Origin of the sequence: Psychrobacillus sp. MER TA 171 (assembly GCF_023713305.1) — a bacterium.
Classification (GTDB): domain Bacteria; phylum Bacillota; class Bacilli; order Bacillales_A; family Planococcaceae; genus Psychrobacillus.
In genome coordinates, this window is sequence record NZ_JAMAWN010000025.1 from 1 (window position 1) to 56,765 (window position 56,765).

At 33.2% G+C, this 56,765-nt stretch carries 74 protein-coding genes, 1 pseudogene and 1 riboswitch; of the genes and pseudogenes, 60 read left to right on the top strand and 15 right to left on the bottom strand.

Annotation, left to right across the window (positions count from 1 at the left end; genetic code table 11):
* From M3627_RS17285 to M3627_RS17310, 6 genes are all read left to right on the top strand, one after another.
* Nucleotides 1–321 (top strand): hypothetical protein (locus M3627_RS17285; protein ID WP_251556732.1); only part of this gene is annotated, 321 nt, incomplete at its 5' end.
* A gap of 11 nt (nucleotides 322–332) precedes the next feature.
* Complete coding sequence (locus tag M3627_RS17290) at nucleotides 333–839, top strand: hypothetical protein (RefSeq protein ID WP_251556734.1); 507 nt, start codon at nucleotides 333–335, stop codon at nucleotides 837–839.
* 479 nt (nucleotides 840–1,318) lie between these two features.
* On the top strand, nucleotides 1,319–1,840 hold the full coding sequence (locus tag M3627_RS17295; protein WP_251556736.1) for a hypothetical protein: 522 nt from the start codon (nucleotides 1,319–1,321) through the stop codon (nucleotides 1,838–1,840).
* Between the two features lie 89 nt (nucleotides 1,841–1,929).
* Nucleotides 1,930–2,463 (top strand): hypothetical protein, encoded by a 534-nt coding sequence (locus M3627_RS17300; protein WP_251556739.1) that lies wholly within the window; start codon nucleotides 1,930–1,932, stop codon nucleotides 2,461–2,463.
* A 236-nt stretch (nucleotides 2,464–2,699) separates the two neighbouring features.
* Entirely contained in the window at nucleotides 2,700–3,143 is a 444-nt protein-coding gene (locus M3627_RS17305; RefSeq protein ID WP_251556741.1) for a hypothetical protein, read from the top strand.
* A gap of 228 nt (nucleotides 3,144–3,371) precedes the next feature.
* Nucleotides 3,372–3,788, top strand: coding sequence for an immunity 70 family protein (locus M3627_RS17310; RefSeq protein ID WP_251556743.1), 417 nt, complete (start codon nucleotides 3,372–3,374; stop codon nucleotides 3,786–3,788).
* Nucleotides 3,789–4,473: 685 nt separating this feature from the next.
* On the opposite strand, the gene M3627_RS17315 is transcribed toward M3627_RS17310, so the two are convergent.
* Entirely contained in the window at nucleotides 4,474–5,919 is a 1,446-nt protein-coding gene (locus tag M3627_RS17315) for a right-handed parallel beta-helix repeat-containing protein (RefSeq protein WP_251556745.1), read from the bottom strand.
* Nucleotides 5,920–6,147: 228 nt separating this feature from the next.
* Nucleotides 6,148–6,336, bottom strand: coding sequence for an alpha/beta-type small acid-soluble spore protein (locus tag M3627_RS17320; RefSeq protein WP_251556747.1), 189 nt, complete (start codon nucleotides 6,334–6,336; stop codon nucleotides 6,148–6,150).
* A 126-nt stretch (nucleotides 6,337–6,462) separates the two neighbouring features.
* Between M3627_RS17320 and M3627_RS17325 the strand changes: the two genes are divergently transcribed.
* From M3627_RS17325 to M3627_RS17345, 5 genes are all read left to right on the top strand, one after another.
* Nucleotides 6,463–6,657, top strand: a complete 195-nt coding sequence (locus M3627_RS17325) for a hypothetical protein (protein ID WP_251556749.1) — start codon at nucleotides 6,463–6,465, stop codon at nucleotides 6,655–6,657.
* A gap of 221 nt (nucleotides 6,658–6,878) precedes the next feature.
* The gene (locus M3627_RS17330) at nucleotides 6,879–7,157 is read left to right on the top strand and encodes a hypothetical protein (protein WP_251556751.1); all 279 of its coding nucleotides are present in this window, start codon (nucleotides 6,879–6,881) and stop codon (nucleotides 7,155–7,157) included.
* 653 nt (nucleotides 7,158–7,810) lie between these two features.
* Nucleotides 7,811–8,149, top strand: a complete 339-nt coding sequence (locus M3627_RS17335; protein WP_251556753.1) for a hypothetical protein — start codon at nucleotides 7,811–7,813, stop codon at nucleotides 8,147–8,149.
* Between the two features lie 198 nt (nucleotides 8,150–8,347).
* Complete coding sequence (locus M3627_RS17340; protein WP_251556755.1) at nucleotides 8,348–8,758, top strand: hypothetical protein; 411 nt, start codon at nucleotides 8,348–8,350, stop codon at nucleotides 8,756–8,758.
* 168 nt (nucleotides 8,759–8,926) lie between these two features.
* A complete protein-coding gene (locus M3627_RS17345) occupies nucleotides 8,927–9,283 on the top strand; it encodes a thioredoxin family protein (RefSeq protein WP_353056478.1) in 357 nt (118 codons plus the stop codon).
* Nucleotides 9,284–9,360: 77 nt separating this feature from the next.
* On the opposite strand, the gene cyoE is transcribed toward M3627_RS17345, so the two are convergent.
* From cyoE to M3627_RS17360, 3 genes are all read right to left on the bottom strand, one after another.
* Complete coding sequence (gene cyoE / locus M3627_RS17350; RefSeq protein WP_251556757.1) at nucleotides 9,361–10,257, bottom strand: heme o synthase; 897 nt, start codon at nucleotides 10,255–10,257, stop codon at nucleotides 9,361–9,363.
* Between the two features lie 209 nt (nucleotides 10,258–10,466).
* The gene (locus M3627_RS17355; RefSeq protein ID WP_251556760.1) at nucleotides 10,467–10,982 is read right to left on the bottom strand and encodes a VanZ family protein; all 516 of its coding nucleotides are present in this window, start codon (nucleotides 10,980–10,982) and stop codon (nucleotides 10,467–10,469) included.
* Between the two features lie 575 nt (nucleotides 10,983–11,557).
* Complete coding sequence (locus M3627_RS17360) at nucleotides 11,558–11,770, bottom strand: hypothetical protein (RefSeq protein ID WP_251556762.1); 213 nt, start codon at nucleotides 11,768–11,770, stop codon at nucleotides 11,558–11,560.
* On the opposite strand from M3627_RS17360, the gene M3627_RS17365 reads away from it, so the two are divergent.
* Both M3627_RS17365 and M3627_RS17370 read left to right on the top strand, forming a co-directional pair.
* Nucleotides 11,742–13,643, top strand: a complete 1,902-nt coding sequence (locus M3627_RS17365) for a serine hydrolase domain-containing protein (RefSeq protein WP_251556763.1) — start codon at nucleotides 11,742–11,744, stop codon at nucleotides 13,641–13,643. The two genes, M3627_RS17360 and M3627_RS17365, sit on opposite strands and share 29 nt — an antisense overlap.
* A gap of 69 nt (nucleotides 13,644–13,712) precedes the next feature.
* On the top strand, nucleotides 13,713–14,459 hold the full coding sequence (locus M3627_RS17370; RefSeq protein ID WP_251556764.1) for a CPBP family intramembrane glutamic endopeptidase: 747 nt from the start codon (nucleotides 13,713–13,715) through the stop codon (nucleotides 14,457–14,459).
* A gap of 167 nt (nucleotides 14,460–14,626) precedes the next feature.
* On the opposite strand, the gene M3627_RS17375 is transcribed toward M3627_RS17370, so the two are convergent.
* Nucleotides 14,627–15,166, bottom strand: a complete 540-nt coding sequence (locus M3627_RS17375; protein WP_251556765.1) for a GNAT family N-acetyltransferase — start codon at nucleotides 15,164–15,166, stop codon at nucleotides 14,627–14,629.
* Between the two features lie 181 nt (nucleotides 15,167–15,347).
* A complete protein-coding gene (locus tag M3627_RS17380) occupies nucleotides 15,348–15,731 on the bottom strand; it encodes a RidA family protein (protein WP_251556766.1) in 384 nt (127 codons plus the stop codon).
* Nucleotides 15,732–15,835: 104 nt separating this feature from the next.
* Between M3627_RS17380 and M3627_RS17385 the strand changes: the two genes are divergently transcribed.
* From M3627_RS17385 to M3627_RS17420, 8 genes are all read left to right on the top strand, one after another.
* A complete protein-coding gene (locus M3627_RS17385; RefSeq protein ID WP_251556767.1) occupies nucleotides 15,836–16,174 on the top strand; it encodes a winged helix-turn-helix transcriptional regulator in 339 nt (112 codons plus the stop codon).
* Between the two features lie 63 nt (nucleotides 16,175–16,237).
* Nucleotides 16,238–17,128: a glycine-rich domain-containing protein gene (locus M3627_RS17390; RefSeq protein ID WP_251556768.1), complete on the top strand. Its 891-nt coding sequence runs from the start codon at nucleotides 16,238–16,240 to the stop codon at nucleotides 17,126–17,128.
* A 551-nt stretch (nucleotides 17,129–17,679) separates the two neighbouring features.
* Nucleotides 17,680–18,984 carry an ABC transporter substrate-binding protein gene (locus tag M3627_RS17395; protein ID WP_251556769.1) on the top strand — a complete coding sequence of 435 codons (1,305 nt, stop codon included), beginning with the start codon at nucleotides 17,680–17,682 and terminating at the stop codon, nucleotides 18,982–18,984.
* A gap of 81 nt (nucleotides 18,985–19,065) precedes the next feature.
* Complete coding sequence (locus M3627_RS17400) at nucleotides 19,066–20,010, top strand: carbohydrate ABC transporter permease (RefSeq protein WP_251556770.1); 945 nt, start codon at nucleotides 19,066–19,068, stop codon at nucleotides 20,008–20,010.
* Complete coding sequence (locus tag M3627_RS17405) at nucleotides 20,010–20,852, top strand: carbohydrate ABC transporter permease (RefSeq protein WP_251556771.1); 843 nt, start codon at nucleotides 20,010–20,012, stop codon at nucleotides 20,850–20,852. The genes M3627_RS17400 and M3627_RS17405 overlap by 1 nt, the downstream gene beginning before the upstream one ends.
* Before the next feature lie 27 nt (nucleotides 20,853–20,879).
* A complete protein-coding gene (locus tag M3627_RS17410; RefSeq protein ID WP_251556773.1) occupies nucleotides 20,880–21,908 on the top strand; it encodes a LacI family DNA-binding transcriptional regulator in 1,029 nt (342 codons plus the stop codon).
* A 4-nt stretch (nucleotides 21,909–21,912) separates the two neighbouring features.
* A complete protein-coding gene (locus tag M3627_RS17415) occupies nucleotides 21,913–22,821 on the top strand; it encodes an ROK family protein (protein WP_251556774.1) in 909 nt (302 codons plus the stop codon).
* A gap of 17 nt (nucleotides 22,822–22,838) precedes the next feature.
* A complete protein-coding gene (locus tag M3627_RS17420; RefSeq protein ID WP_251556776.1) occupies nucleotides 22,839–24,278 on the top strand; it encodes a glycoside hydrolase family 1 protein in 1,440 nt (479 codons plus the stop codon).
* A gap of 241 nt (nucleotides 24,279–24,519) precedes the next feature.
* Here the strand turns inward: M3627_RS17420 and M3627_RS17425 are convergent, their stop codons facing one another.
* Together M3627_RS17425 and M3627_RS17430 are read right to left on the bottom strand one after the other, a co-directional pair.
* A complete protein-coding gene (locus M3627_RS17425; RefSeq protein ID WP_169361071.1) occupies nucleotides 24,520–25,197 on the bottom strand; it encodes an ABC transporter ATP-binding protein in 678 nt (225 codons plus the stop codon).
* The gene (locus M3627_RS17430) at nucleotides 25,198–26,319 is read right to left on the bottom strand and encodes an ABC transporter permease (protein ID WP_251556777.1); all 1,122 of its coding nucleotides are present in this window, start codon (nucleotides 26,317–26,319) and stop codon (nucleotides 25,198–25,200) included.
* Nucleotides 26,320–26,806: 487 nt separating this feature from the next.
* Nucleotides 26,807–26,908: riboswitch (purine riboswitch) on the top strand.
* A gap of 154 nt (nucleotides 26,909–27,062) precedes the next feature.
* On the opposite strand from M3627_RS17430, the gene M3627_RS17435 reads away from it, so the two are divergent.
* Entirely contained in the window at nucleotides 27,063–28,358 is a 1,296-nt protein-coding gene (locus tag M3627_RS17435) for an NCS2 family permease (protein WP_169361069.1), read from the top strand.
* 272 nt (nucleotides 28,359–28,630) lie between these two features.
* The gene (locus M3627_RS17440; RefSeq protein WP_251556778.1) at nucleotides 28,631–29,200 is read left to right on the top strand and encodes an SF0329 family protein; all 570 of its coding nucleotides are present in this window, start codon (nucleotides 28,631–28,633) and stop codon (nucleotides 29,198–29,200) included.
* Nucleotides 29,201–29,358: 158 nt separating this feature from the next.
* Here M3627_RS17440 and M3627_RS17445 read toward each other — a convergent pair whose 3' ends face one another.
* Entirely contained in the window at nucleotides 29,359–29,934 is a 576-nt protein-coding gene (locus tag M3627_RS17445; protein ID WP_251556779.1) for a DUF5067 domain-containing protein, read from the bottom strand.
* A 230-nt stretch (nucleotides 29,935–30,164) separates the two neighbouring features.
* Here M3627_RS17445 and M3627_RS17450 point away from each other — a divergent pair, with 230 nt between their 5' ends.
* On the top strand, nucleotides 30,165–31,097 hold the full coding sequence (locus M3627_RS17450; protein WP_251556780.1) for a DNA/RNA non-specific endonuclease: 933 nt from the start codon (nucleotides 30,165–30,167) through the stop codon (nucleotides 31,095–31,097).
* A gap of 339 nt (nucleotides 31,098–31,436) precedes the next feature.
* On the opposite strand, the gene M3627_RS17455 is transcribed toward M3627_RS17450, so the two are convergent.
* From M3627_RS17455 to M3627_RS17465, 3 genes are all read right to left on the bottom strand, one after another.
* Nucleotides 31,437–31,841 carry a VOC family protein gene (locus tag M3627_RS17455; RefSeq protein WP_251556781.1) on the bottom strand — a complete coding sequence of 135 codons (405 nt, stop codon included), beginning with the start codon at nucleotides 31,839–31,841 and terminating at the stop codon, nucleotides 31,437–31,439.
* A gap of 161 nt (nucleotides 31,842–32,002) precedes the next feature.
* Nucleotides 32,003–32,245, bottom strand: coding sequence for a hypothetical protein (locus M3627_RS17460; RefSeq protein ID WP_251556782.1), 243 nt, complete (start codon nucleotides 32,243–32,245; stop codon nucleotides 32,003–32,005).
* A 264-nt stretch (nucleotides 32,246–32,509) separates the two neighbouring features.
* A complete protein-coding gene (locus tag M3627_RS17465; RefSeq protein ID WP_251556783.1) occupies nucleotides 32,510–32,683 on the bottom strand; it encodes a hypothetical protein in 174 nt (57 codons plus the stop codon).
* 353 nt (nucleotides 32,684–33,036) lie between these two features.
* Here M3627_RS17465 and M3627_RS17470 point away from each other — a divergent pair, with 353 nt between their 5' ends.
* The 27 genes from M3627_RS17470 to M3627_RS17600 all read left to right on the top strand — a co-directional run bounded on the left by M3627_RS17470 (nucleotide 33,037) and on the right by M3627_RS17600 (nucleotide 49,625).
* Entirely contained in the window at nucleotides 33,037–33,462 is a 426-nt protein-coding gene (locus M3627_RS17470; RefSeq protein ID WP_251556784.1) for a WapI family immunity protein, read from the top strand.
* Between the two features lie 137 nt (nucleotides 33,463–33,599).
* On the top strand, nucleotides 33,600–34,883 hold the full coding sequence (locus tag M3627_RS17475; RefSeq protein WP_251556785.1) for a S41 family peptidase: 1,284 nt from the start codon (nucleotides 33,600–33,602) through the stop codon (nucleotides 34,881–34,883).
* A gap of 361 nt (nucleotides 34,884–35,244) precedes the next feature.
* Nucleotides 35,245–35,661 (top strand): immunity 70 family protein, encoded by a 417-nt coding sequence (locus M3627_RS17480; RefSeq protein ID WP_251556786.1) that lies wholly within the window; start codon nucleotides 35,245–35,247, stop codon nucleotides 35,659–35,661.
* 167 nt (nucleotides 35,662–35,828) lie between these two features.
* Entirely contained in the window at nucleotides 35,829–36,440 is a 612-nt protein-coding gene (locus M3627_RS17485) for a pentapeptide repeat-containing protein (protein WP_251556787.1), read from the top strand.
* Nucleotides 36,441–36,658: 218 nt separating this feature from the next.
* Nucleotides 36,659–36,976: a hypothetical protein gene (locus M3627_RS17490; RefSeq protein WP_251556789.1), complete on the top strand. Its 318-nt coding sequence runs from the start codon at nucleotides 36,659–36,661 to the stop codon at nucleotides 36,974–36,976.
* 232 nt (nucleotides 36,977–37,208) lie between these two features.
* On the top strand, nucleotides 37,209–37,655 hold the full coding sequence (locus M3627_RS17495; RefSeq protein ID WP_251556790.1) for a toxin-antitoxin system YwqK family antitoxin: 447 nt from the start codon (nucleotides 37,209–37,211) through the stop codon (nucleotides 37,653–37,655).
* Between the two features lie 512 nt (nucleotides 37,656–38,167).
* Entirely contained in the window at nucleotides 38,168–38,626 is a 459-nt protein-coding gene (locus tag M3627_RS17500) for a hypothetical protein (protein WP_251556791.1), read from the top strand.
* 71 nt (nucleotides 38,627–38,697) lie between these two features.
* Complete coding sequence (locus M3627_RS17505) at nucleotides 38,698–39,036, top strand: hypothetical protein (protein WP_251556792.1); 339 nt, start codon at nucleotides 38,698–38,700, stop codon at nucleotides 39,034–39,036.
* A 136-nt stretch (nucleotides 39,037–39,172) separates the two neighbouring features.
* Nucleotides 39,173–39,478 carry a hypothetical protein gene (locus tag M3627_RS17510; protein ID WP_251556793.1) on the top strand — a complete coding sequence of 102 codons (306 nt, stop codon included), beginning with the start codon at nucleotides 39,173–39,175 and terminating at the stop codon, nucleotides 39,476–39,478.
* A 161-nt stretch (nucleotides 39,479–39,639) separates the two neighbouring features.
* Nucleotides 39,640–39,840: a hypothetical protein gene (locus M3627_RS17515; protein WP_251556794.1), complete on the top strand. Its 201-nt coding sequence runs from the start codon at nucleotides 39,640–39,642 to the stop codon at nucleotides 39,838–39,840.
* A gap of 266 nt (nucleotides 39,841–40,106) precedes the next feature.
* Nucleotides 40,107–40,586 carry a DUF2247 family protein gene (locus tag M3627_RS17520; protein WP_251556795.1) on the top strand — a complete coding sequence of 160 codons (480 nt, stop codon included), beginning with the start codon at nucleotides 40,107–40,109 and terminating at the stop codon, nucleotides 40,584–40,586.
* 423 nt (nucleotides 40,587–41,009) lie between these two features.
* Nucleotides 41,010–41,360: a transposase gene (locus M3627_RS17525; protein WP_251556797.1), complete on the top strand. Its 351-nt coding sequence runs from the start codon at nucleotides 41,010–41,012 to the stop codon at nucleotides 41,358–41,360.
* A gap of 151 nt (nucleotides 41,361–41,511) precedes the next feature.
* On the top strand, nucleotides 41,512–41,826 hold the full coding sequence (locus M3627_RS17530) for a hypothetical protein (protein WP_251556799.1): 315 nt from the start codon (nucleotides 41,512–41,514) through the stop codon (nucleotides 41,824–41,826).
* Between the two features lie 329 nt (nucleotides 41,827–42,155).
* Nucleotides 42,156–42,554 (top strand): hypothetical protein, encoded by a 399-nt coding sequence (locus M3627_RS17535; protein WP_251556801.1) that lies wholly within the window; start codon nucleotides 42,156–42,158, stop codon nucleotides 42,552–42,554.
* Between the two features lie 71 nt (nucleotides 42,555–42,625).
* A complete protein-coding gene (locus tag M3627_RS17540; protein WP_251556803.1) occupies nucleotides 42,626–43,123 on the top strand; it encodes an SMI1/KNR4 family protein in 498 nt (165 codons plus the stop codon).
* Between the two features lie 8 nt (nucleotides 43,124–43,131).
* The gene (locus M3627_RS17545; protein WP_251556804.1) at nucleotides 43,132–43,476 is read left to right on the top strand and encodes a polymorphic toxin type 50 domain-containing protein; all 345 of its coding nucleotides are present in this window, start codon (nucleotides 43,132–43,134) and stop codon (nucleotides 43,474–43,476) included.
* A 23-nt stretch (nucleotides 43,477–43,499) separates the two neighbouring features.
* Complete coding sequence (locus M3627_RS17550; protein ID WP_251556806.1) at nucleotides 43,500–43,838, top strand: hypothetical protein; 339 nt, start codon at nucleotides 43,500–43,502, stop codon at nucleotides 43,836–43,838.
* A 237-nt stretch (nucleotides 43,839–44,075) separates the two neighbouring features.
* Nucleotides 44,076–44,237: a hypothetical protein gene (locus M3627_RS17555; RefSeq protein WP_251556807.1), complete on the top strand. Its 162-nt coding sequence runs from the start codon at nucleotides 44,076–44,078 to the stop codon at nucleotides 44,235–44,237.
* Nucleotides 44,234–44,659 carry a hypothetical protein gene (locus M3627_RS17560; RefSeq protein WP_251556809.1) on the top strand — a complete coding sequence of 142 codons (426 nt, stop codon included), beginning with the start codon at nucleotides 44,234–44,236 and terminating at the stop codon, nucleotides 44,657–44,659. The genes M3627_RS17555 and M3627_RS17560 overlap by 4 nt, the downstream gene beginning before the upstream one ends.
* Nucleotides 44,660–45,010: 351 nt before the next feature.
* Entirely contained in the window at nucleotides 45,011–45,508 is a 498-nt protein-coding gene (locus M3627_RS17565) for a YxiF family protein (RefSeq protein WP_251556810.1), read from the top strand.
* Between the two features lie 577 nt (nucleotides 45,509–46,085).
* Nucleotides 46,086–46,442: an Imm3 family immunity protein gene (locus tag M3627_RS17570; RefSeq protein WP_251556811.1), complete on the top strand. Its 357-nt coding sequence runs from the start codon at nucleotides 46,086–46,088 to the stop codon at nucleotides 46,440–46,442.
* A gap of 253 nt (nucleotides 46,443–46,695) precedes the next feature.
* The gene (locus M3627_RS17575; protein WP_251556812.1) at nucleotides 46,696–46,926 is read left to right on the top strand and encodes a hypothetical protein; all 231 of its coding nucleotides are present in this window, start codon (nucleotides 46,696–46,698) and stop codon (nucleotides 46,924–46,926) included.
* A gap of 120 nt (nucleotides 46,927–47,046) precedes the next feature.
* Nucleotides 47,047–47,361 (top strand): hypothetical protein, encoded by a 315-nt coding sequence (locus M3627_RS17580; protein ID WP_251556813.1) that lies wholly within the window; start codon nucleotides 47,047–47,049, stop codon nucleotides 47,359–47,361.
* A gap of 280 nt (nucleotides 47,362–47,641) precedes the next feature.
* Complete coding sequence (locus M3627_RS17585; protein ID WP_251556814.1) at nucleotides 47,642–48,310, top strand: hypothetical protein; 669 nt, start codon at nucleotides 47,642–47,644, stop codon at nucleotides 48,308–48,310.
* Between the two features lie 68 nt (nucleotides 48,311–48,378).
* Nucleotides 48,379–48,567 carry a hypothetical protein gene (locus M3627_RS17590; RefSeq protein WP_251556815.1) on the top strand — a complete coding sequence of 63 codons (189 nt, stop codon included), beginning with the start codon at nucleotides 48,379–48,381 and terminating at the stop codon, nucleotides 48,565–48,567.
* Nucleotides 48,533–48,871 carry a hypothetical protein gene (locus M3627_RS17595; protein WP_251556816.1) on the top strand — a complete coding sequence of 113 codons (339 nt, stop codon included), beginning with the start codon at nucleotides 48,533–48,535 and terminating at the stop codon, nucleotides 48,869–48,871. The genes M3627_RS17590 and M3627_RS17595 overlap by 35 nt, the downstream gene beginning before the upstream one ends.
* A gap of 466 nt (nucleotides 48,872–49,337) precedes the next feature.
* Nucleotides 49,338–49,625: a Rossmann-fold NAD(P)-binding domain-containing protein gene (locus tag M3627_RS17600; RefSeq protein WP_251556817.1), complete on the top strand. Its 288-nt coding sequence runs from the start codon at nucleotides 49,338–49,340 to the stop codon at nucleotides 49,623–49,625.
* A gap of 457 nt (nucleotides 49,626–50,082) precedes the next feature.
* Here M3627_RS17600 and M3627_RS17605 read toward each other — a convergent pair whose 3' ends face one another.
* Both M3627_RS17605 and M3627_RS17610 read right to left on the bottom strand, forming a co-directional pair.
* Nucleotides 50,083–50,514, bottom strand: coding sequence for a putative periplasmic lipoprotein (locus tag M3627_RS17605; protein ID WP_251556818.1), 432 nt, complete (start codon nucleotides 50,512–50,514; stop codon nucleotides 50,083–50,085).
* A gap of 82 nt (nucleotides 50,515–50,596) precedes the next feature.
* Complete coding sequence (locus M3627_RS17610; protein WP_251556819.1) at nucleotides 50,597–50,821, bottom strand: helix-turn-helix domain-containing protein; 225 nt, start codon at nucleotides 50,819–50,821, stop codon at nucleotides 50,597–50,599.
* Nucleotides 50,822–50,984: 163 nt separating this feature from the next.
* On the opposite strand from M3627_RS17610, the gene M3627_RS17615 reads away from it, so the two are divergent.
* The 9 genes and pseudogenes from M3627_RS17615 (at nucleotide 50,985) to M3627_RS17660 (ending at nucleotide 56,511) form a co-directional block, all read left to right on the top strand.
* A complete protein-coding gene (locus M3627_RS17615) occupies nucleotides 50,985–51,173 on the top strand; it encodes a hypothetical protein (RefSeq protein WP_251556821.1) in 189 nt (62 codons plus the stop codon).
* 32 nt (nucleotides 51,174–51,205) lie between these two features.
* Nucleotides 51,206–51,784 (top strand): helix-turn-helix domain-containing protein, encoded by a 579-nt coding sequence (locus M3627_RS17620; protein WP_251556822.1) that lies wholly within the window; start codon nucleotides 51,206–51,208, stop codon nucleotides 51,782–51,784.
* Nucleotides 51,785–52,102, top strand: a complete 318-nt coding sequence (locus tag M3627_RS17625) for a hypothetical protein (RefSeq protein ID WP_251556823.1) — start codon at nucleotides 51,785–51,787, stop codon at nucleotides 52,100–52,102. It abuts the gene before it with no gap.
* Between the two features lie 128 nt (nucleotides 52,103–52,230).
* Entirely contained in the window at nucleotides 52,231–52,641 is a 411-nt protein-coding gene (locus M3627_RS17630) for an RND transporter (protein WP_251556824.1), read from the top strand.
* 138 nt (nucleotides 52,642–52,779) lie between these two features.
* Entirely contained in the window at nucleotides 52,780–53,073 is a 294-nt protein-coding gene (locus M3627_RS17635) for a hypothetical protein (protein WP_251556825.1), read from the top strand.
* A gap of 968 nt (nucleotides 53,074–54,041) precedes the next feature.
* Nucleotides 54,042–55,520 carry a T7SS effector LXG polymorphic toxin gene (locus M3627_RS20925; RefSeq protein ID WP_285841739.1) on the top strand — a complete coding sequence of 493 codons (1,479 nt, stop codon included), beginning with the start codon at nucleotides 54,042–54,044 and terminating at the stop codon, nucleotides 55,518–55,520.
* A gap of 29 nt (nucleotides 55,521–55,549) precedes the next feature.
* Nucleotides 55,550–56,125: a suppressor of fused domain protein gene (locus tag M3627_RS17650; protein ID WP_251556826.1), complete on the top strand. Its 576-nt coding sequence runs from the start codon at nucleotides 55,550–55,552 to the stop codon at nucleotides 56,123–56,125.
* Nucleotides 56,126–56,201: 76 nt separating this feature from the next.
* Nucleotides 56,202–56,300: pseudogene (locus tag M3627_RS17655) on the top strand (excalibur calcium-binding domain-containing protein); the annotation flags it as partial.
* Between the two features lie 64 nt (nucleotides 56,301–56,364).
* Nucleotides 56,365–56,511 (top strand): hypothetical protein, encoded by a 147-nt coding sequence (locus tag M3627_RS17660; protein WP_251556827.1) that lies wholly within the window; start codon nucleotides 56,365–56,367, stop codon nucleotides 56,509–56,511.
* Nucleotides 56,512–56,765: the final 254 nt, after the last annotated feature.

The following is a 56,765-nucleotide window of genomic DNA, read 5'->3' on the forward strand; positions in this document are numbered from 1 at the left end:
ACATCGTGTGGAGGTAATACACATGAATGGAGACAGTTATCGGATGAAAAACCGACAGAATTTGTTTTAAGCAAAAGTGTTCACTCTAAATTAGCAAAAAGTGTTCAATTCTACTTGACGGTTACATGGAGTAAGGATGACATAAATAAATATGTTGAAATAGCATATAATGATTTGAAAAGTCAGGGGAAAACTGGGAATCTAACATATGAAATAGGCGGGGAAAGGATAGATGTTTTTATTCATCCTGACGGTCAATTTGGTAGTGTATATGGAAGACATAAGTTTACGGTTGAGGATATTAGAAAAATGACCAAATAAGGAGGAAAATGATGTTCGAAATATGTTTTAAAATATTTGAAAATGAGAATGTTGAAGAAATGGAGCTAAACGGGGCAGATGGGTATTTTCAATTTATAATTGATAACGAAACCTACGGTATTATTATCCCAGAAGAGATTGATGAATTTTCAGTATCTATTTATTGGTGGGTTTATTATTTTTTAAAAGCGGTTTTAATTTTGAAAACCGAAAACTATGTTTTAATAAATGATATTGAAAAACCTAAAGTTTGGATTGAACTAAAAAAAGTAAAAAATATAGTAAGGATAAGTAAAGTAACTGCTGATAAACCTGAAGGAAGTGGAGCAATAGAAACGAAAGAAATGCCTAATTTAATTCATCAAGATTGGGAAGACAAACAAGTTACTTATGAGAACTTCAAAACTGAAGTAGTAAATAAAGCTAAGTTTTATGTCAATGAAATAAGAGTTTTAAACAACGAGAATAGAAAAGATATTTTGAATTTAGAGAGTTTGATAATGGAAATAGAAAAATAATTTGATATTGTATCCACTTTAATTGATGGTGTATTTAAAAATAAGATAGTCAATTAAATTAACGAGCTCGTACAAACTTATAAGTTTCTACGTAGTAGTATTAATGAAATACAAATTTATAATACCTAAAAACAAATAAACTTTAAAGCACTTGACGCTTATGGGCCACAAGTGCTTTTTTCGTTTTTGGATAGAAGTGAGTAGACACATTATACTATTATTAGTGTGCTAAGTATTAAATATCTATAGTTTGTGTACAGTATAATGTAAATCACACCGTTCCTCCATAGATACGAAGACAATTAATTAGCAACGGAAAAAGTGGATAGTAAATTGATCAGAACAAAGTTCCAAGTAAAACTGACAATATTGAAGATCTTATTGAAAGAATGCAAGATAATCAAAGAATCTTGAATAATAGAGCTGGAGATATATTCATTTTACCCATAAAAAAATAATGAAAGTTGAGGTTATATATAATGGTAGAAAAGTTAACAACGTCCATAGTGCTATATGGTAAAGTTGATTCCTTAGATTCAAATAAGTGGGGAGATTTTTATAACTATATATCTAATTTTATTAAGTCAATAGATTTGGTTCCAAACTATATGGCTGTTTCTAGAGAATCAGTTAAAAGTAGTAAAATTTCTTCTAGAATAAGAGTAGAAATGAATTTATTTAAGGCAATAGAAAATAAAGAAGAAATTTTATCGTTATCTTTATATAGCCTTCCGGAAGATTTCGAAACAGCTGCCTTTGATTATAATGCATATATATGTAGAACAAGTAGACTAAGTTATCCACATATAATAGTGACGTTACCTATTGAGATTTACGAAAAAATTGACTATAAAGAATTAATAGCGGGGCTGAAAAATTTTATAGAATTTAAAGATGGCGAAATATTTAATATGTCTAATTTGGAAAGTCCCCAATTATATGCCTCTAAAGCAAATGCTCCATCTTCATTTAGAACTTTAGATGTGAAGGTAAACTTATAATAACTTACTAAGTCATAGACAGAGAATATAGAAAGAACAGGGGATATTTATATTCTTCCACCTTAAATATCTGAATAGGAGTGATTAAGTTGCAAAACCATATTACAACCTCAATAGTTTTATATGGAAAAATAGATCAAACTTATTCAAATAACTGGAGTAAGTTTTACAATAATGCAAAAGAGTTTACAACCAAATTAGGATTTAGTCCAACTCATATTGGTATATACGGTCAATCATTTAAAACAGGGGAAATTAAGGATATAAATAAAATAGAGAATAAACTAGTTAAATCTTTAGAAAAGAATGAAGAAACTCTTGCCATTTCCATTTATTCTTTACCTGAGAATTTTAGTTCAGCTGCGTTTGATTATGAAGTATATATAAGTTTAGAAAACTTAGATGACAAACTCTATATGTTGATTGCTACATTTAAAGATGAAATATATAATTTTGTAGATGAAAGGGATTTTATTGAAGAATTTAGTAATTATATAAAGTTTGAGGCAGGGCAAATTTTTAAATTATCTAATCTCGAAAGTCCTCAGATTTATGCTTCTAAAGCAAATTCATTACAGACTTTTAAAACATTAGAAATACTAAAAGATTTTTCTTTAAAATGAAATTCATTGAAAACCGAGGGTCCTTTGAAAAGGGATACTCAAAAATAAATAATTCAACAAATACCTTGATTGGTTAAAACCCTTTCAAGGTTTTATTTTTATTGAAATGAAGTCAAGTATTCAATTGGTAAACAAATAAATAAATTTTTTGCAGTAGATATAGTGAATATGAATACAGCATTTAAATTAAGTGACTCACAATACAAATATTTAATTGACAAAGGAGTTGTAAAATATTGAGATTAGTTAACACCTACCTCTCAAAACATGACTTAAAGAAAGAAGAAATTGAAGTGATTTGCAATATTTTTAAGAAACAATATGATGAAAATATAGAAGTAAATAGCTATAAATATGATGATCGTAAATATTATGAAACTGATATTGATATAATTGACATAGAATTTCTAAAGGAGAGTATTTATAAAGAAATTGATAAGTTGATTAAGGTTCATGAAATGGTTATTCAATTAGTTAACCAAAATGTAGAAATAATTGTAGCTAATGATGATACTGATACGGAAATTCAAATATTTGAAAAAAATTGGAATGATATATCTGGATTTGGATTATTTATTACTTCAAGAAATATTCAAGATGTTGAACCCTATTATACTTCTGATACTTGTAACGCATATGTGAATTTTGAAAATGTTAGCTTTGGAGTAATGTTCGAATAATGTTTATTATGTAGAGACAGTTCTTCCACTTCCTTTTTGTAATCCTTAACAAAAAACATTAAAATATAGGATGAATGAATGATTTACTATCCTCCTCCATAACATTCATTACGAGTACTAAAGTCTACTCTTTCTTTTTTACCATTGGATATTAGCTGACCTTTTCCAGCATAATAGAGGAATAATTCATTATGGAAATGATGGTGCGCGTATAGTGAGGTGAGAAGAATGGCTGTGGGATTTAAAGTGAAATATTACTGGTATCAAGTCGGGCATGGTGATTTCTTACATTCTTTTTTCTATACAATAAGTTATCATTTAGAACAAAATGGATGGGGAACTGAATATCCTTTATTATTAAATGAACTTTATAACGGGAAACTTGATAATAAGAATATTGATAGCGCTATAAATGAATTAGAAGCAATTAAAAAGAAATTACAGGATTTTACCCCCTCACAAGTAATATGGAACATTGATGACTTGTCTAAAAGCCCGCCTTGGGCTGATAATATTAGTAAGGATATCACAAACTTATCTAATTATTTTATAACAAGTGAGAGTGAGGACTTAATTGATATTTTAATGAAAGCATTGGAGAAGGGTCAAAAAACTAATTCCGATGTTTATATAGAAAACTTGTAAATAATATACTTACACATGATGACCTTGAAATTAGATCAAGGTCATTTTCTTATTGTTTAGGTGATACGTAGATACTTCGTAGAGATAATTTGCAGCTAATATGTTTGATGAGTTAGAAAAATTATTAGATGAAAAGAATCCTATAATTTTATATTATGTTATGACGGCTATTAGCAAATTTGGGCAATAAAGATTAAGCTTGATATGACAAAGCTCAAATAACTCGGTCTAGTCGCATATGGCAACAACTCACGAAACGATTTCCTCGATGACTGGTGAAACGATGAAAAACGTGAACATCATAGCATGCGGAAACGTTGCGATTGCCTCCCACTCGGATTCCCGGACGCACAACACGTCTAAGTTTTGTGGCGATTGTTCTTCTTATTCTCTAATTTGATGTCTCTGATATTTACGTTAAGCATCATTGTATTCACCTCTTTCATCTTTTAATTTTGGTTTATTTATATTCATGTCTTTTATCGGGCATGACAGCACAGGGTAGCGCGACATGTCAGAACTAAGATGCGAGGGAAAACTATGGGACTCTACGCTTTAGGTTTTTTATTAATCAACACTTTATCGGATAATATAGAGGCAACGGGGTTTAAATGTGACGGGTCACTTATGTATCGTATATGAAAAAAACCCAAGGCATTATGCCAAGGGATTTTATTGATTTTTATTATTTTACATACGTAACATGACTACCAGTTCCACCAGCAATAGGTAGTTTAAAGGTATTTGTATTGGTGCCAATTTTCAGCTTAACATTAGTTTTGGTGGATATGTTAATCCCACGGACATTTACATATTTGTTTGATAGTTTACCATCACCAGTTATGACGTTTTGTGAGATGGTTCCTTCGTTATCAGTAGAGCGTATTGCAATAGCAGCAGGTACTACATACGTCTTGTCCTGTACATCCTGAATTTTATTTTTAGTAATTAAAAACTGAGTATTATGGGTGTTGATACTAATAGCATTAGCGAAGCTATTCTTCAAGGTATTTTCTTCTATTATTAAATCTTTCGTAAGCTTGGCACAGATTGCACCTGAGATACTGCTTCCTTCTTTCCCTGCATTTGTTAATTGGTTACCGCTTATCGTAAGACCACTGGAATAATCTGACGTTGATCCGGCAACAATAATGCCACAACCTTTGCCGATTCCTTCGATTTGGTTACATTTTGCCGTTGAGCGTTGTGTACCAAATATTCCTTTTTTGCCATCACCTGTCGCATTAACAAACGCTATACCGACTTTCGCGTTTCTTATTTTATTATGGTTAAACGTAATATTTTCTCCACCATGCGTGTCTAACGCTTCCCATAATGGGATATCTTCTATGGTGCTATTTGTTACCGAGCTGTCTTTGCTTCGTGGATATTGTTTCAGGTCACTTTTAGAACCTTTCCTAGAAAAGAACACGCCATATGCATTTCCGTCGGTTCCCGGAGCAATAGCTTTAATATGGCTCTTATCTACGTTGAAATTACTAACAGAGAAACCGCCAATGCCTGCATAGCCGATGTCCTCAATGTTTGTATTTGTAACAGTCACGTTGTCTGCAAATTCGGCTTTTATGCCGTAAAAACCGATGTCATGAATAAAGCTATCATGAATAACAATATTTTTAGCATAATTCGCTGAATTCGGGCCATTAATGTTTATTCCGATACCTTTTACACCAGCCTCTTTGTTGCCTGCGCCCTGTATTTCTAAACCGTATATCTTCACCCCGCTACCTATCGTTAGCAGTGTCATGTGCTTTTTATCATTATAAATTTTAGAACCATAACCAATAATAGTTGTATTATCAGGAACTTTTAATCCACTCACCTCAAACGAACTATCATATGGTAATACAACAATTTTACCTGCTCCGAGTTTCAATGCATTTTGTAGTTTTTCAGTCTTATTCGTAGTTTCTACAAGTACAACTTTGTCTTTATTACTATCTGAAATGCCAATTTCAAGTCCAAGTTTAGCCTTTTCTAATATTTCTTTTTCTAACGTATTGATACCAAGGGATTCTGCGTTCACTTTCACTTCTACACCGACAACAATGGTCAGGACCATAATTATTGCTAAAATACTGGTAAATAATACTCTCGATAATCTCATCATCATCGTCCTCTTTCATCTTTTAATTTGTGATTTATTTCTGCTCATACCTTTTATCGGTCTTATCGGTATAAAGTAGCTAATCAGACCATCTTTAGGTGTGATTAAAAAACTATTATTTTTTTGAAAAGTAGGTCTTAATTACTTGGACACAGACTATGTATCGGATTTTTAAACCACTTATTTACATAAAAACAAAAAAAAGTCCCGTCATAAATGGGACGTGTATTTTTATTTACCGCGAAGTTCCGCTTGTTGTACTAATCGTTTGGTAATCTCTCCACCGACAGAGCCGTTTATGGCGAGCTTTGCATCCGCATCGAGTGACACACCAAATTCAGATGCAATCTCCATCTTCAGGTTATCGATCGCTTGTCTTGCACCGGGAACAACCAGTTTGTTTGAGTTAGAATTAGCCATGTGATTTCTGTCTCATTTGCATGAATCATCAAGATGGAATACTACCTTGTTTTGTTCAGTATGTTCCATTTTTCTAGGATTATTCCTTATTTATCGAGGAAGGGATGGATTTTTTAGAGCAGGTCATTGAGGCTCAAAAGAAAGCGGGACTCATATGGTATTAAGGAAGAAAATGAAACAGCAGATCGCTTGGTAGAACAGGGACATGATATTGAAATGTGTAATGAAGAAGTAAACTGTGTGAATGGATACGGTATAAAAGAAGCATCAAATCCAGATTTTTTATTGAAGGAGAAGTTCTTGACTGTTATGCACCTATAATAGATACAAATGTTGATAGTATTCTTAGAAATTTAAGGTCAAAGCCAAAAACACAGACTGAGAGAAATTCTAAATCTAGATGATTTCACTCCTGAAAGAGCATCGAGGTTATTGATGGGATTCTAATAAAAGCTAACCCGAAAGGAGATTTAAAAAATTTAAAAGAATTATTAATTGTAAAAGAGGATAAAATCACAAGAATACTTGGAGGGTAAAGATGAATGGATTACGAATTGTTTTTAGAATCAAATTTAACAATTAGATCACTTGCAGAAATTATAGAAGGAATATTAAACGAATTGCCCAACGAAAAAGTAACCGTGCAGAATGATGAAGAGGAAATATACATTGGAATTAGTTATTTCTCGCTGGCATTTGAAAATGAGGATATATCTGATATTGCTTTTAAACATTATAATATCGATGTTAATGTAAGTATTAGAGTGCAATTATTTGGAAACAGCTTTTATGATGGCTTAAAAAATTGTTTAAAGTCATAGGTAAGCTTATGAAATTAGTTGAAGGAAATCTATTATTTTTAGAAAATGGATCAGATCAATTACTTAGAAAAGAAAATGGTCAATTAATTGTCAAAAATGATTTAGATCATTATCAAATAAAATACTTAACAAAAAGTTTGCTAAGTTTACTTGACCATTCATACGTTAAACATAACTTACCAAACTAAGATAATACTTGTTCTCTGTGAGATACCTTGTAGCGATGATTTTATGCAATATCAATATTAGATATTTAGCCCCTATTTCAAAAAGATTCTCGAGTATTTATATGCATATTACATTGAATGGCAATATGCTTTCAAGGTTTCTTTTAATTTATAATGAAGAAGTTGATTAAAATATACGTAAAGCCAGTTAATAGTTTTAAAGAAATTGAAAAAGATTTTACCGATGGTTTAAATACCCGAATAGACATGGCATATGGTCGCATACCTGATTTCATAATTACATATAACAATTGGAGCTTCAGAATTTGGAGTTATCTTAAGGATTATTCCTATAGGTAAATTTAGTATTTTCAGTCCCCGTAGTCTCCGCCTTTTCATCATCAATAGGCTCCTTAGCAACTCGGCCAGCTACTTTATTAAGAGGTTGTTGAGAATCTTCAAGCAGTATATGGAGGAAAATAATCTATGAGAGAAGAAAAAAGAAATCATAATACTGTATGGTATAGCTATGGAGAATACTCATTTAAAGTTAATATATTGGATAGTGGTAATGCTGTAGTTTGGGTTAACTTTAAAGGGTTCAATATAGCTTTCCCAATAATTATAAGAGAATTTTTATATGTTGTAGAAGAATTTAATTTAGATGTAATAGTCAATTCTGAATGGAACGGACATAAAGGTTTTGAAGTAAAACAAGAGGAAGTAGATTTTTTAATTGGTGAAATACTAAATTTTTGCCTTGAAAATAATCTTGATACTATGGATTTGGTTGAAGAATATTCAGCCAATGAGTGGTATGAATAATACTAAGTCTTCTGGTAAAAGTAACTTATTGAAAAACGTGTAAAGCAAATTAATAAGCAGATGAGTGATTTAACTAAACAAACTAAGTAATCTTTTATTAATGATCAAGATGGCACAAAAGGTATTTTAAGTTAATGTGGACGAGCTGTCTTAATGCTCCATTACCAAGTGGTTTCAGTAAATAGAGGAGGAAATTGAATGTACCAAAAAGTAGATACAGTATTATCTAAAAATAGCGCAGATAATTATTTTTATGACGATGAATTTATGTATGTGCAAGAATTGATGAGTGAGTTTACTAATATTGATTGGGAGAATTTAATTAGAGTATTAAAAGATAAAGATGATAAATATAAAATTAGATTGGCCTACAGTATAAATGAAGATAACGGAGTATATGGATTTAATTTATTATTAGATTTACTTAATGAGAGTGATGAAGTGGCTGAATATGCAATAGATTCTTTACGTTCTTTTGATGGAGAAGAATATAAAAAAATAATTGCTTCGAATAAGCAAATAAAGCCCAAAGTAGAAAGATTAATAAAAAATGCTAGTTTACCTAGTGAAAGGATTTTAGAAGCATTTTTACAACAAAACAAATTATAAAAATTCGCATATATTATTAAACTTAAAAATGTTACAAAATCACTTGATTTCCTAAAATTTAGAGGGAAGAAAGTATATAAACTAAGGATAGGATATTACATCATTACTGAATGTAATGTGCAATGAAAGAAGTATAAATGCTTAACAAATAATTATCCATTGAAAAGAGTGATTAAGATTAGAATTTTTGAAGAGTTTCTTACAATTGAGGAAGTTGATCGTTTTATTTCCAGCAATCCATTAAGCTTTATTTACGTATCCCATAGAGAATGCACGGTTTGTCATGCTCTTTTGCCACAAGTGAAGGTACTTATGGAAAAGTTTCCAGATATACAGCTAGCACAGGTTGATTCGGCTGAAGTGGAGGAGGTTGCAGAAAGGTTTATTGTTTTTTCAGTCCCTGCTATGCTTCTGTTCATAGAGGGAAAAGAATATTTGCGGGAAGCACGAATGGTCCATATGAGTCTTTTCGAAGAGAGATTACAAAAAATTTATGAAGGATATAAAAATGAAAGGTTATTCTAGTATGAGCTAGGAATAGCCTTTCATTTTTATCTAATAGGGAAATGAGATTGGTTCGTCGCAAGATAAACAACTCATCATTATAAAGCGTCTAAGAGCAAACCCATACTAGCATATATAATCACCGTAAAGTAAATAACAATCATATGGATTAATGAGAATTTAAACATTTTGTTTGCCCAGTCTTTCATATCCATTTTGCGTGTTCCGAATAAGCTTAATCCCAACCAAAATAGGCCTAAAACAAGTGAAACTAAAGTGAGACCTAAGCTAAGCGGGTAAAACAAAAAGCTAGATAGCACTAATAGAATTAAATAGAAATTTGTTTGGATATACGTGCGTCTTCCTGCTTTAACAACGGGAAGCATTGGAATGTTTGCAGCAGCATAATCATCCTTTTTTCGAATGGCGATAGCGTAAAAGTGAGGCATTTGCCATATTACCATAATTAAAAACAATGCCCAACACGCGGGGTGCCAAATATCAGGAGCGACAGCTGCCCAACCGATTAAAGGGGGCATTGCACCTGAGATGCTTCCAACTTCCGTGTTCCAGATGGTATGGCGCTTGGTCCACATGGTATAAGGAACTACATAAAAAAATACTCCCAAAAATCCAAGTAGGCTTGCTAATGGAGACGCCAAATATAATAAAATTAATCCAATTACTAATAATAGAATTGCAACTATTAACACTTTCTTAATCGATATAGCACCTGTTACGGTTGGACGTACCTTCGTACGAGCCATAATAGCATCGATATCGCGATCATAAATGTTATTAAACGAACCAGCGGCAGCAATAACGGCTGCTGTTCCTAAAAATGCAAAAACTACATTCCAAATATTATCTACAAAGCTGTACTGATAAGTATATAAAGCAAGCATTAAACCAGCAATCATTGGAATAAGATTAGATTTAATGATTCCTGTTTTAACTACTTGAGCCCATAACGTTTTTTGTGAGTGTTTAGTCATCGTATTTCATAGCTCCTTATTTATCCACTTGAACTAATATAACCTATATGATTAGCTAAAATCTATATATTAACTCTTTTTTATAATCATATTTGAACAATTTAGGTCTATTTCTACATATATAATAGTCGCATAGCAAAAACAGTCCTTCTGATTACAAAAAGGACTGTTTAAGTGAATTGATTTTAATGGGAAAAATGGAAATTTAATTAATCGATATTTACAATCACTACGATAATTGTTAAGACGAATACGGGCAGACCAACAATTACTGATAATATAGAGATAAAGTTCTTAATTTTACTATCCTCTTTTAAAAATTTCTCTGCAATTTTATAAATAATGACTCCAAGGAATCCACCAATAACATTTAAAATAATATCATCTATGTCCGTTGCTCCTAATGCAAAAACATATTGAAAAACTTCAATAAATAGGCTCAATAAGAAAATGGAACATAAAACCCTTGCAACGGATTTAGTACTGCTATGAAGACTCAGATAGATTCCTGCTGGGATGAACATTAAAACATTTCCCCAAATATTCATATCTACAATTCTTGTTCCGCCAATACCGTTATCCGCCATAATATAATTTTTTATAGAATGCAATGGAATGAAATTAACACTTCTAAAGCTATCTCTCCCTAAAAACACGATGTCAATTAACAAAAATAGGTAGAAAAATAATATGCCCCAATAAAATATATTTAAATACTTTTTCATTATGGTTTATCCCTTCACTCAATTACTTCTTACCCACTATACATTAAACTCTTTAAGAAAATGTAAGGCAAACTCTTAAGGAAATATTAAATAATGTAATTTATTTTCTTCCACCAAATAAATTATTTCCTCAATCTTCTAGATTGAATTTTGTCCTCAATAGTAGTTTTATCGAGTAACTTAACTCTTAAGGTTTTTGTAAGAAATAAGTAAGACAAAAGATATTTCTGAAGTTTAGTATAAATCATACAGTAGGGAGGAGGAAGGGGGTGTAATCATCCCAAAATCGTCCAAGTCAATTCTAGATAATTGGAACAATGCTATGTACGTAATAAATGGGGGTTAAAGAGGGTCATCAACAATTTGGTAATTATTTTAGCATGGGTTTGTGTAGAGGGCTGCAGATAAATGGTAGTTATTCAGAAAAGCGAGAGAACCTTGCGGAGAAGGAGCAGAACCTTGCGGAAACGAGCTAGAATCTTGCACAGACGTGAGAACCTTGCGAAGAAGGAGCAGAACCGTGCAGAAACGAGTTAGAACCTTGCGGAGACGGGAATAAACCTTGCGGAAACGAGCTAGAATCTTGCACAAACGAGATAACCTTGCGGAGATGGGATTAAACCTGGCGGAAACGAGCTAGAACCTTGCACAGACGGAGCAAAGCCTTGCCGTACTGAACTAGCCTGTGGTAAAAGCATGCTATTTAATAACCAATATTCACTTATACTGAAAATCATTTCATAAAAAGGAGTTAAAAAGATGATTAAACGAATTCTTGTAGTACTCATTTTAGTTAGTACTTGTCTTTCTTTCAGTCCTGTTTACGGGGCGGAAAATGGATATACACCATCAGGTATTCCTTTAAATAAGTTAGAGGAGGAAATCGATGGGTTTGTCTTAAATCATATTGGCCATTCAACACCTGGTGCTTCTATTGTAGTTGTAAAAGATGGAGATATTGTGTTTTCTAAAGGATACGGTTACGCAAACATTGAAAAAGAGATATTAGTAAATCCACAAAAAACGGTTTTTGAATATGGTTCTATTAGTAAATTGTTTGTATGGACAGCTGCAATGCAACTAGTCGAACAAGGAAAATTAGATTTAAATGAAGATATTACAACATACCTTCCTAAAGATTTTGTCTCCAAGTTAACGTATGAAAAGCCTATTACAATGAATCAAATCATGAGTCATACAGCGGGTTTTGAGGATTATTACTTTGATTTAATCATGTCTACCCCAGAGAGTGTAGATTCTTTAGAAGAAGTTTTAATCAGTAGGCAACCGAAGCAGATATATGAACCAGGTAGTACAATGGCATATTCAAATTATGCGACTGCTCTAGCGGGTTACGTCATTGAACGAATTGTAGAGCAAACTTTTTTAGATTATGAGATGGAACATATTTTTCTACCACTTTCCATGCACACCACATCAGGTGATCCAACTCTAGCGAAGTACACAGAACTTGAAAATAAAGCGAAAGGTTATATACCAAAAGAAAATAAGGAATTTACAGAAGGAAGTTGGTCATATGTTCCACTCTACCCGGCTGGTTCTGTAAATGGAACAGCTGAAGACTTAGCGAGATTTGCTGTCGCGCTAATGCCAACGAATTCTACTAGCAATCCACTTTTTTCAACTGAAGGCACTCTCGACAAAATGCTAACACAAAGCTATTCTCCACATAGTAATCTGCTCTCTAACGCACATGGCTTTTGGGAATATGATGGTAAAGTGAGAGGGGTAGGCCATGGAGGAAATACAGCTGCCTTTAGTTCAAATATGGTAATTGCACCGGATGAACATTTTGGAGTAGTTGTTTTAACAAATGCCTCAGCTGAAATGAATGTGACATCAGGAGTCATAGATTTACTTTTTGGTAAACCCGATGACATGACTCAAACACCAACAATTGAGATGCCAAGCTTTGATGAAATTGCTGGATTGTATGTTGCAGCTCGCCAATCACGTAGCACATACACGGAGTTTCTTGGTTTTCTACCACCCTTAAAAGTCGAAGCGGTATCAAAAGATAAAATAAATATAAGCCTTTATGGAATGGAAGGTACCTACACTCAAATCGATCCTTATTTATATACCCTTACATCTAGTGAGAATCCGATTGTGGGATATATTCTTTCAAAAGCTTATTTTGAGGTGGACGAATTCGGAGTAAAACGGCTCACCAATGGTCAGGTTGCTGATTATTTACCTTTAGAAGGGGATCGAAAGCTGCCATGGCTAATAATTAGTTTAGGCATAGTACTAATTAGTGTATTATATTTTATTTTCTCACCTATCATTTGGCTAATAAAATCATTAAAAAATCACAAGCAAAATATGCAGCCCTCAAAAGAAACAAAACTATTTTGGTTGATAAATTTAACTGGAAGCTTGTTAGTCATAAATAATATTGTTCTTGTTATTCGTACTATTGTTAGCTCCTCGATGCTTTATTTAGATGCGCTTCAGTTACACATTTACTTAAACTGGTTCCTTCTTTTTGTAGCAGTAATTCTTGTCATTTTAGATTTAGTTAATTGGAAATTAGTAAATTTGAAAAAAAGCCATAAATTTATACGAGTTTTCACAATATGGCTCATTGTATTATTAGTAGCCGTATTAATGAATTGGAATTTCTTTAATCTTCTATAAAAATAATTTTTGAACCAATAAGTATTGTACAGGATGGCTAGAAGATGTTATTAGGAGGAAAGATGTATAGTGGATAATAAGTTAAGTTATGCAAAAAAGCACCCCATTAAAAGTATAATACTGATTGAGATTAGTTTTTTACTAGTAGTTTTTATAGCGGGGGCGATTGCGACGATTAAACAATTAAGTTACAATTCTCCGATATTAATATCGTTCATACCAACTGCACTAGTATTAATCATTTATTTTACATGGAAAAGAAAATGGACCTATTTTGGTTTTAAACGAGTATTAATCAGAAAAAGCTGGTATTCGTATTTGCCTCTACTTCTTATTTTAATTGTATTATGCTTTCAAGGGTTTAGTTCCCAGCCTCTTGAAACAATTATATTCTTTGTTGGTTTTGCTATTCTAGTGGGTTTTGTGGAAGAAAGTATTTACAGAGGAATAATGATTAAAATATTATTGCCACTAGGTATGCTTCCAGCTATTCTAACTTCGAGCATATTATTTTCTGTTACCCACATGCTTAATTTGTTATCTGGACAAAGTTTAGGACAGACTGGACTTCAATTGATTTATTCTTTATTAATAGGAATAGTGCTTGCACAATTATTTATAAAAACAGAAAACATTTACCCTCTAATTTTGTTTCATGGCCTTCATAATCTGCTTCAATTTTTAGGAAACGGAGAATCCAGTGTCATTCTGGATACGACAGTGATTGGTATTTTAGTTATAGCTATTACTGTCTTAGCATTTTCTCTGCGGAAAAATAATACAGTAAAGAATGCTTTTATTCATGAAAGAATTTAAATGATTAAAGGCTATACATTTTGAACTAAACCCCGAATAGTGGCTGCTTTTAAAAGTAGACCAATTCGGGGGTTAATGTTTTTCATGGTGAATGTCGAGCTTCCGGATGGTTCATTGCTTCAAGAAGAGAAATAGCCTTTAGGAAAATAATCTTCACATAAGGTAAGTTAGTGCTTAGGATTTAATATGGCAAACATTTCATGGTCTTCCCATTTTTCGTTAATTTCTACACTTTTTTTTGCCAATCCCTCATTGTGAAAACCTACTTTTTCTAAAACTCGAATGGAGCCTGTATTATTTGGCATGACTCCGGCTTCTATTCTGTGTAAGTTGAGTGTCTCAAAAGCGTATTGAATAACTAGACGAGTAGCTTCAGTGGTATATCCTTTGCCATTATGCGCTTGATCCAAGGAATAGCCTAAAAGGGCGCTTTGACGAGGTCCGCGGACTACTTGAAATAGTGAGATAGAACCTATTAATACGTCGCCATCTACTTTAAAAATTCCAAACTGATATGCGGAATCCTTTGTCGAATTTTGTGCCCATTTTTCAATTAATTCTTTTTGAGTTTCTATAGTCCAGTAGTTTTCTGGAAGAGCTACGGAATAGTTTTGTAAAAATGCACGATTCCTGATTTCTAAATCTAGCAGTTCTTCCGCATCTGAAACAATAAACGGACGAATGTATATATTTAATGTTTTTAACATCTCATATCTCCTTCTCTAAGAAATAAATACAGTATATCATAGTGAATTATGGAGATAAATGGTTGAGGTTCTTTCGTTAAAATTGATATTCGCATTATTTCATTTTCTTTAATTAGCATGAGAATTATACATATCTAGTTTTCCAGAAAAGAGATGATTGCGATTGTCTAGAAAATCTTTCTTAATCGGTGTGTGCGATAGCACTGATCTCAATTAGTTGCTCAGGGAAAGCCAAGTAAGTCACGCCGATACAACTGCCGGCTGGACGATGTTCTCCGATATATTCTTTGAACATTTCTATGACTTGAGTAAAATGTGATTGAGGATTTGTTAGGTAGAGCTCCACATAAGCGAGATTAGATTTTGTTACACCAAACCCCTGAAGAACAAGGTCTAGATTTTCAAGTGTCTGACGGGTCTGCACCTCAATATCTTCCTCTCCAACGAATACGCCCTCTTGATTGTGTGAAAATTGTCCTGAAATGTATATGGTATTGTTAACGCTATAACCTTGTGTAATCCCGTGATCCCAGAGATTATGATTGTATGTTTTTATATTATTCATTATTTTCTCTCCTTTATTTCAAAGTAAAGTAAGTATAAAATGAATAAAAAGAAAAAAATAGTACGCACATTCTTGGTAGTTACTATCAGAAAGGATAGTGTCAAATGAGTATGGAGGAATATAAAGAGAAAGGGAATATTCAAGAGACATCTTTTGGTTACACCTTGTCGGTAGTAGGTGGAAAATGGAAAATGCTAATTCTTTATCTGTTAGCTGAAAATCAACCAGTTCGCTTTAATGATATGAAAAGACAAATAGGTGCTATCACCTTTAAAACATTGAGCTCACATCTTAAAGAGCTAGAAGCAGATGGTATCGTTAAACGGAAAGAGTACCCACAAATACCTCCAAAAGTAGAGTATAGTCTTACACCTAAAGCAGATACTTTATTACCTATTTTGGAACAGCTATGTGAGTGGGGAGAAAAAAATCGCAATAATTAATAGTTTATGAGAATACGAGGGATTTCTGTTACTAAAAGCTACGACTAAGGCTGGGGGGATTTTATGGGATGGATCGTATTGCTGTTTATAGGTTTTATTTGGATTATATTGTTCCAACGCAACAAAACCTCATATAAATTTGGTATTACTCCAAAAACATTAGAATTAAAGCAAATTAAAGGATTAAAAAAGCTAAATGATACCCTGGAGCAAACCCTTAATAGCAGTTTTATGGAAAATGTAGAAGTGAGGGTAAGGAAAAATAATAGATTAAAAGAAAATGAATATGAGTGGCGTCTCCTAGATTTAAAACGTTATTTTATTATGACTGCTCTGTTAAGGGAGTCGCCAATGTTTAGTGAAAAAGTGGATGAATTATGGCATGAGATGCTTATGTTTACCCGTGAGTATGATAATTTTTCAGTAAATTATTTAGGTGCAAAGCTGCATCATAGTCCAAATATAAAGATAGAACCCAATCCAAATTTACGTGGTTTTTTTGATTGGGTGTATGCAGAGCTATTTTTTATAAGACGCGAGAATAGCCATCTGTACAAGGGCTTTTTTAAAAATCCTGTTCATCCATCGGTTATGGAAGACTTTAAAAATTTATCAGAAAATGAATTAATCGATATTTACTTTAAACGCGATTCGAAATATATGAAGACTGTACTTGCGCTTATTACTTCGATGAAAAATACCGTGCATGGAGTAAGAGATTACGAAAAAAAGATTATACATAAAAAATTGAAACAAGGAAAAGCTCATCAAAACTTCAACGCAATGCTCCTTCCTTTCTTGTCGGTTTCATATTTCCATTATAATGATTTTTCAAGTTACATGAAAATAAGCAACAGTGACAATTTATCGAATAACACAAGTTGCGGCTCGGCAAGCTCCTGTAGCTCTTGCTCTTCAGATAGTTCCTGCTCAAGCTGTGGTGGAGGAGATTAATAAGGAGGCTGGAATAGAGCCAGTCATTAAATAAAAGGAGGTGAAATCAGAAACTTGATTTCATCTCTTTACTTTTTTGTAAGGTAACTGATTTCTCATAAAAACTCACTGTTATTGTTTGAAGCGGAGGCGGCATTTCCTGGTCGAACAGCGAACTGAAAGCCTAAGCAGTAGCATAGGAGTCTTATCATAAGAGTGAGAGGTAAAGCATACTAATTAAATGTGAAGTCAGAGTAGTTTCGTTTATTAAACGAGCTGTCATTATTTTAGTAATGGAGTTTTGGAAAGCGTTTTCGTTAATTTGTAAGAAAATTCTTTATTTTCTATTAATCTAGGATTATAATTCTATTTGAAAGCGGTTTCACCTTCTAATTATTGCTTTTTTTTTATATTATTTAGAAACCGGTTTCCTTAATGTATCAAGTAGCTTAGTTTTTATGATGAGGACAATATGGGAGGTGCATGATACAAAAATAATAACTTTCATTATTTTTGTTGAAGAATTACAACCTGTAAGAAACATTGATCAAAAAAATGTAGGGGGAATCATTTTGAGAAGTTTGAAAAAAATAAGTGCATTGGGCTTGTCGACCGTTCTTGCATTATCATTGGCAGCTTGTAGTGGAACTGAAAAGGAATCGTCTGGTAATGAAAAAGGCGGAGGTTCACAAGAACAAATTACATTAAACTTTTGGACTTTTGGAGCTACTGGTTATGAAGACTTGGCGAAAGCCTATGAAGAGGAAAACCCTAATGTGAAAGTAAAAGTAAGAGCTGCTGAAACTGCAGAGCACCATGATGCGTTATTTACCGCATTATCGGCAGGAAGCGGAGCTCCAGATATAACGATGCTAGAGATTGATCAATTGGATCGCTTTAAAGCAGCACAAGACCAGTTCGAAAACCTTTATGATCTTGGTGCAAAAGATATTCAAGATCAATACTTAGATTGGAAATGGAACACAGGTGAAAACAATGCTGGTGATTTCTTAATCGGCTTACCAACGGATATTGGTCCAAAAGCTTTATACTACCGTACAGATGTATTTGAAGAGGCTGGCTTACCAACAGATCCTGAAGAAGTGGCTAAACTTATCAGTTCTCCAGAAGCATTTGAAGAAGCAGGTATACAGGTGAAGGAAGAGACCGGTAAACCATTCATCGATAGTATAGAAATGGCATTCAGAGCTTATTTAGATGCAGCACAAGAAACCTTTCTTAATGCAGAAGGAGAATTATTAATTGAGCAAGAGGGAAATGCGGTTAAAGAGGCATACGATTATGCTGTAAAGCTTAATGAGCTTGGAATTGTCGGAAAATTTGAAATGTGGTCGCCTGAGTGGGCGAATGCTGTAAATAAGGGGGAATTTGCAGCTGAATTAGGAGCTGGCTGGTTAAAAGGTTGGATGGAAGGCAATGCACCAGAGGCTGTCGGCAAATGGAGAGTAGCGACATTACCAACGGAATTTGCTGCAAACTGGGGCGGTTCTTTTATCTCCATTCCAAAAGAAACTAAAAATGCAGATGAAGCTTATAAATTTGCAGAGTGGTTAATCTCTCCTGACAATCAAATAAAATCATTCCAATCAAAAGGATTATTCCCATCTGCTCCGTCTGTTTACGAAATGGATTCCTTCAAAAACAATGAAGATGAGTTCTTTGGTGGCCAATCAACAGCACCAGTATTTGCTCAAGCAGCACAAGACATCAATGGAGCGGTGTATAAAGGAGAAAAATACTTCCCGGTTTATCAGGAAGTACTGAATGCCTTAAAGGATGTTCAAGCTAAAGGGGCAGATCCAGAAAAAGAGTGGGCTGCAGCAGTTAAGCGTGCAAAGGATTTAATGAATCGCTAGTAAAGAGAATAATAGATTTGAAGGTGGATGAGGAGTTGAATGAGCTTCCATTCCACCTTTCATAGGACATGAGGTGAGTATATGAGTGCTGTAAGTAATAAGGAAAAGGTAAGAAAAAAAAGGTACATGTCCGAAGCAAAAAAAGATATGGCTTCAGGTTATTTATATATTGCACCTTTCTTTATTATTTTTGCTATTATTGGGTTATATCCAGCATTATTTAGTATTTATCTAGGTTTTCAAAAGTGGAATGGATTAAGTCCTATGACTTTTGTTGGTTTAGCAAATTTTAAAATAGTATTAACAGATCCTCTTTTTTGGAAATCAGTATACAACACAATTGTCATGGGAATTATGGGAACCGCCCCTCAATTAGTGTTTGGAATCATTTTTGCCTATTTATTAAATCTGGCATTTTTAAAGTTTAGAAATTTCTTTCGCGTAACAATTTTTATGCCGTATATTACTTCCATGGTGGCTGTAGCTCTTATTTTTAGTGTATTGTTTAGCGATCATGAATCTTCTTTAGCCAATTATGTATTAAGTTTGGCGGGGCTGGATCCTGTGAGCTGGAGCAGCTCTGAGTGGGGAACGAAGATTGCCATTTCGATTATGGTATTTTGGCGGTGGGTAGGGTATAACACCATTATCTATCTTGCTGGTATTCAAAGTATCCCAAGCTATTTGTACGAAGCAGCAACGATCGATGGAGCAAATAAATTTCAACAGCTTATATACATTACCATACCGATGCTGAAGCCATTTATCATTTTAACGGTCTTCACTTCAACTGTAGGAGCTCTGCAGTTATTTTCTGAACCAACCATCTTTTTAGGAACTAGTGCTTTTACAAGAGACGAAGCGATGACAATTGTTATGTATTTGTACCGGGACGCTTTTAAACTCCAATCTTTTGGGACGGCATCGGCTACAGCTATCATATTATTAGTATTGATAACCGTTTTTGCTACGATCAATACATTATTAACCTCAGGCATTGGTAGGAAGAAAAGAGGTAGAAACTAGTGAATAAATCGGAAAAAGGAAGAAAACCGTCCTTTAGTAAAATCCTTTCTTATGTACTTTTGTCCATTGCATCCCTACTTTCGTTGTTTCCGTTTTACTGGATGTTTGTAATGGCAACAAGCCCTAGCTCTGCTTACAATTCCATTCCACCAACGATTACACCTGGGAGCTTATTAATAGAGAATTTTAAAAAGGTCCTGGATAAAATTGATTTCTTTCAAGCCATGTGGAACTCACTGATTGTTTGTTCAATTGTCACCGTTGTCGTTTTGTTTATCAGTTCATTAGCTGGCTTTGCCTTTGCGAAGTTTAAGTTTCGAGGTAAAAATATACTTTTTACTGCTATCCTCTTAACGATGATTATACCGCCTCAATTAGGGTTAATTCCACAATATTTCCTAATTTCTAAGGCAGGACTACTGGATACGTTACCAGGTGTGATGGTATTGTTCTTCCTTAATCCTCTGGGTATCTTCCTGATGAGACAATATATTAGTCAATCTGTCCCAGATGAGCTAATTGAAGCGGCAAAATTAGACGGATGCTCCAACTTTAAAATTTATCGTAGTATTGTACTTCCCATTATACTTCCGGCATTTGCAACTTTAGGAATTATTGTATTTTCGGCTGCATGGGGCGAATTTTTATGGCAATTTACAGTTTTAAGAGATCCGGAGATGTATACGATTCAAGTTGCTTTAGCCCAATTAAGTAATACACAAAATGCAGACTTTGGCATGATCTTATCGGGTGTCTTTTGGGCAACTATCCCACTTTTGATTGTTTTCCTATTGTTTAACCGCTTATTTATATCAAGTATTACAGAAGGCTCTGTGAAATAAAGTAACGTGTAATAGAAGGGATAAGAGATGAATTTAACTATAAAAGATATCGCACAAATGGCAGGTGTCTCCCCAGGCACTGTTTCAAAGGTCATCAATAACTATGAAGGCATTAGTGACAAAACAAAGAAACAAGTGATGGATGTCATTAACCAAAAGGGGTATGAACCTAATTTTTCGGCAAGAACTCTGGCAACAAAAAGATCAAATCTTATTGGGCTGATCTATGCTGGAAAGATTAATGTGGAAATGACACATCCTTATTTTAATGAGGTTATTTCAGCATTTAAAAAGAATATAGGTCTACTAGGCTATGATATTATCATGTTTTCCAATGAACGCTTTCAAATGGGGCAAGGCAGCTATTTAGCACGATGTCGACATTTTCAAGTGGATGGTTGTATCGTAATTGCCGGTGAGGAAGTGGAAGAGGCTATCTATGATGTAGCAAAGGAAGGAATTCCATGTATCGGTATAGATATTGAGTTAAAAGGTCCGAAATCTAGCTACATCATGACAGATAATGTGGATTTATCAAGAAAAGTAGTAGAATTTTTTTATCTACATTCCGTTAGAAAGATTGGTTATATAGGTGGGAAATGGGATTCTGCGATTTCTCGTTATCGGAAACAGGGTTTCTATGAAGCTATGCATCAATTTGGTCTAGAATTACGCGAAGAGTGGATTGAGTATGGTGACTTTCATGAAGAAAGCGGATATGAGGCGATGAAAAAAATACTGCAATGTAAAGAGCATCCAGAAGCTGTCTTTGCTACATCTGACCTGATGGCTTTAGGTGCTTTAAGAGCGATAAAGGAAGAGGGGCTAAGTGTACCGCAAGATATTCAAATTGTCGGGTGTGATGACATTGTGGCTTGTCGTTATAGTGAGCCAAAACTTACGACAGTAAAGCAGGATAAAGAAAAGTTCGGGAAATTATCCGCTTATATGTTAAATGATTTGATAAATGGAGAGACACAATTAAAGCCAGTGTTGATCGACTCCGAGTTGATGATAAGGGAGTCGTGCGGAACGAACAGGGTTGATAGGAGGTAATTTTGTGAATTACTATGCTGTTTTTGATGTTGGAGGTTCTTCTATCAAATATGCCCTTATGAATGATTTAGGAGAGTTTATTGAAAAGTCATTTGCTCCCACTCCTGAAGCTAGTCTTAAGCTGTTTGTGGATACGGTGGAATCTATCGTAAAGGATTTCCGAAAAAAATACGAACTAAAGGGAATAGCTATAAGTGTACCTGGTGCTGTCAATGTAGAGACCGGATATATAGGGGGAGTCACAGCACTTCCATATATCCACGGACCGAGTATTAAGGAGCTTCTACAGGACCGGACACATATACGGGTTGAAATTGAAAATGACGCTAATTGCGCGGGGTTAGCAGAAGGATGGATCGGTGCTGCAAAGAATATTAAGGATTACCTATGTATCGTGATTGGGACCGGTATCGGAGGAGCTATAGTTCTTGATAAAAAAATTAGACATGGCAAGAACCGTTTTGCTGGAGAATTTGGTTATATGATCATGGAGGACTATTTAGAGGAACCAATAGGGAAAACGTGGAGTACTTTAGCTGCAACTGGTGGATTGATAAACCAAGTGGCAATACGCGAAGGAATGGAACCGAATGCCCTTACAGGTGAAAAAGTGTATGAATTGGCTGAAGACGGTAACAAAGAGATACAAAATGAAATAGAAAAATTTGTGAAACGATTAGCAGTAGGAATTTATAATTTACAGTATGTAATTGACCCAGAAAAAATCTTGATAGGTGGAGCCATCAGCACGCGAGAGGGTTTCATTGAACAAATCAATGAAACCTTAAATCAAATGAAACATGATAAGGATAGTTTAACTATTCAAGTAGAAAGATGTCAGTTTGGAAATGATTCTAATTTAATCGGAGCTTTGTATCATTTCATACAGAGACAGTCGATGCATGGAGAATAGCTAGGAGGGTGAAATCGATGATACATCAAACGCTTAAACCGTTTCCGAAGAATTTCTTATGGGGAGCAGCATCTGCAGCCTATCAAGTGGAGGGTGCTTGGAATGAGGATGGAAAAGGTGTTTCAAACTGGGATATGTTTGTTCGTATACCTGGTAAGACATTTAAAGGAACAAACGGTGATGTGGCAGTAGATCACTACCATCGTTATAAGGAAGATGTTCGCTTGATGGCAGAAATGGGAATGAAAACCTATCGATTTTCTGTTGCTTGGACACGTATTTTTCCAAAAGGCAGAGGAGAAGTTAATCAAAAGGGCTTGGAGTTTTATAATCAATTAATTAATGAATTAAAGGTTAATAACATAGAGCCGATTTTGACATTGTATCATTGGGATTTGCCACAGGCCCTTCAGGATGAGTACGGAGGCTGGGAGTCTAGGAGGATTATTGAGGACTTTACGAATTACAGTATAGAATTATTTAAACACTTTGGTGACCGAGTGAAATATTGGGTTAGCTTAAATGAGCAGAATATATTTACAAGCCACGGATACCAAATGGGGACACATCCTCCAGGTATGAATGATGAAAAACTATTTTATCAAGTCAATCACCATGCAAACTTAGCAAATGCTAGTGTGATCAAAGAATTTCATAAATATGTTCCCGAGGGGAAAATCGGTCCAAGCTTTGCCTACTCACCAGCTTATGCCGCGTCTTCTAGCCCAAAGGATATTATAGCTGCTGAAAATGCCGAGGAGCTAAATAGTCATTGGTGGATGGATACATATATATGGGGTAGGTATCCAGAGGTAGCATGGAATTACTTAGAGAAAAAAGGGCTCTCTCCCACTATTGAAGAAGGGGATCTTGAGTTATTAAAAGAAGGTAAGCCAGACTTTATTGGTTTAAATTACTATCAAACAACAACTTTTGAAGAAAACCCTTTAGTAGGCGGTGTTGGATCATCGGAAATGAATACCACTGGTGAAAAAGGAACGTCGAAAGATACTGGCATACCGGGATTATATAAAACAATTGCCAATCCAAACTTAGAACGCACTAACTGGGATTGGAATATTGATCCGGAAGGGCTGAGAATTGCCCTACGTAGAATGACTAATCGTTATGGTCTTCCTATTCTGATAAGTGAAAATGGGTTAGGAGAATACGATAAGGTAGAAGCGGAAGAAGTGATTCAAGATGATTATCGGATTGAATATTTGCGTTCTCATATTATTGCCATTCAGGAGGCAGTTTCCGATGGCTCCGATGTTCTAGGTTATTGCATTTGGTCCTTCACAGATTTGTTAAGTTGGCTAAACGGCTTCCAAAAACGTTACGGGTTAGTTTATGTAAATCAGCATGAAGAGGGAGAACATGATTTAAAGCGCATTAAGAAGAATAGCTATTATTGGTACAAGAAAGTCATCGAATCGAATGGAACCAACTTGTAGTATGAAGAGTTCTTAAGATTAAGCAAAGTCCGTTTATTTTGAAACACCCCGTAAATGTTAGACTTGAAACTAACATTTTCGGGGTGTTTTATATGGCGTACAGCAGAAGCATATAGTTTACTTGAAACAAAAAACTGGCTTAAGCTCCATAATGCAGAACTTAAGCCAGCCAATTAGCTGTATAGAGAATCTCTTTATAGTCAATGAATCTACTACATAGAGATTAGTTATAAACTAAAATTTAACCTTCTAGTGTTAACACGCCATCTTCCATACGGTACACTTTGTCACAAAACTCTAGCATACGCTCATCATGCGTTACCATTACAGCAGCCTTATTACGTTCTTTGACCTCTTTGCGAATTTGTTTTACTACTTCAAATGCGCGGTTAGAGTCTAAGCTCGCTGTCGGTTCATCTGCCAGGATGATGTTTGAGTTGTTAACAAACGAGCGGGCAATTGCTACACGTTGGCGTTCCCCACCAGATAATTCGTTTGGAAACTTGGATAATTTTGAACCTAATCCTAGGTCGTTTAGCAACTCTTTAGCAAATGCTTTTTCTGCTGGAGTTACCTTTCCTTTCATTTTACAAACAAGTAGCAACTGATCGAGCACGTTTAAATACGGAATTAAGTTCGATGTTTGTAAGATGAAACCTATATCCGTTAGGCGGAATGCTGAAAGATCTTTTTCTTTCATGTTACCAACGTTTGTACCACCTACTAATACTTCCCCTTTAGTAGGCTGAAGTAGAGCACCGGCAATTGATAATAATGTACTTTTCCCTGAACCAGAAGGGCCGATAATGGCGATGAAGTCACCAGGTGCAACTGTTAACGAAACATTTTTTAAAGCGTCAACAGTTGAATCGCCTTCTTTAAATGATTTTGTTACATTGTTTAATACTAAACCTGTCATTTATTCCACTCTCCCAATCGCTGTTAATGGATCGATTTTCGTTACTTGACGTGCGGAAATAACGGAACCTAAAACAGAAACAATTAAAAGAACTACTCCATAGATCAATACCATATTAAAATCTAAGTTGAATGGCATGTCTTCTGGGAAGACTAATGCTGTCAAATAAGTCAATCCGATACCCGCGATAATGCTAACTAACGATAAAACAAATACTTGTGTGACGATTGAATTTTTAATAAATCGGTTTGAAGCACCAATTGCTTTCATAACACCGAACTGCTGCGTTTTTTGTAAAATGAATACATAGAAGAATACAGCAATAATAACTGCAGAGATGGCAAATAAGAAGGCAAGCATCATGTAAATAGTGGCACTTTCTTCTTTATAACCAGGCATTCCCATTACCGCTTCTGATTTCGTGAACGTTTCAATTAAGTCATAGTCATTAGTGATCTGGTCAGCTTCCATTGAAGTTCCTTGTAAAGCAATCATCGTTACAGGATCTTCTAAACCATTATTAGAACCAGGTGCTGCAAAGGCATAAGATTGCCAAGTTGCAACATCAACAAAGACTGTAGGTAAATGGTTAAATGTTTCGCCAGTTGTAAATCCTACTATGTTTAATTTGATGTCTGAACTAGTTACTACAATCGTATCGCCAATTTCATATCCTTTTTTCTGTAGAGATTCATCAATTAGTACACCGAATGGATCATTTGGATCTAATTGCTTACCTTCTACAACTTTTGGTTCGATAAATTTGCCAGGATCAACCCCGATAAAGGCAACATCATGTTTTTCTTTAGTGTTGGAAGTAGCTTCATTTTGAATAATAATTGTAGATTGTCCAAATTTTGCAGCTTCCTTAACACCGTATTTACCCTCAATGTCTTCTGCGATTGCTCCAGACACCTTCGTTTTCATCATCGTTCCCTCAGAGCCCTCTTCATATATGAAAAGATCTCCATCGATATTTTTCATCGTTGCAGCAGCTAATGTGGATAATCCATTACCTAAGCCTGATAAAATAAAAACAAGCCATGCAATTAGCATAATGATTGTGCCAATCATTGCAAAACGTGTTTTGGAATGTTTCATTTCTTTTATTGCTAAAAACATTCTATGTTCCTCCTCTTATATATGTTATTTGACGATAGATTTCTCTATGGTTCTGACTACTTGAAGAACAGATCATAAGAAAACACATTAACTCAATCCAATAAAACTATATTAAAATAACAAAAGTTTGCAAAAAAAATAAATATAGCTTTTTTGAGGTTGAATAATATGTCCCTCCTATACGCCTCGATTTACAGTATAAATCACTAATATGAACTTTAGCTAAACTTTTTAAAAATTTTTTTCGGTTGTTTTTTGTGTAAAAGATATATTTTAATAGTAATTCGTTATATTAATATTATTTTGATGTGAAAGTGTAATTTACTTATATCCTGGAGACCAGACTAGCGGTTTGTTGTTCACTAAGTATTGCACCCCATTAATCTTTTTACTATTTTAAATCTTTTTACATTTTTTGCGGTGAAAATAATTCCCAATATATTCTATTGACCATTTAAATTAATCTTGTTATTATTCTCCTATTGTTTTTAAAAGAATAGATATACCTTGTATAATTTCAAGAATACGGCTTGAAAGTTTCTACTAGCTACCAGTAAATAGCTTGTCTACAAGGAATGGGAAATTAATGATGTTTTTTATTCCATTTTTTGTAGAAAAGCTTTGACCTAATAGTGGTCAAAGCTTTTTTTATATCAAATGGATAATAAAATGAATTGGTTGGAAAACTAACTTCTAAGTCATTCCCTTTCACTTTTTAATTATAGGAAATAGGAGATTACAACATGAGAAACTTTTTTAAATTCACAGAACGGAACACTTCCTATAAGCAGGAATCACTCGCAGGGATAACGACCTTCCTATCGATCGCTTACATATTAGTCGTGAATCCAATTATTCTAAGTCAATCTGGGATGGATAGTGGGGCTGTATTCACGGCTACGGCTCTTACTGCAATCATTGGATCACTACTTATTGGTCTACTTGCTAACTATCCAATCGCAATTGCACCGAGTATGGGTTTGAATTCATTTTTTACTTTTTCTGTCTGTATTGGAATGGGAGTAGAATGGCAAGTCGCTTTGACAGGTGTCTTTGTTGCAGGAATCATTTTTATGCTATTAAGTTTAATGAAAATCCGAGAAAAAATTATTAATATCATTCCTTTGGATTTAAAATATGCGATTGCTTCTGGAATTGGATTCTTCATCACATTTATTGGATTAAAAAATGGAGGAATTATTACTGGCAATCCAGATACATTTGTTTCCATCGGTGATTTAACTTCACCGATGACCGTATTAGCCATCATTGGCCTAATTCTAACGATCGTTATGTTAGTTCGTGGAATAAAGGGCGGCATTTTTTACGGAATGGTCATTACAACGATTATTGGTATGATTTTTGGATTAATTAAAGTTCCCTCATCGATCATTGGAAGTATACCAAGTATTGAGCCAACATTTGGTGTTGTGTTTTATCATTTAGATGAGATTTTTACACCAGAGATACTGACAGTTATTTTCACATTTTTAATCGTTGCCTTTTTTGATACAGCTGGTGCACTTATTGCACTTACTAGTCAGGCAGGAATGATGAAGGGTAATACAATTCCAGATATCGGAAAAGGTTTACTTGCGGATTCTTCTGCTGGTGCAATTGGCGCTATTTTAGGTACATCGACGCCTGCTACGAGTGTGGAATCTTCCGCTGGTATAGCTGTCGGGGGAAGAACAGGCTTTACGTCTGTCGTTATAGCAGCTTGTTTTGTCATTGCGTTATTCTTTTCACCACTGGTTGCCGTTATTTCAGTCGAAGTAACAGCAGCTGCATTAATCATTGTAGGTGCCCTAATGGCCATGGAGATCAGTAAAATAAACTGGTCTAAATTAGAAATTGTCATTCCATCGTTTTTAACAATTATTATGATGCCTCTTACATCAAGTGTGGCAATCGGGATTGGATTAGGTTTTATTCTATATCCAATATGTCTAGTCGCACAAAAGCGCTATAAAGAAGTTCATCCAATTATGTATGTACTTTGCTTGTTATTCATTTTATACTTTGCTTTTATCGTATAGGAAGAGAACCAAAGCTCTGTGAAGAATACAGCATTAGGGTAATTAAATTAATGAGAGTAAACTATAAGAGACGTAGGTTAGTTCAGCTAATCTATGTCTTTTTTATCTCATAAATAACTTAGAAACCTTGCTAGCCCACACACTACTATCCGTACCTTACGAATGCTAATCACACTTAAATCTTGTATTAGTTAGGAATGTGTTATTGTATTATAAATAATAAAACTAATGCCTCGATAAAAATTTATACTTTAAAGATGAAGGAGAATTATATGAGCTGGAGCAAATTGAAGAAAAACTTGGAGAGCTATCTCTGCCCTGCATTATATGGAAGGATTGAATACAGTGCTAGTAGCTATCGTTATTTATCTGACAAATCAGGAACTTGTTATATTACGGTAGATAGAAAGAATGTACTGAATATGAGTGATAAAACAAGTTTAATTAAATGGTATCTAACTGAGCAGGAAATTAAGAATGATGCCACTATCCAAATTCCTATCAGCAATGAGGAAATAGAAGCGGTAAGAAAAGAAAGTAATGGTATGATTCCGGATGAACGTCTACAAGTAATTGCAAGGAGTAGAAAATTATCCGAATACGCAAAGGAGCTTATGTCAGCACAGTCCTCATTGAGTAAATCAAATTTTGTAGTTGTAGCCAATCAGTTTTTATCCACTTCTATAGAAGAAAGCATAGAGAGTAATAATATATTATTGAATGTTCTTGCTTTGGTAGACAGACGACTTGGTAAAAAACGAATTTTAAACATGTCGGAGAAGATGAAGTTAAAACACCCAATAGTGCAGTATTTTTATCAATTACGGCTTAGTACGTTGTGATAATAAATAATGTGATAGCATGCAACAAGCAATCTTGGGGTACTGAATAATAGTTGAGTTTATTAATTTACATTTTCATTTCTACTAACTTATGTTCTTTTATCGTATTTAGAGTTGAAAAAACCACCAACCAGTAATGGAAGGTGGTTATTTTAATATTATTTTAGATTAAAGTCCTGTCTTCCAAGCTCATCGCCCAGTATACCTTGGTTAGCTATTAAAGTAACAGGAGTTTCTAAGTCATCTAACTCATATGCAACTGCATTTTTTACCGTGCCGTCTTGCTTAATTGTTTCCGATTGTGAATCTAAAAAGCTATCATCTGGTGACATGCCAACATCTAATTCATTAATAGCATTAGGGTTGTTATCTTGTACAGCAGTAAAGACAACCATCCATGCCGTCATTGGGTCTATATCTTTGTCACTCAAATTTGTCGTATCATACCAGATAGCAAATAATGGTTTTTCTCCATATTCATTTCCTGTTTCACCTGGTTGGATTACTTTAGTATCGGTAATATTTATTTTTAAGTCGACTAATTTAACTTCATTATCTTTAAAATAAACATTCTCTTCTTTTACCGCTGTTTCCTTTTCAACTTCATTTTCTTTAGGAGCAGCAATATCCTGAGTTTCTTGCGTTTCTTTATCTTCAGTTTTTTTGTCTGCACCACAAGCACCTAGTAGTAGCGCACAAATAATAGTTGCGCTGAAAATTAGTTTTTTATTCATTTATTCTGGTCATCTCCATTCAACTACTCATTTTAGAAGATTCTTGAAAGGAAGTATATAGCAATAATAACCAGTTTATTAAAGGAGTTCTTACATTCTCTAGTCCTTTGCCTTCTGAAACGTTAAAAGAGTAAGCCACATTATTTAGAGAATGTAGTGACAATTATATGTATTACTATATAATTATAACTTGTTCTAATAATGAACAGAATAAGAAGGAGAATACTAAAATGAAGAAGAATTATTTAATCTTACTACTAATAAGCATTTTAATGGTTGGTTGTACCGACGTAGAAGACGCAGCCATTTCAGATGTAGAAACAATTCCAGAAGACGTACCTACAGCTGAATCAAATATAAATAGTGAAAAAGAAGAAGCTATTCCTACTATTGTTGAGGAACCAGTAATTGAAGAAATTACTGACCAAACAAATGATGACTTGTTTTCAGGGTACAAACTAATCGAAGTAGATGGAGGTGATTTGTCTGGATATCGGGAATCTAACGTAGTCGTTGATATTGGGTACGGAGATCGCGAATATTGGGCGTTTACGAACGAACACGGGCAGCTAGTACGTGTTTTTGCGGAAGAAATCACTCTCCAAGATGACAGTACCGAGCCTGTATTATCTTCTGGTAGATACTACTCTGATGAGGCAAAGGTGCCGGGTGTCGAAAGTGAATTTTTAGATGAAGGACATATCATTGCGGATTCTCTCGGAGGGGTATCCAATGCATATAATATTACCCCACAAGAAAGTACGCTCAACCGACATGGTGATCAAGCATATATGGAAGATGCCATTCGTAAAGCGGGTGGAGCTACTAATTTTGAAGCAATTATCACTTATCCAAACACAGAAACGCAGATTCCCTCAAGCTATCAGTATACCTATACGATAATGGGTAACAAAATCGTTGATACATTTGACAACGTTAACCCTGATGAAGTAAATGCATCCCTCGGTTTAACGGGTAATAAGCCTCCTGCTCCTACTAGTTCAAACACTAACGAAGATATTTCCAGTGTGGATACAAACGGTAATGGACAGGTGACGATTAAAGAAGCTAAAGCAGCAGGTTTTAGTATGCCAATCACGAGTGATCATTGGTTATACCCATACATGCATGATAATGATAAGGACGGTATGGTAGGTGAGTAACGCTATACGCCAATTAACTTATTGTTTTTGTTTTCCAGAGAGATACCCTTTATTAGGAATCCGTTAATTTGGGCTATCTTTTATGAGGTAGTTTTGAGCTGCAATCTGGTAACATTCAGGTTTGCAATATAAGCATTATAGTGAAACTTTAATAATAATTAGCCATCTATCTAAAAAAGGTAGATGGCTATTTGTCGAGCATATAAGGCTTATGTAAAATTCCAAAATAGTTCGATATTTTTGATCCGGCCTAACTAGAATCAGTTTAGTTTATAAGTTATTAGATACTTGCTATTGAAATATCTATTATCAAGCTTCCTTTTGGAAACATGTAGATTTTTAAATACCTTTGTTATCTCGAAGTTCTATAATAGTTCCTTCTGGAGCTTTTAGTTTGCATAAGCTACCATTCTCGACATGGTATATGTAATCATTGTTCTTTAACAAAAATTCGGTGCCTATTTCCCTTAGACGAGAGACTTCTGCATGCAAATCTTCAACCCATAAACAAAAATGAACTAGACCTTGTGAATTGGTGTTTCCATCACTAAGTATTTCATCTTGCTTTCCAGTTTGCAGTTCAATATAAAAATTTCCTAATTGTATCCAAGTGTTAAAGCTACGCCCAAGAAAATTGGGTGATTCTTGTACTAGCTTGAAACCTAGCCCTTCCGTATAAAACTTTAATGTTTCTTCATATGTATTCGTTTGTATGCACAAATGATGAACAAAACGTTCTGCCATGAAAACACCCTCTTTCCAATAAGCTATTTCCTTTAACTAATTGTACCAATTAAATCATTAAAATAAATACACATTAAATGACTTAAACCAATGCTAGTAAAGGATTTTTCCTAGGACGTGTCACTAGATTTTGTGACACTATAGAATCAAAAAATAACCTCTTAAAAAGAGGTTATAGCAAGCCTTTCATTCATTAACAGTCGTATGATTTCTGCTGCTTCTTCTAGGTTATCAATTAAAGTGACAGTATTATATGTTAGGTTAGTAATCTCAAACGTATTTGTATTTTCTAAGCAACGAACTTTCGCTACTTGTTTTGATTTTGAACTAAACGTCTGTGTAATTTGAACTTTATTGAACTCACAAAGAGTTTTCAGTGTTGTTATTAGAGTTTCATCTGACATATAAATGTCTCCTTCCTTATAGTGGAAGTGACTAATAGAAGTCGAATGGTTTCCAAGATGAATTTTAGTGAGTTTCAAGACTAACACAGTATGAAGCGAAATTACATTAATATGTTTTACATAAAAGTGTCGTTTCATTGGTTTCATAAATAAAAATAGTAAGAGACTGGGGTACTATCTCTTACTTCGCTCAATTTTATCTAACTTTCTTGTTAATTCATTAAGTTGTTTTTGCATTTGCTCAAGTTGTGCTGATTGACTGTTTTAATCGGTTGAATTTTGGCTTTTTGACTTTTCCAATTCTTGAAGAGCGATACCTGCTGCTAATGCTGCTATGCCATCACCTTTCGTAGTAAGGGTCGCCCCAAAAAGAGCTAGTTTGGCTACTAAAACATCTACGGGTACTTGATTTTGATTATTTTGCTCGTTATTTTTCATAAATATGCATCCTTGTCTATATAGTGGTTCACATTTTCTTCGATCTATCAAAAATGAGGATAAGAGCTACAGAACTCTATATCATATTATTCATTTTTTTAAAACAGGTAAGGGCGATTACCCTGGCATGGAAAAATTATTAAAAAGTACCCTCTTATATAGATGTCTAAAACAGACGATAAACTAAATGACAGGGTTTAGACAATAGTAATAAAACTATTTGTTCACCACCTTTTATTCGAGTGTTATTTTCTAGTGAAAGAATTTTAAGTATATTAGACGAAATTAAAATAATTGAGTGTGTTAGTTTGATAAAAACAGAGTTAAAAGTTTAAAAGTATGAGGTGTTAAAAATGAAGTTCCATCTGTTAGGTGAAAAAACTAAAGTAGAAATAGATGTCTTGACTCGTGAATATCCAAATAGTTCAAGTTATTGGGATGTAAACTGGGTTATTTCAAATGTGAAAGTCGAAATTCCAGGGTATTATGTCAATTTTACAGCCAGTTTAAGAACAGATGAAATAAGGGATTTTGTTAATGAATTGAAATCAATGAATCGATATTTAACAGGTAAAGCGATACTGAAAAATTTAGATAGTTTTATACATTTTGAAGGTGAAATGGATAAGTTAGGTCACATAGACTGGTCTGGAGAAACTTGTTATCCAGCAGGAAGTGGTGCAGTACTAAGCTTCGAATTTGTATCAGATCAATCACATTTAATAAATTTAATAAAAGAATTAGAGAATATAATCTATGTATTTCCAGTAATAGGTTAATTATAATTATTTTTAAAATAGGGTGCAATTTTATCGAGAATTGTGTGTTTTCTTATCTTTAGGTCTATAGAATACAGGTGAGTAATAAATTATGTAATATATGGTATAATGTAACTTAAAGTAAAGGGGGGCTAATAATGTTTAAAGAAATCTTTAACGAGATAATTACAATTACCAATCATGATTATGCTGGATGTGTGGATAAGGAAGGCTGGGATCGACCTGATAAGTATTTAAACAAAATAGAACTCTTAGAAAAAGAAAATACACTAGATGATATGACATTTAGTCAATTGGTTAATGAATACTTATTAGATTTCAATGATAAACATATTTATTTTACTGTCAATCAAGAGTATACATCACATAATAAAACATGTGGTTTTCGAGTAAAATGGTATGATGATGCATTATATGTAATTACAAATATAGAAGAAAAAAGTTTGAAAATAGGCGATAAAATTATTTCAATTGATGGTAAAACAATCAAAGAAACAAGTGAATCTGAAGAAAAAATTCTTCGAGGGTCCATTAAAGAACGCCAACAATGGGAAACTCTATTAAATTATGCTAAATCTATAGAATATGTAAATGGTCAAAATGAAATTAAAACTTTTACATTAGAAAAATATGATATTCAAAAAACAGAAGCAATTTTTGAAAACTATCTAATGGAAGAAAATATATACTATATAAAAATTTCTAATTTAACGGAACAGCAAAAAGTAGAAAATTTATTAAAAGGTTCAATCGAAGATATTAAAAAAAACAAAAATTTAATCGTAGATTTACGGGGGAATGGAGGGGGAAATGCCACCTTGTTGTCTCCTCTAGAACCCATTATGTTTGCGGTTGGTGAAAAACCAAATACAGAATTGCAACCAAGACTTTTCAATTGTACCGAACGAAATGCTGATCTATTTCTTAAAATTTGTAATCAAGTTCGTCATTTAGAAGTGGATTCTAACACAAAAAAGATGCTTGATTTTGCAGAAAATATTTTTAAACATAATACAGGCAAAGGTTTTGTAGAAGTGGACTTTTCTCAAATCCTTGAAACTTTGCAAAAGGACTTTAAGGGAACTTCTAAACCTGAGAAAGTGATTATATTAATGGACGAATATACGGCTAGTGCTGCAGAATCTTTTATTGAAGTATGTGCTGAGTCGTCAAAAGTTACCACAGTTGGCCGATCTACTATGGGGATTAATGATTATAGTGATTTAGTAATGATGGAATGGGAAAATAAATATGCACTTTCATATCCGATATCTAAATTAAAAAGCCAGTCGACTTATCACTCAACTTTTGGTACAGGTATAAAACCCGATATTTATATCAAATGGACACCCGAATTTGTTCTAAAAGATAAGGATATAGAAAAAGCTTTGGAATTAATTCAACAAAAAGTGAATTCATAAAAATTAACAGAAATAAAAAAAGCCTTGTAAGATAGACTCTTTAAAAGTTTATCTTATTTTTTTAGATGATCTAGAAAGTTCATAAAATTAAAGCACTTGATTGTATATAAATATCCATAAATGAAGCTTTACGTCAGATTACACAGTTTTTAGAACAAGCCAAGAAATAATGAAAGCAATGTATATATAGTTTTTGATTAATCTGATGTGTTTCGCCCACGCATCAAGCACTGTCCATTAAGCTGGTGTAAATAACAAACTATTTCAAGAAATATTTAACGGGATGTTAAATAAGTAATAAATGAAAGAACAAATGGTGTATCAAAAATTATTTATAAAATGGATTAGAGGTGTAATTTAGATGGCAGTAGGTATATTAGTAGATTGTTTTTATTACGAATTAGGGCAAAGCGATTTTGTACATACCTTCTTTTCGACAATCTCATATAATCTAGAGAAAGATGGATGGGGAACGAAATACCCATTATTGATGAATGATTTATATCATAACAAATTAAGTTGGAATGATGTCAAGGTTGCAAGAACTAATTTAATTGAAATTGAAAAGCAATTATCAAAGCTCTCGCCAGAACATATTGTATGGGATATTGTTGATATATCAAAAAAACCGCCATGGGGCGAGACAATAAGTCCAAAAGTAACTAATCTAGCTAATTATTTTGCAACAGCTGATGGGGAAACGTTTATTAAAGTAATATTCAAATCGATGGGTGTAGCAGTAGAAGATAAATATGATATGAAACTTAAGAAAATATAACTAAGTTTAAAACATGGGGGAACTTTCTCATGGTTTTTATGATAGGATGGTCGACTAAACAACTACATATTGAATCAAGTCTAGTTACTATTATTATCGAGTGTTATATATCTTTAATATAGAGAGAGTTAGATTGTGGGTCAGAAATCTTCTAGAGAGGGTAAAGTATGAAAACTGATATAAAAGAAATTACTATTCTATTAGAATCACACCGACTTTGGATTGAAACTCTTGGAGAACAGGGAGAGAAACTGGGTATTGATAAAATTGATTTACGGAAATTGAATTTGTCCCATTACCCGCTAGACCAAGCAAATATAACAGATTGCATCTTTGATGGCATGGATTTAAATAACAAGAATCTCTCATCATCTTTATTATGTTCATCAACTTTTATATCTGCAAATTTAGAGGGAGCAGATTTTGGTAAATCTAATGTCTCGTATGTAGATTTCACAAATGCCAATATTAAGGCTTCTAGACTTGCGGATAGTGAATGTATTCAAACAGTATTTATTAAAGCTGATCTATCAGACGCTAATTTGGTAGCTGGACTTTTTGACGAAACTGATTTTCGTAATGCAGTTTTATTAAACGCGGATATACGATTAGCAACATTTGAAAGTGTATTGTTAAACGGAGCAATATTAACTGGAATTCGTGGAATAGAAGAGGCTTTTATAAAAAGTATCAATATAGGAAGCCCAGAACATCCAATAATTCTAACGGATGAAGAAGCTAGGATATGGTTGCGAAATAAAAGTATGAACAATGAGTAAAATTTAAGGAAAGCAATATGTGCGGAGCAGGAATTGACACTTATTGTCCAACTTACCGCTAGTCTAACAAGCGAAGCAAATATTATCATGGATAGGTGATTGACATTGTAGCTCTACATCATCTAGCTGATAACAAAACACAAGACAAAGTTATTGTAAATCAAGCAGGCGATGTGATCGCTGTTATACCCAAATAATTAATAAAAGGGTGAATACAAATGTTTATAAAGTATGATGAATATGATCTATTAGAGCTTTTTCAAAGCGAGCCAGTCAGTGTAACTGGCAATATAGATGATGGAGAATTAATTTATACCCACAAGGATGAACAAAATTTCAAAGTAATTTTTACTTTAGATGTATATAAACAAACGAGTAGTTTAAGCATTACATTTAATGATTTTATAGTATTTACAGGTGACTTTAATAATTTAACAAGTATTAAAAAAGATGATAAAGCTTTTGTAATGTATGTGGGTGAAGAAGAGAGAATAAAAGTTAAATTTTACAAACAAATTGGAGTAGAACTACTTTAATATAGGCTGATTTATTAGATCAAAACATATAATACAATTTCGATATTTTTACCGGTAATCAGTAGATAAGGTAGTGAATGATTTTAAATAACGTTATTGTCGTTATTCCTTGTCTGGCGCTGCATACAAGTTTTTTAAATCTGGTTAAAAGGATAAGTCTGAAGGACTTATGTTTAAATGTTATCCTCACTGTTCATATATTCTAGAAGTATTAATATCAGAGGTGATAAATTTGGAAGAAAAAATATTAAACAAAGAATACATTATGAATAATGGTAAAAAGTTTGATGAAAATTTTGGATACGGTGGAGATGATTATGATTCTTTTATAGTGGAATATGACCAAAATAATAATGAACATCTTTATAGTGGTATAATCTATGACTGTTATGAAAATGGTAATATAGCGAGTTACTATAATGTTAAAAATGGGATTAAGAGTGGGGAAATGGTTAGCTTTTTTTCGAATGGTCAAGTTAAGGAAATTAAACATATAGACAAAAATACTTTAGAAGGAATACAAAAAGAGTTTTATGAAAATGGTTCTACAAAATTAATTGAATGTAGAACATTAGGTAGATTATTGGGGTTTAAAAAATTTAATGAAACAGGAAATTTATTAGAAGAAAAGTCGTTGGAATCTAATTTAACTATTTTTAATAAGTTGGATAAAGGATGAAAAGTGAAGTGGACTATTGAAAATTAAATCAATCTTTATTCAGTGAGAGGTAATGTAAAAAGATGTATATGATGAGACCCAAGTTAAATTTAGTGAAATAGAAAGTTAGGAGATGTTACTTTTTGAAAAAAAATTATATTCAAATGACATATAAGGAAAGGTTAAAGACATATCTAGTTGCAACTATAATTATATTAATCGTTATGTTTTTAATGCCCGTAGAGTATCCTCCTTGGACAATAATACTAAATTTAATTGTTTTACTTATCACTATCCTGTATAACTTTTACAAATGGAAAGTGAAGGCTAATACAAAGTCCAACTCTGTAATTATTTATAATAATATAATGGGCATTATTATTTGCTACTTTATTTTTATACTACCATATAATCCTTCTACTCAAATTAATATAATATATTTTACTTTGCTAATTCCTGTGGGGATTTTTGAATATTATAGAGAACTTAAAAAGCAAGAATAACATCATTCGTTAATAGGGGGCCACTGTTTTATGATAACATTGGAAAATTATTCGAAGTGGGAGTCCTACATTATAATCGAGCATAACAATTATTCAATCATAGAAGATAAGAATAGACATAGAGAAATACAAGGTGTGGGAGGGGTAAGTGAGGATGGTCAGGTGGTTGGTATTTATGTAGAAAATGAAGAGTTAAATTTTTTCTATAATAATCAATCATTTTTGGCTCGTCCTGAAAAATTAGTGTGTAAAAATGAATATGTTTCTAGTTCAGAGAGATGTTTTAATGTAACTATAGAAGGTAAAGAGATTTATAACATAATTTATAAACCTTATATTGATCCAGGTATGATTTATTATGATGCTGATCCAGAAGAATTTGACGTTTTGTTATACTTGAGTAGACTGATGAAGGATAAGGAGTCTTTAAAAGAATTTATGAATGGAATGAAATTAATTAAAGACCGAAAGAATCCTATAAATGATTAGACGATTTATACGGTGCACTGAGGAGATGTATTTACTTAAAGGGTTATACAAACGTAAGGGGAAATAAGCTAATGATAGAAGAGAAACACCATCCTAATACTAAGTGGTACTTGAGTGGAGATTTAAAAATACGTCAACAATACTTGGGAGATGGAAGAATAGGTATTTGGGTTTCAATTCAAAAATTCAATGTTTGTTTTACGATGATAATGTATGACTTTATTGAATGGTGCAAGGTATTGGATATAGATTTAGAGTTGGATTTAATTTGGAAAAATCATAGAGGATTTGTGATTAATAGTAAAGATCAAGTGATAGTTATATCAGAGATAAAAAGATTCATTGATATAAACAATATAGAACCTAGTGAAGCTGATGAGGAATTTTCTGATGAAGAGTGGTATTCATAATATAATTATTTTTATAATGAGATTCCATTCTCTTGGAGAGACATGATAGTATTGCGTCAAAGTAAACACAGGAGTGTCTAGCAGGATTTTCTCTCTATTTTATCGAATTGTGGAGGGAAGAGGGAGGGGTTTTTAAATGTTTGATTATATTCTTAGTGTAAAAAATGATAAAGAGTGGGAAATTATTTCAAGTATTCAAACTAACTTATTTGATATGAAAGACCATTGTTTTGTGATTAATGATAATGAAAAAAACATATTGTTAGATTATAAAAATAAGCCTCTACGTTTAACTACACTAATTACAGATACACAAAACCAGGAAGTTTACGGTTATGACGTAAAGGAATTCGCTGTTTGGACTATAACTGCTAATAGGGTTTACTGTTTGAATCCTAATAAAAACTACAAAGAATTTAGATTACCACTTAATGAAAATTAATATCAAAAACTGCACATCCATTTGGATGTGTTTTTATTTATATTAAAAGGACACTTGAAGAATTAATGACGATCCCGTTAGTGGCATTGGAGCTATTCATCACCGGTTAAGAACCTGGTAATGCTGCACGGGATGGTAAAATAATAAATGAAGGAAAAAATGTGACTGAAAGTATAAGGAATACTGATGAAGGAACGTCTAAGGGCACGAATAATGCTAGACAGAAAGCCAGTGGAGCTACTTCTAAAGTAATTGAAGAACTTAAAGGTCCTGTTATAGATGGAAACCGAGTTGGAAGTAGTAAAAAGATTGATAAAGTAAACCCAGTTTGTGGAAGAGACGAAAAAGGAAAACCCTCATAGAAGAAGAGTTCCCTCATGTTAGTAAAGGAACATGGTTTTGCTGAGTTGTTGATAATTATTCGGGATTTGCAGAGGAGTTTTCACTAGTAGAAGGGGACGGTATTAAAAGAGATTTATATCAAATAACAGGTAGCAATAATGGCAAAAAAGGAGTTTTTGAATTGATTATTGAGCCAAAAGGTGACGTGAGCCACAGGAGGTTCATTGAAAACGGTGTTATAGCGAGTAAACCAAATGAAATTCCAAAAAAGTAGGACGTGAATAATATGAACTTAAAAGATTTAAAAAATAGACATATCAATTATGATTGGAAAACTATTTTTGTAGGTGTCAAAGAAAATTATTTTAGTAAAGACGTTATTTCAGACTATGCGATAGAGTTGATGGAAATTGGAGATAAAAGTGTGATTGTCAGTGAACTAGCATGGGGAGTATCTGATGAAGATTTAGATAAAGTAATGGAAAAAATAAAAAGTAATTATTTTCCCCATTTAGATGGTGAAAGCACAATATTATTAGAGGAGAATAGAAAACTCAGATTTATTTGTTTATCTGAAATAAAGGAAAGATGTAAAGAAGAAAACGAATTACTAAATAAAATTGCAGAGTTTTATGGAAATCATCACTATCCAGAAGATATGGTGAGTTTCGTTAATTATATGCCTCAAGATGTTCCAACTACTATACAAGATTTAGTAAATAGGTTTGATAAATTTTTAGAGCTAGAGAGAGTGAGGTTTTGTTAGTTATTTTACTTGACTTGACTTGACTCTAAGGGCAGAGAAAGAACTAATAAAAATCATTACAAAGTTAAGTCTGTTGGTAGGGAACTTGAAATAACAGGATAGAAGTTAAAGCAATACGTGTATAAACTATTAGTGATTCAGTTATTATTGCCATTCCATATTAATGTTAAGTGTAATGTAAGCTGCTAAGAATTCTCTTGAAAAAGACATCGATGGAATATCCGATTAAGATGACACGCAGATTTTAGTTTGTAATGGTGTCCTTCAAAATTTAACATTTTATTTTTCATAAGATATACCCAGTCACTAATGAAATGTGTTGTAATATCTGATAAATAAAATGGTCTTTGAGCTCGTTCTTCTTGAAAGTTAAAAGAACTTATTGATCTAAACAAAAAATGTATCCAGAAATGAGGAAATAAAATGAATGATATTTTTGTTAAATCACTTTATGAGTCTATCATTAAAGAGAACCTAAAAATATACAAAGAATTGTATGAAACTACGAATGTTACTTCTAAAACAGATGATTATTGGAAAAAAGCTATTGGTTTTTACGATAGTTTAACTGACGAAAATAAAGTTACATTAATGAAGATAATTGAACAAACTATGATTGATACTATTTCAAACATGCTCGGAGTAATTAATGGAAGTTCGACTTTAAAAGATTGTTCGTTAGAACCTAAATTACTTCTTGATTCTATTGATACAGAAGGAGAACTGCAAGATTCTTTTTTAAAATTCATAGAAGAAAGTAAAAGTAACAGCTAATTGGTTTTTTATTTGTATTCGCAACCCAATAGGGAACCATATTTGGAGAGTATAAAGCTGTTAGGGTTGGAGTTATAAAAACAAATGGAGAAATAGGAACTATCTTTCCAGATGCAACAAAACATCCATAGATAGAGTGTGGAGGGCGAATATGGATACTGAAAATAAAATGAGAGCTATATTAAATAAAAGGAAGAAATTAAATTTAAATGATGACTATGGCATACAAAGTAGTTGGGATGAAATAGTACAGGTTCTCGGAGAAAACGAGGGAAATACTTTAAAATATTTAGAGAATTGTAATGCGGAAGATTTGTATTGGATAAGTGAAGTATTTGAGGATATAGCAGAAATAATAAAAAGTAAAGAACTAATTAATTGCCTAAGAAAATTAGATGAAAAATTTCCTGAATTAGAGATGACAAATGATATAAATATAGCAGAAAACTTTATAGAAAATCCATAGGTAAAAAATAATAAACAAAGTTATAGTTTTTTAACTAATGCTAAGCTTTAAAGAAGGAAACGCAGTCGAATGACTTCTGGGATGGGGTACGTATACGACGTGAATAGGCATTAGATTCTCCTTATGATTTTGAAGTGCCAAGGACTTGAACTGGTTATCTAGATACATCAACATCATCAGTACCCTGAGGCATTCCTATACCATTTTTCAAAGGTGGATTAACTGCTGCAAAAGATCTGTCACTTATCATCTAACGAGCAATGGCTATGTTGATTTAGCAAAATTAAAGAAAATAAGATCAACTAAATTGAAATAAAGGAGGACAGATTTTGACTCAAATTACTCAAATGAATAAAGAAATTTTTTCAACAAATTTATCTAAAGCAGTTGAAAAGATTAAAGAAGTTAGGGAAATTTCAAGTGATAAAATTAAATTTATTATAGATCATGTGGAAGAACATGGGGAAATATTAGATGGTGGCGATGAAATGATGAAACGTCTTGTTTTATCTAAAGAGAATATTGGTGGTAAAAGACTATTAATAGAGGATGCTGTTGGAGTCTTAGGAGGACTTTTCTCGAAAGCCCCCATGTGGATTAATATATCTTTTATAGGAATGGAAGGAGATACCGCCATATTCAAATTGGAAACTAGTTTACGTTTTAGAAAACCAACATTATTAAGGAATGCTGAAACAGGTCATGCACCTTTTAACGTCATCATATAAAATTTTGTAACAGATTTTTGAATAATGGTATCATGTTTATCCTTGGATTATAATTATCGGGAGTGAAGCTAGTGGAAAAGATAAAGCAGTTGCTCACACAAATAAACACTTTACCAAATAGTCGTATCTTTGAGCCTTCTGGATTACCCATTATTGATGAAGAAAAGCATATTTTACCTAATGATTTAAAAGAGTTTTATAGTCTTTGCGGTGGATTAGTTCTATTTGAAGATGAGGAATATCCAATACATATTGTGTCTCCTGATAAGTTTGTATTGGCAAACCCAATAATTGTAGGAGAATTATGTGAAGAAGATATTTCATCTAACTGGTATATTATTGGTGATGATGGAACGGATGAATACTTAACTACTGACCTCAATGAAGATAGACTAGGTAGATGCTACGATAGTTTTTTTGACCGCCATGGGCTTGTAGGTGAGTCCCAGATTATAGCTACTTCGTTTACTGATTTACTTGAACAACTTATAAAAAATAAAGGGCAATATTGGTATTGGCTTAGAAGTGATTTTATCTCTCTAGGTGATGCATATGATGAAATTGAATAGCTTATAATTTGTATAAAGAAAAAGCTGAACTTGATTGGCAATATGCCTTTCAAAGTTTCTTTTTGTTGGCTGCTCATGAAAAGCACATTTCTAATACGCCAAATTTCAAACAAGAAATAGCAAATGGAAAAAACAAGAGTATTTTCTATGGCGATATTAAAACAGCACAAGAATTGCTTGATCAGTTTGCAGGGAAAGCTCAACTACTGCCAAACGGTAAAAAAGAAAGAGTAGACTTTGGTAAAACTATTGGGCATTACTATGATCGAAATACCGGTGAATATCTTGATACTACTAATGGATTGATACATTATGGCAAAGATGGAGCTCATATAGTACCGTCAAGGCCGTAAAAACAAAAGAAAAGAGGATGTATATGGGGTATGACTCTTTAATAGGAACATTAATAAAATATGAACATAGTGACATGATACTAGAATGGGAAAATGGATTAAGGATTGTTGGTGTACTAGATACAGTTTTTGAAACAGATAATGGGTTAGATGACGACGATGTAAATTATACCGAATATGATGCAGCTGTTTTTCAAGTAAATGATATTTTAGCGCATCCTACTAAGGAGGAAAGTCGTTTATATAATTGGTTAATACAAAAGAAAGGTTCATTAGTTGAAATTTCACTTTATGATGATCCGCCAAGTGCAGTTTTTTTAACTGAAGGAGAAAGTGTATGGAAAAGGGATAGTAAAAAATAAAAACGTTACTTTAAACATAACCTTGATGGGCTAAATTGCCTTTCAAGGTTTTTTTACTTTAATTTATATTAAGTCTGCTGATATTAGTGAGAATCAAATTGAAAATGATTAGATTGTAAGGATGTTTCTAGTAATGGCGGAGAAGTCCATCATATGCCAGTTTATTCTGTTAGTCCGAAAAGTAGAGGTAACAGTCCTGGTGTAAGAATGAAACCATAGACCATAGACAAACAGCGAGTGGGGGTAAAATCTTTAATAGAACAAGGGAAATTAAATGAGGCTCAAAATATGGACATTAATGATTTAAGAAATAAGTTTGGTAACAAATATCATGAAGGTATTAGACAAATGTTAGAATATACTAAAAGATTAAACAAATCTGGGTGGGGTAAAAAATGAATGAACTTATAATAACTCCTAATAAGGGAGTAGGTCCAATTAGTTTTGGCATGACAAGAGAGGAGGTTAGAAATGTTTTAGGAGGAAATGTAGTAGGATATAAAAAAATGCCTATGTCTGATACTTTTACAGATGCATTTAATGATCATGGAATACACATATATTACGATAGTAACGATACGTGTGAAGCAATTGAAATGGCACTACCAGCAGACCCAAAATTTTCACATAAACACATGATTGGAAGGCCTTTTAGCGAACTGAAGTCAACTATTATTTCACAAGATAGTGATGTTGAATTGGATGAAACAGGCTTATTATCTTTCCCACTAGGGATTGGACTTTTTGTTCCTGAACTTGAGGATTCTGAAGATAGTCTTGTTGAAAGTGTAATTGTTTTTAAAGAGGGCTATTACGAATAATAGTGGAGGGCACCAAGTTAAATTCCTAAGGGTACTTATGAAAATGATAAGGTATTAACAAAAAATGTAGTATTAATAGATGCAAAGAGAAGCGCGGGAATACCTAACTCTACTCAGCACAAGAAACCTGTCGATGTTTATGATGAAACAACTGAAAATAGAAGAGAGTATGAATTTGAAGTAAATGGTAAGAAAAAAATATATCATAGAGCACCGAGTAGATAAATTCGTGAGGTCCTCATTTCACGGTACTGACGATTTGAAAGGAAGCCCATTCGAAAACGGAAGATATAATCAGTAGCCTGGACATTTTCCGGAAGATTTAGTTGATTATAAAAAGAAGGGTCGACCGTGAGAAAGGTGATTAATATGAGTGACGAAAGAAAAACAAAAATGGAGCTGTTAAAAAGAAAAAGTAGAAGAAAGAATTTATTAAAAGAAATAAACTTCATGAATCTTTCAGAGGAACCTTTTTTAAATATCGAAGATAATGATTTATTTTGTAAGAATGTGTTTTCCCTACTTAACAGAAAGGAAAATAAGATTCAATTGCAAGGAGATAGCTATAAAGAACATATTCAAAAATCAAGACAATTGTTAAACGATACTATTGATAATATCGAAGTAATACCAAAACAAGGAAGACTATTAATTTTTAGAGAAAATGAAATAGAAGCAGTGTTGGTTAATGTTAATGAAGTATTTAGTCACTTAAATGAAATGATTGAGTTAACAAAGTTTTCAGGTGGCTATGGTGATTTTATTCTAGTTGCAGAAGATTTTAATTTTGGTTTGTGTATTGAACGAACGGAATATTTTTATGAGTTAAGTGTTTGGGGACTATCATAAGGAAAAATATGAGAACCTCGATTGGCTAGAAGTCTTTCAAGGTTTTTTACTTTAATTTGTTTTAAACTAAAAGAAATCCCAGACTTTATATATGATAACTTGGCTATTTATATTAATAAAAAGAAATTTGACAATGCTACTAATAACGAAAATATAAACCAATTATCGCAAGATAAAAATAAGTGTATAAAACTATTGAAAATAGAGGAGTATAAGATCTTGGAAACAAGCTCAAGTACAAAATCATGAATTGAATACATTCTTAGTTTGAAGCCTCACTAATATGGGATAAATGAATTGGTTTTGCGCTGAAAAAATTAGAAACTAAGCGTATTAAAGAACAACGTTGTTAATAGAGTAAGAAATTCCAAACAGGATATTCGGACAATTGAAACACAAGTAATACTAGTGAAGGAATATCCAAGGGTACGGTAAAAGATGTTACTTTTAAAAGGGGTTATGATACACATTTAACCGTAGTGGAGGGTTTTAAAGCAAAGCCGAATATAAGAATATTGAATTGGAAGTTATTCACAATAACGATGAAAAACTTAAACCATAAAAGAGGAGTGATATCTTGGAAGACTGGGAATATAATGAAATATTTGAGGCTATTAATGAAGACTACGATGATTATTTAAAATTAAATAGAGGACATGAATATGCAATAGCAAGAACTGTTAATGATTATATAAATCTTGGAAAGATAGAAGATTTAATTGTTGATACTGCTATAGGTGAAATATTGTTATCCCAAAATAAGGTCTTTATTGGATATGTTGAAGGGATAACAAAGAGGTTAAGTATGTTTGAAGATTTAGATGCTATAAGTGAACTGACACATGAAGAATTAGCAGACTTGATTAATAGGATAGAGAAAGTACTAGATGGTCTGAGTAAAGTTGAGTTAGAATATAACCCTTACTCTGAGTAGTAATTGCGATATTCCCCTCAAAAAAAATCTCCTTTAGATAAATTTGGAGTTGTTTGGACTAATTCACAGCAAGTGAAATCAGCAAGAACTAAGAGAATAAAATATTTGCAGGATTTGGAGAAAAAGAACTTGAGGATGAAGTCGCTAAACTTCATGATCAAGGTATGTCAATAGAAGATATTGCAAGGTCAAAAGTTGAACAACGTAATCTCGATAGTATATTGACTCTAATAGATTTGAAGTCTTAGAAGCAATGAAAGAATGTACTATCCAACAATATGGCAGACCACAAGGACCAACTCCAGAGCAACTTTTTGAAAAATGTGGTTTTTGGGATGAAGTCATTTACAGTAGTGTAGTCCGGAGGTTAAAGCAAAGAGAACGGGCTCTAATCAATCATGGTTTCCTGAAAATTGGACAGAAGTTGATATTAGAGCAACAGGAGCTAAGAATTATTAATTATATAATTTTCAAATATGGATAATGGAAGGGCTATATTTGGAGAGTATAAGGCTGTTAGGTTTGGAGTTATAAAAACAAATGAAATAGGAACTAACTTTCCAGATGCAACAAAACAACCGTAAATATAGTGTGGAGGCTGAATATGGATACTGAAAATAAAATGAGAGCAATATTAAATAAAAGGAAAAAATTAAATTTAAATGATGACTATGGCATACAAAGTAGTTGGGATGAAATAGTACAGGTTCTCGGAGAAAACGAGGAAAATACTTTAAACTATTTAGATAATTGTAGTGCTGAAGACTTATATTGGATAAGTGAAGTTTTGGAGGATTTAGGAGAAATAATACAAAGTAAAGAACTAATTAATTGCCTAAGAAAACTGGATGAAAAATTCCCTGAATTAGAAATGACAAATGATATAGATATAGCAGAAAGTTTTATAGAAAATCCATAGGTAAAAAATAATAAATAAAGTTATAGTTTTCTAACTAGTGCTAAGCTGTAAAGAAGGAAACGCAGTCGAATGACTTCTGGGATGGGGTACGAAAGGGTCTAGCGAATTGACGAGGGAAAATCTTATCCCTATTTACAAACTTTTGAGAGTACGCAATGTACTGCCTTTCCGCTCTTCCGAAGAACAGCTAAGTAGCGTTATTTTATAACTTTTTTAAGAGTAGAAAGACAAGAATAATTTTCCTGTGATAGAATTTATTTGTATGGACGGGGGGATTAGTATGACAAAGTTAAAAGTTGTAGCTGGAGTAGCTATATTAATTATCATAATGAGACAATTTATTTTATACGATGTACCAGAGTTGTTTCCCATTGGTCAAGAATTAGGAGAGTTACTTTTTAATCTTAGCATAGGTTACTTGGTTACTTTTTGGTTTTATTTTTTGACTGTTTATAGACCTGAACAAGAGCATAAGAAAAGGGCAAATGCTTATGCGAAGGAGTTCGTCAAAAAGATTGTCCAAGCTTATGAGAGTTTAATTGAAGATTTGATAGAATCTCAATCATCTTTAGTAAGTACATTACAATTAAATATTGATTCAAAAGAAGCATTAATTGCTATTTTAAAAATCACAGATTCAACAAAATTATCACCAAGAATGAACAATATGTTTGTACCAATGACATGGGCTGATCTGTTCCTAAATCAAAGAAATCAAATTGAACGATTTTTAAGGGAAATAACGATAGTTTACGGTCACCTTGAACCTCATCAAAATGAAGTAATCACCAAAATGCTAAGTCACCACCTCTTGGAACATATAAGAAATATTCCACTAAGCACAATTCAAAATCTTGATTTTCTCGCTGAAGGAATGTGGGAGTTTGGCACTTTAGTTAAAGAGCTAAAAAAAGAGTTTGATGAAGAGTTGGAACCTATTGCGTCGTAGAAAAGTGTAATAGCTTAGAAGGATTCCTTCATTATCTCTCGAATTGTGGATATAGGGGGGATATGGCTATGAGTAGTTTTGAACAATTGATAGAACGGTTAAGAGTGAATGAAATTGCTAGGGATAAATCATTGGATAGGTTGTTAGCAGCTTTGAAGACTATGGATGATACAGAAATTCATATTGCTCTAAGTGAGGTACTATCTTGGATAGCTAATACACATGAATGGCACAACGTTCGGACTATGGAAGCTTAATAAGCAACTAGAAGAAATAGGTGAAGGTACACTGGTGTTAGGTTTAAGGCATGCTAATAACATGATTAAACATAACTTTAATTTTATTCATGAGCATAAATTAGTACATCAGACTACACTACCTCAGATTTTAACTTTCTATGCTATAGCCGAGCACTGTTGGAGTCATGCAGGTGATGAATTTAAAGGTAAATACCCTGAGCAAAAATTGAATTACGACAAGTATATTGCTGGCAAAGGAATCCTTGGGGTTTGTAGAAAAGTCATAGAATTTCTAAAAGAGGAGAATAATAAAGTCTACTAAAATTCTTAGAAGCAATTATATATAGGGGAGCAAATCCTTTACTCAATTAAATCTGTAGATTTATTTTAGCATCAGAAGGATTCCTTCCTCTTTTATCGAATTGTGGATGAAAGAGGAGGGGTTATTGTGAGAAATCACGCGGTTATTAGTAAACGTTCAATGAACAAATTCATAGTTAGATATGAAAACGAAACGTATCTTTGTCCCCAGGGCCATGAAGTTATGAAGTCAGGTAACGAATTTAATTGTAGAAAATGCAACGAGGTATATAAAATAATAGTTTAATAATTTTAGGGAGTGTCCAAATGGGCGCTCTTTTTTATTGTATAAAAAGGGGGTTGGGGTGATGCCAGAAAGGGTGAATTCCATGCAAAGAAACATTTAAAAAAGTATTGGGGAACATGATGAAATAATACATCAGGGCATTCTTCCACAGTTAAAAGAAATCAAACAAGAACAGAATGAAATGAAGCAACAACAAGAAGTGCTCGCAAAAGAAATAGCTAAGATAGCATTGTCGCAGTCAAGCTTAGAATTAATGGTAATGAAAGATGGTCAACAAATAAGAAATCTACTAGGAAGATTCGTAGATCATTATTTTGGTACTGATGATAAAAAAATTGAAACAAAAGAAAAAGTACCTATGAAAAGGTTCAGTACCACTGAAAAAATAATTTTGGGATTATTTGTTGCCTTAACTGGATCAAGCGGAATAATTGGTGGAGTAATAACAATCATGGATCTACTTAAATAATTGGAGGAGTTTTTTTATTACTTCGGTAACTGTTTCTTCTTTTACTTCTTCTTTAGTTTCTTCTTCTACTGCTACTTCTTTTACTGGTTCATTAACTTAAGCTACTTCTTTTTTAGAGCAAGCACTTAAAAATCCGATAAATAATACTGATAAAGTTAATACGATTTTTTTCATTTTTATTTCCACCCTTTTTCTCTTTTTCGTAATCTGACTGGTATTGAAAGTTACGATTTTTGTCTAGAACAGACTCTTAGTTTCATGAGTTGGTAAATATGTATTTTTCTCCTAAAAAATTTCACCAATATAATAATAATAATATATGAAGCTGTGTTGTATAGTTAATTTGACTTAATAATATGGAATTGTCTATAAAAAATATATTTCAGATGTTGTGTGCGATTCATTTGAATATGAAAAACCACCAACCAGTAATGGAAGGTGGTTTTATTTTTTTATATTAATCCTTTAACGAATCGTTCTGCTTATACCTACTTGCAATTGATTCTAAATCCAACGTTTTGTTATTTTCCCAATCTATTGTTTCGAACGTATCTGCTTCAAATCTTATTGCTAATATTTCTTCAAAATCTTTCTTATCGGATTGGTCAAAGGGAGGTGCATACCATTTAATTGCCACAGATTTTACTTCCTCTATCTTGGATAAGCTTGCTAACATCTCACCAGTATCCTTCATCAAAACGTTTTTCGAACTTTTATCAATATCTTTGTCATATATTTTAACTAAGAAGATACCTTCATCTTCATATACCTGAAATTCACTCTTTGTAACTGATCCAATAGTAGATTCGATAACAGTAGGTTCACCACTACTTTTACTGCATCCCGTCAATATAAACAATGTTGCTAATAATACTAATAACTTTTTCAACCAAAAACCCCCTTGGTGTATATTTTATCATAATGTTAATACATGTAAGAAGGCTAGTATATAAAAAAACAGACAACTATAATCAGTTATCTGTTTCCTCATCTTCCACACTTTTTAACAGCTCACTTAAATCCTTAATTTCGAGTGCAACCATTATTTTTTCTAAAGCCTCTTTCGGATACATCTTGACTTTATTATTAGCGATTTCGCTAATGAGTCTAGTTGTAAGCCCTGTTTTATCCGCTAAATCCTTCTGATTCATATCTCTTTCAGCGAGCAAAATCTTCAGTCTTGATTTCAAATACAATCCCTTCCACCTTCTTTCATTTCATTATTATAAATTTAATTATAAATTATAGAATAAAATTACGCAATTAGTAATTTCATTACTAAAATTCAAGTGTTATTATAAACGTAATAAAGTTACGTTATTGATAATTTAAGTACTGAAGAAAAGAGGTTTGTATAAAATGAAAAGACCTTCAGCGTATATCAAGGAAATATGTCCAAGCTGCCATCCAACGAATTACGTTAAAACATTAGCGAGATTCACTGGAGAATTTGACAAAGAAACAAATGAGTACATCTATGAATGTGTAGGCTGCCATTCAAAGATATGGGCAAACGAACAATGGATTAAGGATAATGCAGTAGATTAGAGAATACGGAAAAGGAAAGTGTGGTGAGAACGATGGCATTTGAGTATCTCAAACAATACTCCACATTTCAAAGTGTGGAGGAAATGGACAACCATGTGGAACAACATATCCAGCAACACTATTTCAATTTAACTGAATCAGAGCGTGCCATCGTTTTTACAATCGCATCACGTTCATTAATGTATCCTGGATCATCACACTTGAAAGCTTCCACAATTGCTGATGCAGTAGAGGTCTCAACTAAGACCATGTATCGTTCTATTAAGAAGTTAGTAGAGTTAGGAATCATTGAAAAGATTGCTCAAACTAAGTTAAACGGAATCAAGGGAGCAAGCATTTATAAAATTTTACCTTACAATGTCCTATCGGAAATGTCCGAACGAGCGATAGTGGATGAAGTGAGTAACGACGTGGTTTGCCCTCCACAATCTGAAAACCAATCATTAGATTCTTTTAATCTTTTAAAATCTTTTAAAACAAGCACTTTACAAGAAATATATAATAACGCTCATGCAGAAAAAGAGGCAGCTAAAGAATTCATGAATGAGTACCAAGTGATGCTATTCGATTTCATGCACAGTTTACCGTTGGTAGATGGCTTCAAAGATTAATTGCATAAGTTGGTATTAGCTAGTGAACTAAATAGCGTACAAGCCTTCCACAAGGCTAAGAATTTAATGGTTAATTTAGCTAGTGATATTGCTGATGGAACACTTACTATTTCTAAGACAATTAGAAGTGTATTTGTAGGTGCATATAACAAGGTTATTGAACGTTCTAATAGAAACATGAGTATTTCTTTATCTGTGGAAGAAGAACCTCATATAAGCAATCCTGTACCTTTTTATGATTGGTTAAATGAGAAACCTTCTGATAGGCAACCAGTGAAAAGTAAGCCTTTGTATTTAGAAAATTGGTTGGAATGGTAAGTATTTTTTTGTAAGGTGATTTTTTTGTGAAAGGTTAACTTAAAATAAAGTGGCAGATTACTTGAAGAAGGAGTTTAAAATAAGAATGTAGAAATGAAAGTAGGAGATAAATTATATTAGGGGGTAAAATGAAAAATAATAATATTTTAAAAACAATAAACTGGGTACTTTTCACAACCATTGTATTGGTGGGTGTTGTTTCAGCAGTAATTACTCTTTATGACTTAAATGCAGACAATACTGAACAGGCTCGTACGGTATTTCGTTGGGGCTTTTTACACACAATTATTTCAGTGACTATACTTTTAATTTCTACTTTTTTAGCTTTGGGTTGGAAACGACTATTTCCTTTTAACATACCTATCGCAATAATAATAGTTGGTTTTTGTTATGTACTATTTTTCCTTACATTCACGATTGGATGGGTCGGTTTTCTAGGTATATTTGGTTTTTTTATTGCATTCGTAACTGGTGTGATCTTAATAGTATCTTACGCAGTTTTCTATTTTCTTGAAAGTCACAAGACCAATAAAATTTAGCTGGATAGAGGTGTATGAAAAGAAACCTTCTTCAACGAATGAGGTGCTTTATTTTAAGAAGGGTTTAAAGCTTTTTCTTATTGAACTAAAGCACAGTTTAGTGGAATAAGTAGGTAAATAGAAAAGGGGGTAATGGAGGTGTTGAAACCAATGACGATGGTCGCAATAGGGTTTTATGTTCTTGCTTTTTTACTTTACTTCTTCAGTTTTCTTGGAGGCTTTTCAATAGGTTTATATGTATTACTTCCTACGATTTTCGTATTGTTGATGGGAATAGCAGTGAATCTTGGGTTATATAAAAAACAGAAATATTATGTAGTGCCAATCAGCACATCAATAGTGATATGCGGTATTACGTATCCTTTATGGCGCTTTTTAGTTCATAATGTAGATGACGCATATATCTTCTTACCTTTTATCTTTTTCGTATAATACATTTTATTTAAACTAATGGGTGCGTTAGTCAAAAAAAACATCAAAGCAAAATGAGCTTGGAGATACATTTTTCAGCTCATTTTTTATGTGTACTTTAAATTAGACATTACCTTTATAATGCAAAGATTTAAAAGGGATATATAATTATTTCCTTTGTAATGATAAGATTTATGATTAATTTACCTAGATTTTAACCCCATTTTAACCCCAACTACAAAAAATGAAATACTTTTTATATAAATAAAAAAACCACGAACCCTGTGATAACAAGGGTTGTGGCTACTATTAATATATGGTCCCGACTGGTCTCGAACCAGCGACCCCCACCTTGTCGAATTTATCTCGCTAATATAATCTAGATAAAGTGAGTTCGACTAGATTAAATAAGTCTGGTTTAATAAGGTTTTTGAGACAGTGAAAATCATTTCAGTAAAACAAGATCGGTACAGAAAATTAATTATGCGGACAAATTGCGGACAAAAGAGTAAACAGGTGGTCTGTATTACTCTTTTAATGAAAACAGGCTACTACAGGTTCGGTAATGACTAATCGTTAAAATGATTTAATTGTTACATAGTTAGAATGTGTTACCTAATAGAATACTCTCTACGTGTATAACAACATATATTCATTAGACCCGACATTTTATAAATAGAAAGTACCTTATTAAAAGTAAATTTATTAATGACAATAGTAACGAAAATTTATATTCATCGCTAACTCTTTAATTACTATTTTCTTTAGTTAGTGGTGAAAGAGTATCAGGATTTTTAGGTATACTAATACGTAAGGATTATTTTCGCGATAATTTTAACTTCTACCTTTACCTTTTTGTGTAAAAATGGAATATTATAACTATTGGTAGTTTGCTAGAGGGGGAGAAGAATGTTTACTTGTGAAGTATTGTTGTATAATAAAGAATATTGTAAAGTGGCTATTTGTAGATGCTCGATGAGGCAAAGTCTATGAAAGTATTGGATGTAGATTTATTTCAAGAAGGGTTGCAGCGCAACATTATTATGTTAGACAGGCTGAGCAGTGAAATGGAAGCTATCAACGATGCAGTGAAGGGTCTAGTTCAGATGGAGGATCAATTAAAGGGAGCAGGAGGTAATGCCATACGCTCTTTTTATCAGGAATGCCATTTACCACTTCTTCATTTTTTCCAGTCGTTTTCTGAACAGTTTAAACAGGTCCTTAGCCAGATGGTGGCAGCACTTCATTCACTGGAACCTGATTCCTCTGGTTACATACTCGAAACTTTCCTAGATGGAGAGCTAGAACAGGGACTTACGCTTATTGGCAAACTCACTGCTAGATTAACAGATGAGGCAAATAGTATTATGGATCAAGTGAGTGATATTGTTGCCCTGCCTCATTTAGACGATAGCGGAGTGCAGGAGGGAGTCATTAGTTCTAAGAGAAAACGTGATGATACTTTAAACCAACTTTATGAATTCGATGCTACTCAGACATACGCACTGAATCCAATTGAACAAGGTTTGCAGATGATGGACACGTGGTTGACGGAAATCTCTGGACTATTCCAAGCAGGGGTCAAGGATATAAACTTCTTGCCGAGCCAATGGGATATCCTTACGTTTAGAAGTGAGATAAGAACAGCTTTGTTCCCAAAAGTATACTTAAATCCAGATGACTTATGGATAAAAGAACAGGAACAGCTGATTGGTACGGAAATTACCCCAGGAACGTTTCGGGCACTCGAGAGTAAAAAGACCAAAACAATCAAAAGAGATACTTATGGAAGCTTTACCCTGTTAAGATTCCACTTGTATGAAAATGGTCTGATCGTCAAAGAATACCAGCTTGGGACAGGAAAGCCAATTCAATATGAAGTGGTCAACAAAGTAGAAGAGGAATTCGATGATGGTGGTTTCCGCGAGCTCGATGGGTACTTTGAGGGTACAAAACTTGCATTTGTTGATTATTTAAGACCGCATGCGATTGTCAAAAAAGGGGTTAAGCTCGCTTTTTCCTCGGGGGCCAAACTATTTAAATATAAAGGCAATCTTTCTGTAAAGAAGACTCCTACGGTTGAAAGCAAGTCTAAGGATAGTGTGAATGGTAGTAAAGAGGCTGGAAACCCTATTAAGGGTACAGATAAGATTGATAAAACATATAGCCGTCCGTCTGGTTATAGAAAAGGCGTTAAGGATGAATCTTGGGAAAAAGCTAAAGGTGCAGACGGTGAAGTGAGGGACCCAGGAAATGGAAATATAATGAATAAAGAACAACCATGGGATATGGGCCATAAACCAGGATACGAATTTAGAAAGCATCAAAAAAGTGCTCAAGAAAGAGGCATTTCTAGAAAACAGTTTCTAGATGAACACAATAATCCAGACCACTATCGACCTGAGTTACCTTCTACTAATAGAAGTCATAAAGGTGAAGACTTGACTGACAATTATTTTGGAGATTAAGATTATAATGAGGTATTAGGAGGGGTATTATGAGTATTTCAAGTGAAAATAAAATAATTGCAAAGTCAGCTTTACAAGCTTTTGGAGGTAAACCGCAAGTTTCAAAATACTGGGATGAAAGTAATGAAGGTAATATTGATATGCTTTCAACCGCTGATAGACCTTATGAAGGCATTACATCATACTCAACAATTGGACTCTCCGACCATTCAATTGAATATACTGTTGATGGAACTCCTTTACGTATAGAAATTGTTGGAGCTAGTGCATCAGAGTATAAACATTTTCCTAATGTGTTGGCAACCTGTGCTTTTAGTATTATGAATTCAAACTTTTTAGTGTCTCATGGTAAAGTTTTTCGAGATATGATAAAGATGTATTATCCTAATAGCGAAATGAAACATATTCTATTTGTGTCACCATTTTTGTGGGAAGATTTAAAGACGCTTGATTTTCCATACAAGAAGGTAGCTTGGTTACTCGCTGTCCCAATTTCTGAGAATGAGTATATATTTGCCCAAGAAAAAGGAACAGATTCATTAGAAGAATTATTTGAAGAGAATGAGATAGATATATTTGATTTAGAACGAAAATCTATATTCTAAATTTCTGTAAAAAAACCTTGAATGGCTAAATGCCTTTCAAGGTTTTTTTTGTAGGGGGCTACTAAAAAACTGTACTGAATTAAGAAAAGTATATCCTAATGGTGTCGAGAGAGGTCATCCCGCATATGAACCGAAGCACGATTGTGATGGCGATGGATGGGCGTGTGAAAAGTGATGGGTTGGGAAATAAAACATATACGCTTGATTGAATAGAACATTTCTTTGGCGTTCCTAAAAGTATGATTAAAATACCTCTTCAAGAAGGTGATATTGTAGAAATACAAAAACTTGATTATGGGTATGAAATAAATATTTTGGGAGAAGAAACTAAAGATATGAAGGATAAAGTTAATACTTTGCTTGAAAAATTGAAGAGCAAAAATTAGAAAAAGCGACTGTAATGGTCGCTTTTTTATTGGCTATGTTAAAGGTAAAGGTTGATTTAAAATACACATAAAAAATGAGCTAGGATATTTTCTCCTGGCTCATTTTACTTTGATATTGCTTTTTACTAAACCAGCTAATAGGATGTCAATATTTTTCTCTAAAATTATTATTAATCTTATGATATACTATTTTGTGCATGACAAATAGCCCTCCAAAAACCTTTTGGAAGGTTTTCTCTTAATTACTTGTAACC

Bases quoted from the DNA above. Each gene is read 5' to 3' on its own strand.
- M3627_RS17465 (WP_251556783.1), bottom strand. From the start codon at position 32,683: ATGAAAAATAACGAGCAAAATAATCAAAATCAAGTACCCGTAGATGTT.
- M3627_RS17290 (WP_251556734.1), top strand. From the start codon at position 333: ATGTTCGAAATATGTTTTAAAATATTTGAAAATGAGAATGTTGAAGAA.
- M3627_RS17360 (WP_251556762.1), bottom strand. From the start codon at position 11,770: ATGAGTACTACAAGAATTCGTTTAATCATCTTTTTAACTCCTTTTTAT.
- M3627_RS17385 (WP_251556767.1), top strand. From the start codon at position 15,836: ATGAGTATGGAGGAATATAAAGAGAAAGGGAATATTCAAGAGACATCT.
- M3627_RS17575 (WP_251556812.1), top strand. From the start codon at position 46,696: ATGAAAGAATGTACTATCCAACAATATGGCAGACCACAAGGACCAACT.
- M3627_RS17500 (WP_251556791.1), top strand. From the start codon at position 38,168: ATGATAACATTGGAAAATTATTCGAAGTGGGAGTCCTACATTATAATC.
- M3627_RS17445 (WP_251556779.1), bottom strand. From the start codon at position 29,934: ATGAATAAAAAACTAATTTTCAGCGCAACTATTATTTGTGCGCTACTA.
- M3627_RS17430 (WP_251556777.1), bottom strand. From the start codon at position 26,319: ATGTTTTTAGCAATAAAAGAAATGAAACATTCCAAAACACGTTTTGCA.
- M3627_RS17480 (WP_251556786.1), top strand. From the start codon at position 35,245: ATGGCAGTAGGTATATTAGTAGATTGTTTTTATTACGAATTAGGGCAA.
- M3627_RS17410 (WP_251556773.1), top strand. From the start codon at position 20,880: ATGAATTTAACTATAAAAGATATCGCACAAATGGCAGGTGTCTCCCCA.
- M3627_RS17330 (WP_251556751.1), top strand. From the start codon at position 6,879: ATGGATTACGAATTGTTTTTAGAATCAAATTTAACAATTAGATCACTT.
- M3627_RS17505 (WP_251556792.1), top strand. From the start codon at position 38,698: ATGATAGAAGAGAAACACCATCCTAATACTAAGTGGTACTTGAGTGGA.
- M3627_RS17520 (WP_251556795.1), top strand. From the start codon at position 40,107: ATGAACTTAAAAGATTTAAAAAATAGACATATCAATTATGATTGGAAA.
- M3627_RS17425 (WP_169361071.1), bottom strand. From the start codon at position 25,197: ATGACAGGTTTAGTATTAAACAATGTAACAAAATCATTTAAAGAAGGC.
- M3627_RS17420 (WP_251556776.1), top strand. From the start codon at position 22,839: ATGATACATCAAACGCTTAAACCGTTTCCGAAGAATTTCTTATGGGGA.
- M3627_RS17615 (WP_251556821.1), top strand. From the start codon at position 50,985: ATGAAAAGACCTTCAGCGTATATCAAGGAAATATGTCCAAGCTGCCAT.
- M3627_RS17460 (WP_251556782.1), bottom strand. From the start codon at position 32,245: ATGTCAGATGAAACTCTAATAACAACACTGAAAACTCTTTGTGAGTTC.
- M3627_RS17380 (WP_251556766.1), bottom strand. From the start codon at position 15,731: ATGAATAATATAAAAACATACAATCATAATCTCTGGGATCACGGGATT.
- M3627_RS17590 (WP_251556815.1), top strand. From the start codon at position 48,379: ATGAGTAGTTTTGAACAATTGATAGAACGGTTAAGAGTGAATGAAATT.
- M3627_RS17530 (WP_251556799.1), top strand. From the start codon at position 41,512: ATGGATACTGAAAATAAAATGAGAGCTATATTAAATAAAAGGAAGAAA.
- M3627_RS17595 (WP_251556816.1), top strand. From the start codon at position 48,533: ATGAATGGCACAACGTTCGGACTATGGAAGCTTAATAAGCAACTAGAA.
- M3627_RS17435 (WP_169361069.1), top strand. From the start codon at position 27,063: ATGAGAAACTTTTTTAAATTCACAGAACGGAACACTTCCTATAAGCAG.
- M3627_RS20925 (WP_285841739.1), top strand. From the start codon at position 54,042: ATGAAAGTATTGGATGTAGATTTATTTCAAGAAGGGTTGCAGCGCAAC.
- M3627_RS17620 (WP_251556822.1), top strand. From the start codon at position 51,206: ATGGCATTTGAGTATCTCAAACAATACTCCACATTTCAAAGTGTGGAG.
- M3627_RS17365 (WP_251556763.1), top strand. From the start codon at position 11,742: ATGATTAAACGAATTCTTGTAGTACTCATTTTAGTTAGTACTTGTCTT.
- M3627_RS17450 (WP_251556780.1), top strand. From the start codon at position 30,165: ATGAAGAAGAATTATTTAATCTTACTACTAATAAGCATTTTAATGGTT.
- M3627_RS17485 (WP_251556787.1), top strand. From the start codon at position 35,829: ATGAAAACTGATATAAAAGAAATTACTATTCTATTAGAATCACACCGA.
- M3627_RS17390 (WP_251556768.1), top strand. From the start codon at position 16,238: ATGGGATGGATCGTATTGCTGTTTATAGGTTTTATTTGGATTATATTG.
- M3627_RS17525 (WP_251556797.1), top strand. From the start codon at position 41,010: ATGAATGATATTTTTGTTAAATCACTTTATGAGTCTATCATTAAAGAG.
- M3627_RS17560 (WP_251556809.1), top strand. From the start codon at position 44,234: ATGAATGAACTTATAATAACTCCTAATAAGGGAGTAGGTCCAATTAGT.
- M3627_RS17550 (WP_251556806.1), top strand. From the start codon at position 43,500: ATGGGGTATGACTCTTTAATAGGAACATTAATAAAATATGAACATAGT.
- M3627_RS17455 (WP_251556781.1), bottom strand. From the start codon at position 31,841: ATGGCAGAACGTTTTGTTCATCATTTGTGCATACAAACGAATACATAT.
- M3627_RS17310 (WP_251556743.1), top strand. From the start codon at position 3,372: ATGGCTGTGGGATTTAAAGTGAAATATTACTGGTATCAAGTCGGGCAT.
- M3627_RS17510 (WP_251556793.1), top strand. From the start codon at position 39,173: ATGTTTGATTATATTCTTAGTGTAAAAAATGATAAAGAGTGGGAAATT.
- M3627_RS17320 (WP_251556747.1), bottom strand. From the start codon at position 6,336: ATGGCTAATTCTAACTCAAACAAACTGGTTGTTCCCGGTGCAAGACAA.
- M3627_RS17335 (WP_251556753.1), top strand. From the start codon at position 7,811: ATGAGAGAAGAAAAAAGAAATCATAATACTGTATGGTATAGCTATGGA.
- M3627_RS17340 (WP_251556755.1), top strand. From the start codon at position 8,348: ATGTACCAAAAAGTAGATACAGTATTATCTAAAAATAGCGCAGATAAT.
- M3627_RS17585 (WP_251556814.1), top strand. From the start codon at position 47,642: ATGACAAAGTTAAAAGTTGTAGCTGGAGTAGCTATATTAATTATCATA.
- M3627_RS17295 (WP_251556736.1), top strand. From the start codon at position 1,319: ATGGTAGAAAAGTTAACAACGTCCATAGTGCTATATGGTAAAGTTGAT.
- M3627_RS17475 (WP_251556785.1), top strand. From the start codon at position 33,600: ATGTTTAAAGAAATCTTTAACGAGATAATTACAATTACCAATCATGAT.
- cyoE (WP_251556757.1), bottom strand. From the start codon at position 10,257: ATGACTAAACACTCACAAAAAACGTTATGGGCTCAAGTAGTTAAAACA.
- M3627_RS17440 (WP_251556778.1), top strand. From the start codon at position 28,631: ATGAGCTGGAGCAAATTGAAGAAAAACTTGGAGAGCTATCTCTGCCCT.
- M3627_RS17650 (WP_251556826.1), top strand. From the start codon at position 55,550: ATGAGTATTTCAAGTGAAAATAAAATAATTGCAAAGTCAGCTTTACAA.
- M3627_RS17490 (WP_251556789.1), top strand. From the start codon at position 36,659: ATGTTTATAAAGTATGATGAATATGATCTATTAGAGCTTTTTCAAAGC.
- M3627_RS17470 (WP_251556784.1), top strand. From the start codon at position 33,037: ATGAAGTTCCATCTGTTAGGTGAAAAAACTAAAGTAGAAATAGATGTC.
- M3627_RS17375 (WP_251556765.1), bottom strand. From the start codon at position 15,166: ATGTTAAAAACATTAAATATATACATTCGTCCGTTTATTGTTTCAGAT.
- M3627_RS17630 (WP_251556824.1), top strand. From the start codon at position 52,231: ATGAAAAATAATAATATTTTAAAAACAATAAACTGGGTACTTTTCACA.
- M3627_RS17400 (WP_251556770.1), top strand. From the start codon at position 19,066: ATGAGTGCTGTAAGTAATAAGGAAAAGGTAAGAAAAAAAAGGTACATG.
- M3627_RS17315 (WP_251556745.1), bottom strand. From the start codon at position 5,919: ATGATGAGATTATCGAGAGTATTATTTACCAGTATTTTAGCAATAATT.
- M3627_RS17660 (WP_251556827.1), top strand. From the start codon at position 56,365: ATGATTAAAATACCTCTTCAAGAAGGTGATATTGTAGAAATACAAAAA.
- M3627_RS17580 (WP_251556813.1), top strand. From the start codon at position 47,047: ATGGATACTGAAAATAAAATGAGAGCAATATTAAATAAAAGGAAAAAA.
- M3627_RS17600 (WP_251556817.1), top strand. From the start codon at position 49,338: ATGAAGCAACAACAAGAAGTGCTCGCAAAAGAAATAGCTAAGATAGCA.
- M3627_RS17355 (WP_251556760.1), bottom strand. From the start codon at position 10,982: ATGAAAAAGTATTTAAATATATTTTATTGGGGCATATTATTTTTCTAC.